Below are 57671 nucleotides of genomic sequence, written 5' to 3'. Positions count from 1 at the left end.
GAACGGCGTGAAGCCGAAGATGGCGTGCTCGACTCCCAGTTTCTTGCTCAGCTCCGTCTGCATGGGCGCAGGATGCCGGAGTCCTCCGGAGGACGGAAGGGCTTTCCTGATGGACCGTCAGTTTCTCGGCCCACCATGTGGAACGCACACACCTCATTGACACGACCGGCACCCGACAGCAAGGTTTCACGATGACCGATGAAGCGGCCCCCAGACCTACCCGCCGTCAGCTGGGCGCCTTGGCTTTGAGCGGAGCCCTGGTCCTCGCACCCTTACCCGCCGCCCCGGCCGCAGCCGCCCCCGCCCCCGCTCACCCCACTCTGCGCCACGGTTCCCCCGAGCGCGCCGGCCTCCTCCCCGCCCACCTCCGCCGACTCGTCACCGACACTGAAACGTTCCTCGGCCCCTCCCCCAAGCACCCCTGGTACGCGGGCGCCGTGCTCCTCGCCGGACGAGGCGGCACCGTAGCCCTGCACCAGCCCATCGGCATGGCGGTGCGCTACCAGGCGTACGACGAGAAGACCGACACCGGCGTCGAGTTCCCGGCCGACCAGCAGATCCCGATGGCCGAGGACACGGTCTTCGATCTGGCCTCGGTGTCCAAGCTGTTCACCTCGATCCTCGCCGTGCAGCAGATCGAGCGAGGTGCGCTCGGGCTGGAGTCGACGGTCGCCTCCTACCTCCCCGACTTCGGCCGCGCTGGCAAACAGGACATCACGATCCGTCAGCTCCTCACCCACACCTCGGGATTCCGCGCCTGGATCCCGCTGTACAACGCGCCGACGTACGAGGAGAAGCTCCAACTCATCTGGAACGAGGTGCCGCTGAACACGCCCGGCACCAAGTACCTCTACTCGGACCTGAACCTGATCTCCCTCCAGCTGGCCCTGGAGAAGGTCACCGGCCGTACGCTCGACACCCTCCTCCGCGAGGAGATCACCGCCCCGCTCGGCATGCGCCGCACCCGCTACAACCCGCCTGCTTCCTGGAAGCCGAAGATCGCGGCCACGGAGGACGCCCGGCGCCCCTGGTCCGGCCTGGACCGTGGGCTCGTGTGGGGCGAGGTGCACGACGAGAACGCCTTCAGCCTCGGCGGGGTCGCGGGCCACGCGGGCGTGTTCTCGAACGCCTGGGACCTCGCGGTCCTCGGCCGGACGCTGCTCAACGGCGGCTCCTACGGCAGGTCCCGCATCCTGGAGCCGGAGTCGGTGGAGCTGATGTTCACCGACTTCAACACCGCCTTTCCCGGCGACGAGCACGGCCTCGGCTTCGAGCTCTACCAGCACTGGTACATGGGTGCGATGGCCACCCCGCGCACCGCGGGGCACACCGGTTTCACCGGCACCTCGCTGGTCCTCGACCCGACGACCGACTCCTTCCTCGTCGTCCTGGGCAACTCGGTCCACCCGGTGCGCAGTTGGCGCTCCGGCTCCGCGCCCCGGGTCGCCGCCGCCGACAACATGGCCCGCGCCGTACCGGTCCGACCCCGGCACGGTCGTACCGCATGGTTCTCCGGAATGACGAACACCACCACCGCCACCCTGACGCTCCCCGCACTCGACACGTCTTCGGGCCACACATGTCTGCGCTGCGCCCTGTGGTGGGACACCGAACCGCAGCCGGACGTCCTCACCCTGGAATCGAGCAGCGACGGCGGGACCACATGGCAGCCGTTGGCCTTCACCACGACACGCCACGGCGACCGGCCACAAGCGCACCCGACCGGCACGGTCACCGGCTGGTCGGGCCGCGTGTGGCACCGGCTCATGGCGGATATGCCCGCCGCGCGGCAGCTCGCGCTCCGCTGGCGGTATGCGACGGACCGGCTGTATGTGGGCCGCGGGGTCTACGTCGACGGGGTGCGCGTCGAGACGGCCGACGGTGTCCTGTTCGACGACGCGCGCCCGGCGGACAGGGCGCGCATCGAGGCGAATGGGTGGACTCCGTCGGCCGACTGAAGCACTCCTGGTGACGGGTCGCTACTCGTTGAAGACAGCCTTCTGGACGTCGTTCGGTCCGTCGAAGCGGTCACGCCGCATGCCGTCGAGGCGGCTGACGACCTTCTCGTCGGCGTGGTTCTTGCGGGCTCGCTCCACCAGGTGCTGCTTGTCGGTCGGGTAGTCGGCGCCGCGGAGGGCCTTCTGCAGGTCAGTGGGGCTGAGATCGGCCATGGCAGCCTCCCCGTGAGTCGAGGCGATTCGAGCGAATTGTCCGTCCTGCCCAGTCCCCCTCCTCGCCGGAGGCATGTACGTCACTCCTCGCCGGCTTGGAGGACAGCCATCGCCGCGTTGTGCCCCGGCACCCCGCTCACCCCTCCCCCGCGCACCGCGCCCGCCCCGCACAGCAGCACGTTCGCGTGCCGCGTCTCCACACCCCAGCGGCCCGTGCCCTCCTGGGCGTACGGCCAGGCCAGGTCCCGGTGGAAGATGTTGCCGCCGGGCAGGCGCAGGTCGTGCTCCAGGTCCAGCGGGGTCTTGGCCTCGATGCAGGGGCGGCCGTCTGCGTCGGTCGCCAGGCAGTCGGCGAGCGGCTCGGCGAGGTGGGCGTCGAGCTGGGCGAGGGTCGACTTCAGCAGTTCCTCGCGTACGGCGTCGTTGTCGCGTGCGAAGAGCCGGGCCGGCGTGTGCAGGCCGAACAGGGTGAGGGTCTGGTAGCCCCGTTCGACGAGGTCGCGGCCGAGGATCGTCGGGTCCGTCAGCGAGTGGCAGTAGATCTCGGACGGCGGCGCGGTCGGGAGTTCCCCGGCGGCGGCCTGGGTGTGGGCGGTGGCCAGTTGGCCGTAGCTCTCGGCGATGTGGAAGGTGCCGGCGAAGGCCTCGCGGGGGTCGACGGAGCTGTCGCGCAGCCGGGGCAGGCGCTTGAGCAGCATGTTCACCTTGAGCTGGGCGCCCTCGGCGGGGGTCGGGGGCGTGTCGCCGGTGAGGGCGGCCAGTTCCTGCGGGGAGGCGTTCACCAGGACGTGCCGGGCCGCGGCGACGCCCTCACCGTCCGCCGTCCGATACGTGATCTCCGCCGTACGGCCGTCCGTGTCGATGCGTACCGCCTCGTGACCGGTGGCGATGTCCGCGCCCGCCTGACGAGCCGCCGCGGCCAGGGCGTCGGTGAGAGCGCCCATGCCGCCCACGGGGACGTCCCAAGCGCCGGTGCCGCCGCCGATCACGTGGTACAGGAAGCAGCGGTTCTGCTTCAGGGACGCGTCATGCGCGTCGGCGAACGTGCCGATCAGCGCGTCCGTCAGGACCACGCCCCGCACCAGGTCGTCCGCGAAGCGGTCCTCGATCGCGACGCCGATCGGTTCCTCGAAGAGGATCCGCCAGGCCTCCTCGTCGTCCACCCGGCGGCACAGCTCATCGCGGCTCGGCAGGGGTTCGGTGAGCGTCGGGAACACCCGCCGGGCGACCTCACCGGTCATGCCGTAGAACCGCCGCCAGGCCGCGTACTCGGCATCGCCGCCGGTCAGCCGGGCGAACGCCTCCCGGGTGCGCCGCTCGCCACCCCCGACCAGCAGTCCGGTCGGCCGTCCGTCCCGTTCCACGGGCGTGTACGAGGAGACGTTGCGCGTGCGGACGCGGAAGTCCAGGCCGAGGTCCCGGACGATCTTCTTCGGTAGCAGGCTGACCAGGTACGAGTAGCGCGACAGCCGTGCGTCGACGCCGGTGAACGGCCGCGTGGACACGGCGGCGCCCCCGGTCTGCTCCAGCCGCTCCAGCACCAGCACGGACCGTCCGGCCCGGGCCAGGTAGGCGGCGGCGACCAGGCCGTTGTGGCCTCCGCCGACGATGACCGCGTCGTACGTACGGTGTCCCGGGTGTCCCTCGTGTGCAGGCATGGTTCTTCGTAACACGTGATGATCTAGGTCGGCCATAGGTCGGCCGCGCAGGAGTCACCGGCCGGGGACGCCACCGGGCTCACGGGCCGCCGGCCCCGCGCTGCCGCAGCACCGCCACCCTCCGGTACAGCTCGACGGCCTCGGCGCCCCGCCCGAGCTGTTCCAGGCAGTGGGCCTCGTCGTTGCGGCTGGCGAGGGTGTCGGAGTGGCCGGCGCCGAGGACGCGCTCGCGGGCTGCGGCCACCCTGCGGTACTCGGTGAGCGCGTCCGGCCAGCGGCCCAGCCAGCCGAGGCTCACGGCGACCTCGCGCCGGCTGACCAGGGTGTCCGGATGGTCGGGGCCCAGCACGCGCTCGCGGATCGCGCACACGTCACGGGATTCGGCGAGGGCCTCCTCCCAGCGGCCGAGCCGGCCGAGGTTGACGCCGAGGCCGTGGCGGGCGCGGAGGGTCTCGGGGTGGGCGGGGCCGTGGACGCGGGTGCGGTCGTCGATGAGGTCGCGGTAGAGCTGGAGCGCCTCCGCGCTGCGGCCGAGTCGGCCGAGGCTGATGCCGACCTCGTAGCGGGCGGCGAGGGTGTCGGGGTGGTCCGGGCCGAGGGCCTGCCCGCGCGCCTCGGCGACCTCGCGGTAGGTCCGCAGGGCCTCCGCCCAGCGCCCCAACTGGCCCAGCGCATAGGCGACTTCGTAGCGGGTGACCAGGGTGTCGGGGTGATGGGGGCCGAGGACGCGGGCGCGGGCCGCGGCGACCTCCTCGGCCATGCGGTACGAGTCCTCCAGACGGCCCAGCCTGCTGAGGTTGAAGGCGAGGTTGTGGCGGCAGCGCAGGGTGTCGGGGTGATCGGCGCCCATGGTGCGTTCCCGTGCCGTCAGCACCGACGCGTAGACCTGGTGCGCGTCGAAGTGACGGCCCAACTGGCCGAGAACGTAAGCCATTTCCTGCCGGACGGCCAGCGTCTCCGGGTGGTCCGGGCCCAGGGCGAGGCTGCGGGCGCGGGCGACGTGCTTGTACTCGCGCAGGGCGTCGGCGGCGCGGCCGGTGCGGCTGAGGGTGAAGGCGACCTCGTAGCGGCTGGCGAGGGTGTCCGGGTGGTCGGGGCCGAGGAGGTGCTCGCGCTCGGCGGCGACGGCCCGGTGCACCTCGCCCGCCTCGGTCCAGCGGCCGAGCCGGCCCAGGCTGAGCCCGGCGTTGTGCCGTCCGGCCAGCGCGGTGAGCGTCGCCGCGGAAGGGGCGTCGGGCTCGTCCGGTACGGCGGTCTCCTCGGGGCGGCCGGTGGTCGGCCGCGGGACCCACTCGCCGGTGAGGCCGGCCCCGGCGTCGGGGGGTGTGGTGCGCAGTCCGGCGCCGGTGGCCTTGTGGCCGGTGGTCATGCCACGGGTCCAGGACGGCAGGCGGGGTTCGCGGGCCAGGGGCGCCGGTGGCCTGAGGTCCGGCTGCGGGGTCACCACGGTGGGCACGTACGTCGGTGTCGTACGGCCCAGACCGATCCGGCGTCCCAACTCGCGTCCGTCGTGCGGGCGTTCCTCGGGACGTTTGGCCAGCAGGTCCAGGATGACCTTCTCGAGGTACTCGGGCAGCTCGGCGCGGTGGTCGCGCGGCGGCCGGGGCGGGGTGTCGCGGTGGCCGACGAGGATCGCCCAGGGGTCGTCGAGGTCGAACGGCGGTACTCCGGTGGCGATCTCGTAAAGTACGCAGCCCAGCGAGTACAGGTCGCTGCGCTGGTCCACCTCGCTTCCGCTGATCTGTTCCGGCGACATGTAGTGCGGGGTGCCCATCGCGATGCCGGTGCCGGTCAGCCGGGAGGTGAAGCCGATGTCGTGGCCGAGGCGGGCGATGCCGAAGTCGCAGATCTTCACCGTGCCGTCGGCGAGCCGCATGATGTTGGCGGGCTTCAGGTCGCGGTGCACGATGCCCTGTTGGTGGGTGTAGGCGAGGGCGGCGGCGACCTGGTCGGCGATCTCGACCACGTCCGGGACGGGCAGCGGGTGGTGCTTGTTGTCCTCCAGGAGCTGGCTGAGGTTGCGGCCCTGAAGCAACTCCATGACCAGGAACAGGATGCCGTCGGACTCGCCGAAGTCGTGGACGACGGTCACCCCGCGGTGCTGAAGCGCCGCGGCCACCCGGGCCTCACGCCGAAACCGCTCCCGCAGGACACGGGTGAAGGACTGGTCGTGGTGCGGTCCCAGCGGCTTGAGGCACTTCACGGCGACCTGCCGGCCCAGCGACTCGTCGCGCGCACGCCACACCTCGCCCATACCGCCGCGCCCGATCGGATCGAGCAGCCGGTACCGGCCCTGGATCAGCCTGCTGTCCCCCATCTCCCGCGATCGCCCCCCGTCACGGTCCGCCCCCACCCTCCCCCGGCTCGTCCAGTATGGCGAGCTATCGTCCGAGTTTGTACGGTGCCGGGCGCGAGCCGGGACCGAGCCGGGCCATGGCGCGCAGGATGTGTTTCGGCGGGAGTTGCCAGCGCAGACGTGCGGGAACACAGCGCAGCAGGGTGCCTGTGGCACGCAACTGACGGGTGACGGTGGCGGGTTTCGGGGCCGGTCTGCCGTACAACTCGTGGGCGTACGGCGGCAGGGCGGCGTACGCCAGATGCGCCACGCGCCGCCACAGCACCTCGCGCGCCGGGACGAGAAGGGGGTGCGTCGGCGGGCGGAGCAGGAAGTCGTCCACCGCGCGTGCCTCGAGACCGCACGCGAGCTCGGGGCGCACCTTCTCGAAGTACGCCGCCATCTCCTGCTGGTTCGCCGGTACGGCGTCCGGGTCGAGGCCCACCAGGCGGGCGCTGACCCGGTGTTCGGCCAGGTAGCGGTCGGCCTGCGCGTCGGTGAGGCGAAGCCCGGAGCGGCGCGCGACCTGCAGATACGAGTCGATCTCGGCGCAGTGCACCCACAGCAGCAGCTCGGGTTCGTCGACGCCGTACCGCTCGCCCGTGTCGGGGTCGGTCGCGCTCAGCATGCTGTGGATCTTCCGCACCCGGGCGCCGGCCTTCTCGGCGGCCTCGGCGGTGCCGTACGTGATCGTCCCGACGAAGTTGGCGGTGCGCAGGAGCCGGCCCCAGGCGTCCCGGCGGAAGTCGGAGTTCTGCATGACGCCGCGCACGGCGCGCGGGTGCAGGGCCTGGAGGTAGAGCGCGCGGACTCCGGCGACCCACATGATGGGGTCGCCGTGCATCTGCCAGGTCACGGAGCTCGGGCCGAACAGGCCGGGGTCACCGGTGCGTATGGCGTCCACACCCGCAAGTGTGCCCACAGCTGCCGGCTCTCTCCAGAGCGCCGCGTTGACCTGGACCTTTGCCAACTGGATGGGCAGCTTCACATCCCGGCGAGGAGATCACGGGCCTCCCCGCTGTGCGGGGCATTGAGCTGGGTGTAGAGCGTGAGAGCCGCATTGAGGTGGTTCCTTGCTTTTGCGCGGTCTCCCCGGGCGAGTTCGAGTCTGCCCAGTTCCAGCTGGACCCGCGCGTCACCGGAACGGTCACCTATGTCCTCGTAGACCCTCCGCGCCCGCTCGAATCTGCCGGCTGCCGAGATCAACTGACCCTCCGCGGCGTCGAGCGCCCCCAGTTCCACCTCCGCCCATACTTCGCCCCGGCGGTTGCCCATACCGGCGTACATGTCGTGCGCGGCCTGCGCATACGAGCGTGCCGCGGCGAGGTCGCCCATCGACCGGTGCAGGGAGCCGAGTTCGACCTGGGCATCCGCCACGTTCCGCGGGCTGCCCAGGTCTTCGAACTCGCGCAGAGCCGTTTCGAGGAGGGAGCCGGCTTCGGCGTAGTGTCCGAGGATCCTCTGTACGATCCCCAGCTCGCGGCGGGCCCAGGCGCAGCCGTTGCGGTCCGTGGCGTCGGAGTAGATGTCCAGAGCCTCGGAGAACTGTGTCAGTGCGCGGTGGTGGTCTCCGGTGAGCCGGTCGATGGTTCCGAGTTCGATGAGGATCCATGCCCTGTTGCGATGGTTCCCCATGCCGGCGAAGATCGCATACGCCTCCGTGAGGGCTTCGCGTGCTCCTTGGTAGTCGCCGGTCGCTCTGCTGATCAGCCCGAGGACACCGAGTCCGTCGGCCTCGCCACGCTGGTCGGAGGTGGCGCGGTAGAGATCGACCGCCTGCTGCGTGATGTCGCGCGCGAACTCGTATCTCGCCAAGTGGTAGAGAATTCTGCCCAGTTCGCTCGCGCAATACGCCTGGTTGCGCGGCTCGCCCGGCCGTAGATCGGCGAAGATGCTCATCGCCGTACGAGAGTGTTCCTCGGCCGAGCTGTACCGACCCGACACCCGATGCAGGGTGCCCAGTTGGGCGCGGCAGTGAGCCTGACCGGACAGGTCTCCCGACACGAGTGCGATCTGCAACGCCGCCGTGTTCAGCTCCTCGGCCTGGACCAGGTTCCTCCGGATGCGCATGAAGTAGGCGAGCCCGGCTGTCAGCCACCAGCTCTTGGGCCAGGCGCACCCGATGGCCAGTCGTGCCACCGACCGCAGGTCGTCGAAGTGGTGGTCCAACCACTCCAGGGCCTGTTGCTCCGTCATCGGGTCAACAGGCCCCGCATGGACGCTGTCCGGCACAGGCAGCTCCAGGGGCGCGGAGATGAAGGTGTTCGCCCGCTTCAGCAGGCACGCCATCAGCTCGAACAGCCTCTCTCGGGCCTGCGCGGACGCTTCGTCGTTCTGCACCGTTTCCTCCGGCTGAGCCAGCGATCGCATCAGATCGTGGAACCCGTACCCGTGCGGGTCGGGTCTCACGAGCAGGCCCTGATGATGGAGCACGGTGAGGGAGCGTCCGGCGTCCCTGAGGCTCAGGCTCGCCAGGGCCGCCGCGATCTCGGCCGTCACATGGGGCCCTGGGTGGAGGGCAGCCCGTCGGAGGACCAGACGGTGCGACGGCTCGAGGGCCTGGATCGTCGCCAGCATCGGTTCGAGCCCGACACCGCGAAGGTGGCGGCCGCCGGGCCCGGTGGGCGGGCCCGGCGGCACGTGCTCGGCGACGATCCGGTCCGCGATGTGCCTCACCGTGAGCGGCAGCCGGTACGTCTCGACCAGTCCGTCGATCACCGAGTCGTCGACGGTGCGCGAGCCCCGCCGCAGGATGGTGTGGAGGACGGAGCGTGCGGCTTCCGCGGTCAGCGTGTCGATCTCGACGTGCACGTCCGCATCGATTCCAGGAATCATGCGCCGACTGGTGAGCAGGACGAGGGAGTGGGGGGATCGGGGAAGGACTTCCAGCACCTGGGAGGTGTTGTCGACGTCGTCGAGCACGAGCAGGAACGGCTTGTGTCCCACGACGGACTGCCATTGCCCGCTCATGCCGGCCAGCCCCAGGCTCGCGGGGTTCTGGGCGGCGCCGACCGCGACCAGGAGCGCGGACAGGGCGTCCAGCGGGTCGATCCGGCCGGCCGGATCGGCGTGGCTGCGGTAGGCGAGGAAGAGCTGCCCCGCCGGGTACCGCTCCGCGAGCAGGTGCGCGGCCTGGACGGCCAACTCCGTCTTGCCGCTGCCCGACCGGCCCGTGATGATGCAGACAAGGGGTCGGGAGCCGCTTCTGGGCGGGCGGGCGTCGAGGAGTCTGCGCAGTTCCCGGTCACGCCCGGCGAACACCGCGGTGCCCGGGGGAAGGGTGCAAGGAGGGTTCTGGTAGGTGGAGCCGACACCGCTGGAACCACTGCCGGGCACCAGGGCGGCGCCGGCGGAGGCGAGGGAGATCAGCACCAGAAGCGCGCCGAAGAGCCACCAACTCCAGGTGGAGGTGACCAGGTTGGTCACCGCGCCCACGGCCGCCCCGAGGACAGGGCCCGAGGACAGGAGCAGCACTTCACGTCGTCGGCCGACGAGGATGCTGGCCATCTACCCCCATTTCTACCCTGCTTCCGCTGAGCAGACGGAGTATGCCCAGCGGAGACGGTGACACACTCTCAACCGCGAACTCCGGATCCGACGGGCCCTCAACCGCTCCGCTTCGACAGGGACTTGGTGCTCGTAGGCGCGCTGCAGCACCGGCGGCGTGAAGGCAAGCGAGGCGACAAGATCCACTATGCGTGGTGCTGAGGTGTCGAGGCAGCAGCCGTCCGCCCCTATATCGGGTGCGGCTCCAGGTCGAGGCAGCTGAGATCCCACTCCTGGAGGGACAGCACCCGTGGGTGCTCCCTGCCGATGCGCTTGCTCAGCGCGGCCAGCGCGTCATGGTGCTGGGTGCGGGCCTCGTCCGCCCGGCCCAGGCGGCTGAGGATGACGGCGAGGTTCCCCGCGCAGGTCAGGGTCGAGGGGTGCGTGGGCTCAAGGATCTCCTTGAGGAGTTCGTACGCCTCGGAGCAGTCCCGTCGGGCTTCCTCCCCCTCCCCCAGTGCCGCTTCCGCGACCGCCAGGTTCGCGCGGCAGATCAGCACATGGGGGTGGTACTCGCCGTGGAGATCGCTGAACTGCTCCTGGGCCCGGCGCAGCAACTCCCGTGCCTCGGCCGCCGACTCCGGGTGAATGGCCTCGACGTCACCGAGCAGCAGGACCGCGTAGTTGACCGAACAGGCCACAGTGTGGGAGTGGCCCTCTCCCAGGTTGTCCCTCAAACCGTCCCGGACCCCGCGGATCAGGGCCAGCGCCTCGTCGAGACGTCCCTGGGCGGCCAGGTCGCCGGCCAGGCTCATCTCCAGCAGCAGCTTGTCGGCGGAGGACCCGTTCTCGCCGTCGGGCGTGCTCCGCAGCACGTGGCGCACGAGTTCCTCGGCCTCCACCGGCCGGCCCGCCGCGCGCAGTGAACCGGCCAGCCCCTTGGCCGTGTTGAGTACGGTGGGTGAGCCCTGGGTGAGACGAGGGTTGCGCAGACAGCGCTCGTAGGCGCGCTTCAGCAGGGTGACGGATTCCTCGTAGTCACCGCAGTCACGCAGGTCGCGGCCGAGGTTCACCGCGGACTCGATGGTCAGCGGATGGTCGTGGAGCTGGATCGCCTCACGCAGTTCCAGCGTGCTGCGGTCCAGTTCGCGGGCCCTGTAGCAGTCGCCGGAGAGGCGTAGGGCGACCGCGAGGTTGTTGGCCGCGCTGAGGGTGCGCGCGTGGTCCTCACCGTAGATGAGCTCGTACCTCTGGTACGTCTCCTCGTCGTACCGCAGTGCCTCCGTCAGCCGGCCGAGGCCCCGCAGATCGGCCGCGATGCTACCGGTGGTCATGAGGATGTGCTGGTCGTCCACGTCGTCGAGCACGGCGAGCTGTCGCTCCAGGACCTCCTGGTCGAGGGAGAATGACTCCTCGTATATGCCCTGGGCGCGCAGGATGTTGGCGATCTGGAAACGCATGTGGAGCGTCCAGCGTTCGTCCGGCGAGCCCCCCGCGGACCAGGCGTCCACGCGCCGGCAGCTGTAGTCCATGGCCTGGGACAGCTCGCCACGACGGCGCAATTGGCGCACCCGGTCCACGAAGAGTTCCCTGATGCCCTCGTCGGCCGTGGTCTGGGCCCACGGGGTGCCGAGATGCGGCCAGATGATGCGGTACTTCTCCCAGGTGTTGGGGTTCTCGGGGTCGTCACCGCTCGGCCTGGCGGCGATCAGCGAGCGGTACACCACTTCCTGCGCCGCCTCGCGCTCCGCGTCGGTCATCTCCTCCCGCATGGCGATCTGCATCATCCGGTGCACCGTCACGCTCCGGGTCCCGCGGTCCACCGTGACCAGGGAGAACCTGCTCAGCTCCTTGTAGGCGCGGGAGACCGTGCGGACCCCGCCGAGTGCCCGGGAAACCTCGAAGCCTTCCAGCAGATCCATGGAGATCGGCTCGGGGCTGTAGTACGAGCAGATCTGCAGGAGCTTCACCGCGGACGGGAACTTCTCCCTCAGCTGTCCGAGGGCGAGCTCCCAGGTGTAGGTGCTCGAACTGACGACTTCGCCGACCGTGTTGTCGTCCGGGGCTCCGGTGGCCTGGGGCTGGAGTTGCTTGATGTAGCTGCGGACGTCGACTCCGGTCTGCTCGATATAGGCCGCGGCGCGTGAGATCGCGATCGGCAGGTCACCCAGGGCCTCCGCGATCTGGTCGGCCTCCGTCCAGCCGCAGTCGGGCAGTCGGCTGTGCAGGTGGGCGATGCTCTCGTCCCGCTCGAACACGGGGACGTCGACGGTGTCCACGAGACGTCCCCAGCCCTCGGCGCGCTGGCTGGTGATCAGGATGTGGCCACCCCGGCCGTCCATCATGAACTCGGGGAGGTAGCCGGCCTCCGTGACGTTGTCGAGGATCAGCAGCCAACTGCCGTACGGCTCACCGTGGTTGAGCGCTTCGTACACCGCCTTGGCGGTGTCGGTGGGATTCGTCCGCACGGGCAAACCCAGTTGCTCGGCCATGGCCGCGTACTGCTCGACGGCCAGGAGCCTCTGCTCGGCCTGGATGTGCCAGATGACGTCGTAGTCGCTCTTGTAGCGGTAGGCGAACTCCTGGGCCAACAAGGTCTTCCCCACGCCGCCCATGCCCTTGAGCACGAGAGCGCGGTTGTCCTCGCTCCACAGCTTCTCCCGGACGCCCTCCAGCAGCTCCGTCCGTCCGGTGAAGGACGACGTGCGCATCGGGACCGCGAAGACCGGAGGTTCAGCGCCCGGGTAGCGGGGCAGCTTCGACTCGACCCCGGTGAAGTGATTGCGCGTCAGTGACTCCGGGGTGCGGCCGAAGGCGGCCAGCAGGGCCTCACGGGCCGCCTCTCCGGTGTCGCAACGGGTCATGTCGGCGAGCTGTTCCGTGAAGGGCGCGTCCAGTGACAGCATCCGGTCGACCTGCATCGAGACCAGCTGGTGCGAGCGCCGGTCGCCCTCCGCGTGGACCGCCTCCCAGGTGGTGCGGAAGCGGGACGACCTCAGGTAGGTCTCGGAGAAGATGACCAGGGTGCGAGAGGCCGACTCGACGCCGCTTTCGATCTCGTCCCCGCCCTGGGCGCCCTCGGCCGTACCCTCCTGCGCCAGGCAGACCCTGAAACCGGCCTGTTCCAGAACCGCGCCCGCCCAGTTGGCCCAACTCCGGTCCTGGGGAACGAAGCTGACGTAGACGTCGGAGATGCGCGGCGGGCGGTGGCGGGTGTACCGGTCGAGGGTCTTGCGGCGCAGCGTCTCGTCGATTCGGGGTATCGAGACGACCCGGCCGTCCGTGATGACCTCGGTGAGTCTCTCGTAGGCGGCCAGCAGGCTCTTGGGGTCCCCGGGTTGCTCGCGGAACGGGGCGAGCGTCTCCTCGTAGGAGTAGATGGGCCGGTAGGGGATCTCCACGCTTCCCCAGTAGTCCTCCGGGTCCCGGTCGGTGATGTGCTTGCGCACGATCCGGTCGAAGCGGTACTGGATCTGTCCCCGGGCGGCGTTCAGCCGGTCCGCCTCGGCGTTCTCCACCCGCATGGGCACGGGCAGGATCCTGATGTCCCGGTTGCCGTACAGCATCCCGTCGATGCGTTCGGCGACGCCGGCCGCGCCCTCGATGCTCTGGCTGCTGGGGGTGAAGCAAGTGACGAGAACGTTGGGCAGGTTGACGGTGCAGATGTCGGAGATGTCGTTGAGTCCGGTAGGGCTGTCGATGAGGACGTAGTCGAAGTTCTCGACGAACTCGCGCTTGAGACCTTCCAGGAACCTGGTCGCCGGCGGCCCGTCCATGAAGGGCTTCCAGTTGAACTGCGAGAACGCCGAGAGGTAGCCCTTGTTCTTCGTGCCGGCCGGGAGGTAGGAGAGCTGGCCGCCCTCGGGGAACTCCCAGTCGACCTGGATGAGGCAGCTGTTGAGCGCGATCCCGTCGCTCGCCCAGGCGTCGGCCGCGGCCGACAGTTCGGAATCCAGTTCGAGCTGACGCGTCTGCTCGGCCATGTTCAGGGCCTGGAGCATGAACTGGGTGGAGCGGCTGACCAGTTCGAGCACCCCCGGCGTGGAGCGCAGCTGGCTCTCGCTCAGGAAGGGGTGCAGGAAGCGGTCCAGACCCGGAGCGTCGAGGTCCCAGTCGACCACCAGGACGCTCTTGCCCGAGGAGGCCAGGATCCAGGCCGTGTTGGCCAGCGCCATCGTCCGCCCCGTGCCGCCCTTGTACGAGTAGAAGGTGATGATCCTGCCTGTGCCCTCGTCGGTCATGGTCGGCCTCCCACTCAGCATCCCAACAGGTCCTCACCGGATTCCGGAAGGTCCGAACAGACCCGCCGATCTGGAACAGTGGCGAATTGACGTACCGCAGCCGACGGAGCTTGGCGGCCACTGCCGGCGCACTCCTGCGGCAGCTGTGCCGCATGCTCCCGAGGCACGCACGCTGCCACTCGAGGGCTGGCTGGAGCGCGCGCCGGGACTGCGCGTGGCGCTGCCTCGTTGTGATGGCCGACGAGGACACGCCCCACGTGGCCGCCTGACGCTACGGCACCATCATGCGCCTCGGCAGAGAAACGCCCTGAACCGGCGAGCGTCCACGCCGAGACCGCCAAGCCCACGAGCCCTGCGATCGCCCCGATCACGCTGCCAAGCCGGTCCGCGGTCGCCGGATGCGTGGAGATTGCGAATGCCACCAAACACACGGCCGCTGTCTCGCACACGGCTGCGCACGCGACGAGCGCGTATTTCCTCCACCGCCGCACAGGGCCATCAAACCGCCCTTTGACGGTCGATGTCCGCGAAATGCGCCTTCCCAACATCCGTTGTAGCGGCTGGGGTTGGTGTTGGCCGGGGCAACTTGTCGGCGACGCCGGCTGTGAAGGCCTCACCCACCTCACCGGCAACCCCACGTTCGACCCGTCACTGCCCCGACTTGTGGCTGGTCGACCTCTCCCATGTCGACCGCGCCCGCATACGGATCGACGGCAGCCGCACACTCGACGCCGACCGGCTCCCCAGCCCGTTCACGCCGAAGGGCGACCGACCGGCCCGGTACGCCACCCCGACCGTGGGTCGTACGCGATGGGACTCCGGGCCGCCGTACTGGCCGCGGTCGGGTTCGGAATGCGCCGCAACATCCTCAAGACTGCTGCCGTGACCGGCCGCTACCCCGCCGCGATTGCTACGGACGGCATCGTCCACCCCTCCGCCAGTCTCTCCCCGCTGGACGTCCTGCCGTAGACAGACGCGGGCAAGGCCCCTGCCCTGCATGCCCCATCCACGGACGGCTTGGTCGTCTCCACCCCGGGCCCGCTTCGGGTTCACCGCCGCGCCGGGGCACAACCGACGACGCCCGCATCCGCGACATCACCCAGGCCCTACCCCGCAATTGGGCAGGCCGCCTCTTCGAGGCCCGCGACGCCGACGCCAGCGAGCAGCAGCAGCAGCAGCAGCAGCTCCAGTGCATCGCTGCCGAAGCTCTCGCGGAGATGTACTTCCGCTCCGACAACACCCGTGCCCATGGCGGTGAGACAGGGCTCCATCGGTCGTGATGCACACATACAGTTCCGCCAGTAGCACGGCCAGATCTGTCGTCACAGACGAGCGGACGGACCCGCTTCGCCCTGGGCTCGGCCGGCCCAGACATCGGACTCATTCATCCGGGCAGGCCAGCCGGATCCCGATCAGGGGCCGACCAGATCGGCCCTCACGTCGACCGCGTCGGGGTGACCGAGGTCTTCCAGGGGCACGAGCGCGAAGCCAGTGGTCCCGGGCAGTGGAGAAGCGGACCCTCGCACTCCACACCGCCTTGCTGACGGCGCCATTGACAGGCTCGGCTGCGCCACCGTTCCATGACAAGGCTCCCTGTGCGATGACCGTAGGAGGGTGTGCGTGGATTCCGCGTCCGGCGGTGACAGCGGGGCGGCTCTCGGGCGGCGACCGTCCGTCCTGGTGATGCAGCCGACAACCTTGTGCAATCTTGATTGCACATATTGCTACCTGCCCGACCGGGGGAAGCGCCTCGACATGTCGGCCGCCGTCAATCGTGCAGCCGCGGAGTCCGCGGCCCGCTGGATGGACTCCGGGCACCAGATGGAGGTCCTCTGGCACGCGGGAGAGCCGCTCACAGTCGGTGTCCGGAAATTCGAGGACCTACTCTCCGACTGGCCTCCCGGCACCGCTCATCACATCCAGACGAATGCGACCTTGATCGATGAGGCATGGTGCGACCTGTTCGACCGGTACCACGTTCGGGTGTCCGTGAGCATCGACGGGCCACGGGGCATGAACGCGGGCAGGGTCACACGCGGGGGTGCCCCCGCCTGGCAGAGGATTGCGGCCGGGATCGCGGTGTTAAGGCGCCATGGAACCCCCTTTCACGTGCTTTCCGTGGTGCGCGATCCCGCGCCCGAGGTCGCTCGGTTGCTCTACGTCCACGCCTGCGAGATCGGAGCGGAAGTACTGGGAATCCTCCCCGAGGAAACGAAGGGTTCCCATGGTGAAGGCTCGCCGACAGACAAATGCGAATGGGCGGGCTTCTTCGCCGAACTCTTCACGCAGTGGCGGGCGAACCCAGTGGTGCGGCTGCGGGAACTTGAGTCGGTCGCAAACTGCTACGACGCGGTGCGATCGGGGATCACTGCAGCGGAGGTCCTGAGTATGCCCGTGGAGCCCATTCCTACTGTGTCGTACAACGGAGAGGTGACTGTCATGTCCCCAGATCTCGCGGGCTTCCGACATCCGAGGCATGGGGCTTTCACGGTGGGCAACGTGTTGCGGAACTCCCTTGAGGATCTTCTGCGCACGGCGGGCTCGGTTCCGTGGGTCCGCGAAGCCCTCGCCGGTGTGGACGCGTGTCGCCGGACCTGCCGCTACGCCGTCGCCTGTGGCGGAAGCTGGCCGGCGAACAAGTACTTCGAGCTTGGACGGCTCGATGGTACCGAAACGAATTTCTGCCGAAACCTCCATCAAGCGAAGACTGAAGGAGCGCTGCTGTGCCAATCCTGACCAGCCAAAACACTCCGGAACCAAATCTCGACGTGATTCTGCTCGCTGAGGCGGAGCACCTCGAATGGCTGCTGCGGCCGATACCTCGGGGCACCACCCCGCCCGATCGCGACGGTGGCCTCGTCTTCCACAAGTTCCAGTCGATGAGCCAGACGTGGAGCCGCCCCGACTCCTGATCATGTCCAGGAGAACGCACCCCGCGGAAATGTTCCGGCGAAGACCAAGGCGCTGGACGAATGCCGGCGACCCTCCATCGACCCGTCATGCAGTGCGAGTCCGGCAGGCAGGACGACCAGATCTCCCACCTCGGCTGTCCAGACGAGGCACACGATTTTCAACACCTCAGCCGGGTGTTCGACCAGGAATTCACGGAGCTGCTTGGTGCTGGGTACATTCCGGCTGTCGCCGGGACTGACCTTGTCCGACAGATGCAAGGCAGACATGTTCAGTGCGAAGACCAGTGACCGGGCACCCGGCCCCAGGTTGTGAATGACGCGCCGATCCGCGCACGCAACACGAACGTCGCGGGGATAGCGCTCACCTTCGCCGTGACTGGTCCAGGCGTTGTCGTAGTGCATGCCCACCCAACGGGCCACCGTGGGCTCGGAATACGGTGCGATGCGCGGGTCCATCACCGAGGTGGTCCGCGTGCCGCCCCGCGCCGTGAGCACATCCACCAGCCGAACCGAATGCGAGCCGAGCGCGTAGCGGGAACCGTAGTGGGGTACGAAGTCCGGCCTGGTGGCCTCCTCCGAGGCGGCGGCCACCACCCGGTGGTGGGAGTGGCTCAGTCTCCCGAAGCCGACACACAGGCCTGCGGGCGTCTCGGGAGCCGCCAGGAATGGCGTGATGCGCTCGAACCACCTGGTTGTCAGCGGCACAGGCGCATCCGGCACGATCGCATGCTCCGCGAATCCTCCGTGTGCCACCTCTTCCGGCGTCGCCACATGCACGCCGCACACCGACAGTCGGTGCCGGTGCATCCGCAACCACTCACCCGGGCAGTCAAGCCTGATCGACCTGTCATCGACACGCAGAGAGGCCAGCGCGGCGTCCACAGAATCCGTACCCATGCCATGCCCTCGCGATCGGAAGCGGATGATGCGGAACCTTGCCGGTCGACCGCCATGGGACTACCCGTAGGGCTCCTTCGCCACTCCACGCCTCAGGCCGGCCGGGGCACCGGCTTCGACTTCTGTCCAAGGCAGTCGAGAATCGCTACTTTGAATGGGCCGGAGAGGGAAGGGGAGCCCATGGTGGACGCGCTACCCGTGGATCCGCAGGATCCTGCTCAGGTGCGGGTCTTCGCCGGGCTCATTCTCGAGGAAGCGGCGCGGAACGACGACTTCGCGGGGGCCTTGGAGCGTTGGACCACGGTGATTCAGGCGGACACCGTGAACGGCGGGATTGGCTTCGGGGACAGTCCGCTCCCCGCGGACAGGGACGCGCAGTGATGTCGGCGGTGTCACCCGAGCGCGAGGTACTGCTGGATGAGGCCGGCCGTCCGGCCGCCGAGTACGTGCCGGGTCAGAGCCACGAGCGTCCCTGGGCCGACGCGTTGCGGACTGTCGGCGGGCACCCCGGCAGCATCGTCCCTCTGCTGCTGGACCGGTTGCCCGGTTGGACGGTGACGACGGACGAGAACCTGGGCGCGGACTTGCTGCTGGCCGGGGCGTGCTCAGTGCGGTATGCCCACCACTACAGGTGGGATCTTGGTTTGCGTCGGCCGAATTCTGACTGGGGTGCGCCCACGCTGCCGGCGCGCCTTCGTCTGGTGGCTGCGAGCACCATGAGCGCGCAGGACCTGGTAGCCACGCGGCAGGCTGCCTACCGCCCAGGGCACCCGGACCACGGGGCGGACAGGGCAACCGGCAGTGTCGGCCGCCTACAGGGACTTCTCGACGGTACGCGCTACGGCGCCCTCCTGGACTGCAGTGCGGTGGTGCTGGAGGAGACGCGGGTCGTAGCAGCCGTCACGGTCAACCGCCATGACGGGACTCCATCGCACCGAGGGCCTTGGTTCACCGATCTGTTCCGCGACCCGCTGCCCCGGTACACGGGTCTGGGCGCCGTGTTGATGCGATGGGCCGTCGCACATGCCGCAGAGGCTGGCGAGACAGACGTCGGATTGTCCGTCACCAACGGGAATCCCGCCCGGCTGCTTTTCGAACGGATGGGCTTCTTTCACACGGGGAGCACACGCACCGTAGTGCTCCCCCAGGATCGTCCAGGACTTGTCTGACTGATCATTTGCGGTCGATGCACGTCCAAATCTGTGCCGACCAGGCTGTGCCGACCGGTCGATCTTATGAACAGCTCGCATGTCTCAGACCCCCTCCTGTCTCACCAAGTCCCAGGTGAGGCCCAAGGATGATCTGCCTCGGGCCGAGTGAGTTGGTGTCTCAGCGAAGGACGGGAACCGTTGCCCGTTCGTAACCTTCGCGCACGACGTACAGCGCCGGCCGATTCGTGCGCGAATCGGATTGATCAGGCTTCGCGGAAAGACAGGTCGTGGCTGTTCTCGTGGACCGAGGTATGGGATCGAAACGCGTATCGTCGTGTCCTCTTGCATGTCTGACTCCCCGAAGAATGTGCCCTCGAAATCGGGAAGGGCTTCGTGCTCAAACGTAGAAGAGTCGACCTGTGGATAAATCCCCATGAATCTCTTGATGGGGCACGGCGTGCATGGACTGTGACGGAGCACGACAGCTTGCGAGCGAGTCGCCGGTGACTCTCTGTACGGTGGCCCGGAGGAACTGTCCTGTCTGCTCGCAACCGCCTGCTGCTACCGGGTCTGACGCCCCTGGGCTACTTGGTCGCCGAGGGGCGAAAGGGCGAACAGGCCCTGGTCTACTCGGTTGCGGTTGACCTCCCGGTGGTACAGGACCGGCGCTCGCTCCTGGAGCTCCTCGGTGCCCCGAAGGAGGCGTTGCGCTCCGCGTTGCGGTGGCGCGGGGGCCAATCGACGTGTCTGGGCAGGGCCAGAAGCAGGCCCTGGAACGTACCCGCGATGTGCGTGCGGTGAAGACAGCGAAGGCGCCGCGGCCGTCGCGATGCAGGGTGCGGCGGAGGAGAAAGGCGAAGGCGGCGTAGCCGAGGGGGACGATGCCGCGTACTTCGAAGGTGACGGGGTTGATGCGGGGAAGGAAGCTGTCGTTGGCGTCGGCTCCGCCGTTCTCGACGGCGTGGTCTATCGGTCCGCTCCATCAGGTCATCGGGGGGCTGGCCGGTCCGGCGATGTCCGCGGTGGCCTTGCCGGTGAGGGCAGGCTTGTGTGGTCCCAGAGTCGCAGCTGCCCGCCTCCTCATTGGCGGCCGGCCGATCCCTGTTCACCGCCCCGCAGGGCACCCTCCACGGTGGGGCCGATGGAGTGCAGGGGGAGAGGGGCCCATGTGTCGGAGGGCGGCCCACGCGTGCGGGCGGGCACGATTCCGGCTATGCAAGATCCGTTCGACAACGTTCTCGCCCACTCGCCTACCACCCGCCCTGGGGTGTGTGGCGGCATGCTCGGGCCGGAGGGTGACGATCCGTCAGGCAACGGTCGTTCACCGGGGCGGACTGGTCAGCTCTGTGATGCGATCGAGGAGATCGGTGACGCCGGCACGGCGCTGGTGGGGCCGCAGGTGCTGGACCGCTGCGGTCAGACGCTGGTCGGCGCGCACGGAGCGGAGGGTGGGGTAGGCGTCGAGGAAAGCGTGCCAGTGGGTGAGGGCGGGTTCGAGGTGGCCGAGGCGTAGGTGGGTTTCCGCCAGCCGGGCACGGGTGAGTGCGGCGGGCAGGCGTTCGGCCGAGGTGCGCAGGCGCAGGGAAGTGGTCAGTGCAGTGAGGGCGCCGGTGTGATCCTTGAGGGTGGCGAACACCTGGGCACGCTGGTAGTGCAGGGCGCCGACCGGGTAACTGCTGAAGGGGCCCGGCTCGGCGCTGTCCTCGGCGTGGAGGAGTTCCGCGCGAACCAGGGCGTTCACAGCTGCGTGCCGGTTGTGGTGGGCGTTGAGCACAGCCAGGTGGACGTGGGTGTAGGCGCGGACGGCGGGAGGCGCGTGCCGGGCATGCCGGTCGGCCCGTTCGGCGAGGTTCACGACGGCGGGGGTGTGCCGGCCGAGGTCGTGGGCGTGGGTGGCCATGGTGCGCAGCGCGATGGCCAGGGTGGTGGGGTCGTCGGCGTCAGCGGCGAGGCGGGCGGCGATCTGGTGGTAGTGCTGGGCTACGGCGTGGTGGCCGCTGTCGGCGGACATCGAGCCCAGCAGCAGGGCGAGCCGGGCGGTGGCGGCCCGCAGGCCGTGGTGCACCTGGGTACGGGCCGGGCGGTGCAGAAGGGGGGAGACCTCGTGGGTGAGGTAGGCGGCCAGGGCGGCGCGCACGTGCTGGCCGCCGTGCTGGTCGGCCGAGGCGGCGAACACCGAGGCCATGGTCCGCAGTCGCTCCAGGTCGCGCTCTGCGAGGCGGCGGCCGGAGTGCCCTGGCCCGTCGGGTGCTGCCGGGATCTGGCCCTGGGCGGGCAGGGCGAGTGCGGTGGCCGTGAGGACGCCCGCGCCGAGCAGGGCGCGTCGGTGCGGGTCGAGTTCGGTTTGGGCCAGGTGGATGAGTTTGCGCATGGGGTCGGCCTCCCAGGCAGGATCCACGAGTTGGGCCGGGGCTCGGGTGAGACCAGCCTCGTGGGCCGTGATGCGCCTGTCCAGGCGGCGGGAGAGGCATTCGAGGATCAGAGCGGGTAGCGGCGGCCGGGGCTGGGTGCCCTCCAGCCAGCGCCGCACCGTGGTGAGATGGACGACCAGCGTCAGGCCCTGCTCAGCGGCGACGTTGCGGAGGGCGGCGGCGAACTGGGTGGGGCCCCAGCCGGCCGCCTGCAGTAAGAGCTTGAGCTGGATGTTGGCGGTGCGCGGCATGACTGCCTCCCGGGCGTGCGAGCGTGCGGCGCTCTGGCCGGTGTCTGAAGGCGGGGCGGGTCCTGCAGCCGCGCACCATTGCGGCGGTCGCGTCTGCCGATGGTGCGCTGTGCACAGGTCCGGGGACAAGCGGGCTCTTGGCCCTGCGCCACAGGACGCGTGAGGCGATCGCGCTCACCTATCGCGCATTCACCGGGTTGCACGTGGTGCGCGACGTCTGCCGCTCCAGTCGCCGTCCGGGCCGACCGAAGGCGCGCTGACTGGCTTCGCGTCGCGGTGCGGCGGCGCGCACCGTCCTGGCACCGGCCCTCGCGCCACACCCGTAGGAGGGGACTTCGTCGAGCTCCGTGCCGCGGGCCGACGGCTACCGAAAGTCCTTGCGGCGGCGAGGACTTCGGCGCTTAAGAAGGGATCTTGCATGGCGGGTTCCCCTTCCGCTCGCGCGCTCCGTTCGTGGATGCGTGCGCCGGGCGCGTTACGGCAGTCAAGCGAAGCGATCCGGGCGGAGGTAAGCGTGTGCGACGGGCATATGCGGGACACCGGTTCCCACCCCCTGCGTCCCGCGCACACCCCCAGTGAAACCACGCGCACGGGCCGGGACCGACCCGTGCGGAGGAGTCCGCAGGGTGTCGGCAGTGCCTGCCGCTACGGCCCGGGAGACTCCGGCCTCGCGATCACCTCGCCGGCACCGGGAGCACCACGGCATGCGTTCCTCGCTCACCGCGCCGTGCGGTTGCCGAGGCCCCATGTCCGCGTTTCACAAATTCACTAAGTTTCGAGTTGTGCGACCTTCTCGCGGCTGTCTTCCCTGGCTCGGCGGGCCAGGGCGGTGCTGAACTGGCCCTGTGCTGCGGCGGGTTGGCGTGAGGCCGGCTCAGCTCGGGCTCGTTTCGCCATGCCCGTGCCGTACTGCTTGCCTCTCCACCAGCGGAAGGAACAGGCGAATGGCGCATCTATCGGCCACACCGGTCCAGGCAGAAGCCTCCTGCCGCATCCCGGATCCAGCGCAGCTGCGGGACCTGTCGGCGCCGCAGCTCGACCGGCTCGCGGCCGGGCTGCGGTCGTTTCTGATCGAGCGCGTGTGCGCGACGGGCGGGCACCTGGGCCCGAATCTGGGTGCGGTGGAACTGACCCTCGCCCTGCACCGCGTCTTCGACTCGCCCCGTGACGGCCTGATCTTCGATACCGGTCATCAGGCATACGTCCACAAGCTGCTGACCGGCCGTGCCGGACGGTTCGGCTCGCTGCGGCAGGCCGGCGGCCTGTCGGGGTATCCCTCACGGGCCGAGTCCGAACACGACCTGGTGGAGAACTCGCACGCCTCCACCGCCCTGTCCTACGCCGACGGCCTGGCCAAGGCTCGCCAGCTGTCCGGCGAGCAGGAGCGGGCGGTGGTCGCGGTCATCGGCGACGGCGCGCTGACCGGCGGTATGGCCTGGGAGGCGCTGAACAACCTCGGCGCCGCCCGGGACCGGCCCGTGATCGTCGTACTCAACGACAACGGCCGCTCCTACGAACCCACCCACGGCGCCCTGGCCCACCACCTGCACACGCTCAAGTCCGGTAAGGACGCGGCAGCGTGCCGGAACCTGTTCACCGATCTCGGCTTCACCTACTTCGGGCCCGTCGACGGGCACAGCACCGGGGATCTTGAGGGTGTGCTGCGGCGGGCCCGAACCCTCAACCAGCCGGTGCTGGTGCACGTGGTGACCGTCAAGGGCAAGGGCTACGCCCCCGCGGAGGAGGACGAGGCGGACTGCCTGCACGCCGTCGGCACCGTGGACCCGGCCACCGGACGCTCCCGCGGTGGCGGCCTGCCGACGTGGACGACCGTGTTCGGCCGGGCGCTGGCCGAGCTCGCCGCTGAGCGGCCCGATCTGGTGGCCATCACGGCGGCCATGCTGCGACCCACCGGCCTGTACCCGATGCAACAACGCTTCCCTGAGCGGGTCTTCGACGTCGGCATCGCCGAACAGCACGCCGTCACCTCGGCCGCAGGTCTCGCGATGGGCGGCCTGCACCCGGTGATCGCCCTCTACGCCACATTCCTCAACCGGGCCTTCGACCAGGTCCTGATGGACGTCGCCCTGCACCGCCTCCCGGTCACCTTCGTCCTGGACCGGGCCGGCATCACCGGCCCCGACGGACCCTCCCATCACGGCATGTGGGATCTGTCGTTGCTGTCGACGGTGCCGGGCCTGCGGGTCGCCGCCCCACGCGATGCCGCACGGGTACAGGAACTGCTGGGCGAGGCCGTCGCCCACGGCCAAGGGCCCACCGCGCTGCGGATCCCGAAGGCCACGGCATCGCGGGACATCGCGGCGCTGGCGCGGATGGACGGGATCGACATCCTGCACCGCAGCCCCCACCGCCCCCTGGAAGTCCTGCTCGTCGGAGCCGGCCCGCTGGCCGGAGCAGCCCTGGACGCCGCGGCCTTGTTGGAGGAGCAGGGCATCGGGGTCACGGTCGCCGACCCCCGGTGGGTACTGCCGGTCAACCCCGCACTGACGGCACTGGCGGACCGTCACGACCTCGCGGTCAGTATCGAGGACGGTGTACTCCCCGGCGGACTCGGCTGGGCCCTGGACCAAGCATGCCAAACCCAGGCGGTCAGCACACCGGTGGAGGCGCTCGGTCTTCCCCGCTCGTTCATCGCCCACGGTCCGCGTACGGGTCTGCTGGCCCAGGCCGGACTCGACGCCGCCGGGATCGCCCGCGCCGTCCAGGCAGCCCACGCTCCACGGCCTCCGGCCACCGGCTCGTCCTTCGCAGCCCAGGAGGCGTTGCGGTGAGCGCCATCGACCTCGGCCTGCCCACCGTTGCCATCCCACAAGTCCCGGTGCGCCGCAGGTCCACCCGTCAACTGCACGTCGGGGCGGTGCCGGTGGGCGGCGGCGCCCCGGTGAGCGTGCAGACGATGACCACCACCAACACCGCCGACATCGACGCCACCCTGCGGCAGGTCGCCGAAGTCACCGCCGCCGGCTGCGACATCATCCGCGTCGCCGTCCCCTCCCAGGACGACGCCGACGCCCTGCCCGCCATCACCGCCAGGTCCCCCATCCCCGTGATCGCGGACATCCACTTCCAGCCCCGCTATGTCTTCGCTGCCATCGAGGCCGGGTGCGCTGGGGTTCGGGTGAACCCGGGCAACATCAGGAAGTTCGACGACCGGGTGGGCGAGATCGCCAAGGCTGCTGGTGCCGCCGGGGTGCCGATCCGCATCGGCGTCAACGCCGGATCCCTCGACCCCCGCCTGCTGGCCAAGTACGGATCCGCGACGCCCGAGGCGCTCGTCGAATCCGCGCTGTGGGAGGCATCCCTCTTCGAGGAGCAGGGCTTCACCGATCTGAAGATCGCCGTCAAGCACCACGACCCACGAACGATGATCGCCGCGAACCGGCTGCTCGCCGACGCCTGCGACTACCCGCTGCACCTCGGCGTCACCGAGGCCGGCACCGCCATGCAGGGCGCGATCAAGTCCGCGGCCGCTTTCGCGATCCTCCTTGCCGAGGGCATCGGTGACACCATCCGGGTCTCGATCTCCGACCATCCCGTGCAGCAGGTCAAGGCCGGCAACCACATCCTGGCCTCCCTCGGGCTGCGTCCGCGCAAGCTGGAGATCGTCTCCTGCCCCGGCTGCGGCCGCCTCCAAGTAGACATCCACCGCCTCGCCAGCCAGGTCGAAGCGGCCTTCGACGGCTTCCCCCACCCCCTGCGCATCGCTGTCATGGGCTGCGTCGTCAACGGCCCCGGCGAATCCCGTGAAGCCGACCTCGGCGTCTCCTGCGGCAACGGCAAGGGCCAGATCTTCGTCCGCGGCCAGGTGGTACGCACCGTTCCTGAGAGCCAGGTCGTCGAGGCCCTCGTCGAGGCAGCCATGGACCTCGTGGACGCGGCACCGGAAGGAGTGGACAAGTGACCGCCCCCGGCGACGGGACATCGCTACACCCTCCCCGGGGACCGGCTGTGGTAGCCGGGACACGGACCCCGGCCACGGCTGGCAGGAAGGCACGACCGCCAATCCCCGCTACAGCAACGGCTGATCGACTGCCGGGAAAGGACCATCATGTCTCTCGCACGGCTGGCCGCCTCCCGCAAGGCCCGGCACGGCACACCGTCACGACGTGACCACGCCATCGTCATCGGCGCCGGATTCGCCGGCCTGCTCGCCACGCGCGTCCTGGCCGACCACTTCGCCCAGGTGACCCTCCTGGAACGCGACACCATCACCGACGAGGCCACGTTCAGGCGCGGCACCCCGCAGAGCTACCACGCCCACTACCTCCTCGAACGCGGAGCCTTGACCCTCGAGGAACTGTGTCCCGGTGTACGCGAAGAGATGGCGGCCAACGGGGTGCCGATGGTGGACTTCGGCGAGGCGATGCGGTTCCTCCTGCCGTCCGGCTGGACCCCACAGACCACGACGGGTATCTCGGTGCAGTCACTCAGCCGCCCCTTTCTGGAACAGCAGGTACGCCGCCGGGTCTTGAAACTGCCGAACGTGGAACTCATCAGCGACTTCACCGTCGACGCACTGGTGGTGGCCGAGGGCAGCGAGAGCGCGGTCCGCGGCGTACGGGGACGGCACGAGGGCACCCCCCGGGACTTCACGGGAGATCTGGTCGTGATCGCCACCGGGCGCGGTCCCCAGCTGCCCAAGTGGCTCGCCGACGCCGGAATCCCGTCCCCGGCAGAGCGCAGGGTGGCCGCCGAAGTCGCGTACACCACAAGGCTGTACGACGGGCACCCTGACGAGGGGTTCACTGCACGTGCCGTCCTCGCTTACGCCCCCGACCGACGTCGGGCAGGGGGGGTGGTGACCGTGGAGCACGGCCGCTGCCTGGTGACCCTCTGCGGGGCTGACGGCGAGAAGTGCGACATCAGCGACACGGGTTTTGAGGCATTCGCTGAGAGCCTGCCCGACTCCTGCGCGGCCGACTACCTCAAGACCCATACGCCTTTGAATAGGGCACACCGCTTCGTCGACCACGGCAACCGCTGGCGTCTGCTGCACCGTGACCACGCCTGGCCCACCGGGCTGGTCGCTCTCGGGGACTGCCTGTGCCTGTTCAACCCCATCTACGGCCAGGGGCTGACCGTTGCCGCACTGCAGGCGCAAGCCCTCGGCGTCTCGCTGGGCCGGGGCGAGTCCGCCCGGCAGTTCCAGAGCCGCGCCGCCCGGATCATCCGCATCCCCTGGCTCATGGCGACCAGCTCGGACCTCGCCTGGGAGAGCAACGGCATGCGGCTGGTTGCCCGTATGGCGCACTGGTACCTGGGCCGCCTTCTCCAGCTCATTCCCACCGACCCCGACCTCTATCGCCGCTTCGCCCGCGTCCAGCACATGCGTGACGCACCGACGGCACTCATGGCACCAGCCGTCCTGCGCAGGGCCTTCCTTGCGCGCCAGCCCAACACCCGGAAGTGATCGCATGGTTCAGCACGCACCCGCGGATCCGGGGGCCGACCGCACTCGTGCCCTCACCCCCCAAGTCCCCGCTCAGGCTGCCGCACCGTACGAGGGGGCGGCTGGGCTGGATGTGTCTCAGGTGCGCCGCCGCATTGAAGCCGTCGTGAGTTCTTTCGCGCAGGCCAAGACCAGCGAGGCACACCGGCTGGGGCTGCCCGGCGAGCTGCCCGCGGCACTGGCGCGGTTCCTGGCGGCCGGGGGCAAGCGGATTCGCCCGGTGCTGTGCGTGCTGGGCTGGCACGCCGCTGGCGGTACAGGCAGTTGTGATATGGCCGTCCGGGTGGGGGCGGCGCTGGAGGTGTTCCACGCGTTCTGTCTGGTCCATGACGACGTGATGGACCACTCCGACACCCGCCGCGGACAGCCCACCGTCCACCGGGTCATGGCCGAGCGCCACCGCACAGGCCGGAGTCCGCAACAGGGCCAGGACATCGGGGCAGGCGCCGCGGTCCTGGCTGGCGACCTCGCCTTCGTATGGACAGACGAACTCCTGCACACCGCCGACCCGGGCCCCAGCGGGTTCTGGCCGCGGGTGCGTGCACTGTTCGACACCATGCGCAGCGAAGTCATCTACGGCCAGTACCTCGACCTGACCGCCACCGGACGCCCCAGCGCCGACATGGACCGGGCCCTGGCCATCGTCCACTACAAGACCGCGAAGTACACCCTCGAGCGGCCCCTGCAGATCGGCGCCGCCCTCGCCGGAGCCGACACGCACGTCCTGGACCAACTCAGCGCGTTCGCCCTGCCATTGGGAGAGGCATTCCAGCTCCGCGACGACCTCCTGGGCGTGTTCGGCACACCCACCGAGACAGGCAAACCGCGCCTGGACGATCTGCGCGAGGGCAAACACACTGCCTTGATCGCCCACACCCTCACCCACGCCACCCGCGCCCGAGCCGACCAGCTCCGCCTCTTGCTCGGCTGCCCCACCCTCACGGAGGACCAGGCCGAGGTCGCACGCCGCATCATCACTCACGCCGGCTCCCGCGAAGCAATCGAACGGATGATCACCGACCGGTACGAACAAGCCCTCGCTGCCCTGGACCGCGCACACCTGCCGGCGCATGTGGACACACGCCTGCGCGAGCTGGCCCAGCAGGCCGCCTGGAGGACCTCATGACAGCACCCTCCCCAGGCCGTAAGCGGGTGTTGCTCGCCGCCCCGCGCGGCTTCTGCGCCGGCGTCGTCCGCGCCATCCAGGCCGTGGAGAAGGCTCTGGAAATCTACGGCCCGCCCGTCTACGTACGGCACGAGATCGTCCACAACAAGCACGTCGTGAAGTCCCTGGAGGAGAAGGGCGCCATCTTCGTCAAGGAGACCGCGGAGGTTCCCGAGGGGTCCCTCGTGTTGTTCTCCGCGCACGGCGTGGCCCCCGTCGTCCACCAGGAGGCCGCCGCACGGCAGCTGAAGGCGATCGACGCGACGTGCCCACTGGTCACCAAGGTTCACAAGGAAGCCGTCCGGTTCGCGGGTGATGGCTACGACATCCTCCTCATCGGACACGAGGGCCACGAGGAAGTCGTCGGTACGTTGGGACAGGCTCCCGACCGCATCACCCTGGTCGACGGCCCCGAAGACGTCGCGAACGTCGTGGTCCGTGATGGGTCGAAGGTCGTCTGGCTCTCCCAGACCACGTTGAGCGTGGACGAGACGATGGAGACCGTGGGCGCTCTGAAGGACAAGTTCCCGCAGCTCATCAGCCCGCCCAGCGACGACATCTGCTACGCCACGCAGAACCGTCAGGCGGCGGTGAAACAGGTGGGCGCCGAGGCCGATCTGGTGATCGTGGTCGGCTCACGCAACTCCTCCAACTCCAAGCGCCTGGTCGAGGTCGCCAAGCTGACCGGCGCCCGCGAGGCATACCTGATCGACTGCGCCCACGAGGCCGACGATGCCTGGCTCGAGGCCGTCTCCACGGTCGGCGTGACCTCCGGCGCCTCAGTCCCCGACACCCTGGTCGACCAGGTTCTTCAGTGGCTGGCCGCCCGCGGCTACGAGGACGTGTCCACCGTCACCGCCGCCGAAGAACACCAGTACTTTGCGCTGCCCCGACAACTGAGTTCCCCACGGTGACCCTGGCCAGAGATCTTCATCTCGGCCCGCTGGAGAAGTAAGGCCCTTGGGGACCTGAACAGTTCGCCGAGAACACCCAGCGCCGCCACGACGGGCATACGGACTCGCCCCCGAGCGGATTCGCACAGCAGTCCGTCGTCACCCCCTCTGCCACCCGGAGAAAACCGCATGACCACGATCGATACCCATGCCCCTGCCCGCCTCCAAGCTGCCCGCCGACGTCTGTACGACCACCTTTGTGAGCGTGTGGAATCCGACGGCGCGATCCGTGAGCGATGCGGCAGCCGGATCCTGGAGACAGCACTCCTTCTCGATCTGCTACGCAAGGAGCACACAGAGTCAGGCACGCAGCAAGCCCTGCTCGCCTTTCTGCAGCAGGCGCGTCCCAGCGGCTTCCTGGACACAGCCTTCGTCAACGCCTCCCTGGGGCAGCCGGTGGCGGGCGAGGAGCTGCGAAGCGGGCTGGACGGCTTCCGGCACTTCACCGGCGTCCGCAAGCGGATCCTCCTCGAAACGCTCCTCGCGACACTGGGTGCTGTTCCGTTCCGCGACTGCGTGGACCCCGGTGACGTGCGGCAGCAGGAACAGGCGGTGTGGACCGATCTGACCCTCGGCGCGGTGCGGATCCTGCACGCGACCCATCGCGGACGGCATTTCCCTGGACTGGAAGAGGACCGCCGCCGGCTGACCGACTCGTTGAGCTCTTTCACCGCCGGTGCGGCGTGGCAGGGCAACGTGCTGGCCCACTTGATCGCCCTCCACGCCCTGCGCACCTTCCAGTCCGGCGGCAAGCTGCTGCGCGACGGTATGCGCGCCCTGGTCGGGACCGTCAATCCCGACGGTGGGGCCCCGTTCATCGCCGGTCAGGAAGTGTGGGTGACGGCGCTGGCAGGCACCGCGCTGGCCGGTGCGGGAGACCCGGCGGCCGTCGTGCCGCGGATGGCGTCCTACATAGCGGATCGCCAACTCGCCGACGGAGGCTGGGGCTACGACGAGACCACAACGCAAAGCGATGTGGACGACACCAGCCGATGCGCCGTCCTGCTCCGTCTCGCCGACCCGGACACCCACCGCACCCGGCTCACCCGAGCCGACGACTACCTGCTCAACCTGGCAGACCCGACCGGAGGCTGGCCCACCTACGTGCGCGGCCACGATCCCGAGCCCGACCTGACCGCCGGCGCCGTCATCGCGCTCGCCGCCGATCCCCATAGCCACTCGAAAATCTTGGAACGGGGCGTGGGCTTCCTCCTGGAGGCCCAGAGGCACGACGGAACATGGCAGTGCAGCTGGGCGCGGAGCCAGTCCAGCGTCATCACGCACGCGGTCCAAGCCCTCGACGCCAGCGCGACGCACGTCTCGCCGACCCTACGGGCACATATCCGCTCGGCCGTCACCGCGGCGGCACGGCGATTGACACAGACCCAGAACCCCGACGGAGGGTGGGGCCACAAGGAGGGCGCCGCAAGCGACGCACTGTCCACAGCCCATGCGATCCCCGTCATCGTCCGGCACGCCTCCCCAACCGTGGCCGACCGCGCCCTCGCGCACCTCCTGGAACATCAGGACGCCGACGGCGGGTTCACCGCGCCGCCCGACCAAGTAGGGCCTCGGCCCCTGCCCTACAACTTCCCGGTTCTGGCCGGCATCCACGCCCTGACCACACTCAACGCCGCCGGTGAGAGCTACCAGAACAGGCAGCGCCAGGAGGCGGCGGTGGCCCGGTGACCGCCGCCGAGCACCGCAGCCACCGGCCACCCAACGCTCACACCTTCGACGTCGATGGCACCTTGGTGGACTCGGCGGACCTCAGCGCCCGAGCCCAGCGGGTGGCTCTGGCACGGCGATTGACACAGACCCAGAACTCCGATGGAGGGTGTGGGGCCAAAAGAAGGGCGCCGTAAGCCTGCAATGACTGGTCCAGCACGGTTTCGAGGACATGCAGCTAATCCAAACCACCCACGAACAACAGTACTTCGCCCTCCTCCGCAATCTGCAGACAAGGCATGGCGCGAACAGCATTCCGAGCGGCGTCCCCGAACCCCTGCAGTGCAGGACGCCTTTGTCCCCAGGGGAATCTCCATGAGCGAGATGAGGTTGACCATGGAAAGCATCACACGACCAGAGTTCTATATGCCGTTCGCTCCGCCGACGCCGAATGCGGCCGAGGCGGAGGCCGAGGCATTGCTGTGGGAGTGGATCGCCGAGTTCGATCTCTGCCCCTCGGCGGCGTCGCGCCGCCAGATCCAGCGCGGCCGGCCCGCATGGGCGTCGGCGATGATGTACTCCACCGCGGAGATCGACGTCTTGGCCATCGGAGCGCAATGGTCAGCGTTCTTCTTCCTCGTGGATGACGAACTGGATGACGGCCCGGCCGGCCAGGACCCCGCCCAGTGCGCCAAGGCGGTCACCGCGCTCTTGTCGGTATTCGACGGCCGGACACCGGAGACCCCGCTGGGTCGTGCCTTCGCCGATCTATGGGGGCGCCTGTCCCGAGACCGGTCGGTGACCTGGCGGCAGGCGTTCCGCGCCAGCGTGACCCGCCTGTGGTGGAATCAGTACGGCGAGACCGTCGACCGGCAGGCCGGCCGGGTTCCCTCCCTCGCCGAATACCTGGAGTTCCGGCGATACGTTGTTGGGGCGCCTACGTTCATCGACATCGTGGAACCCGCCTGCGGAATCGAGCTGCCCGCCGCGACCCGGCACCTGCCCGCCTTCGTCGAGCTGCGCAATGCTGCCGCCGACCAAATCGGCGCGTCCAACGACCTCTGGTCCGCCCCAAAAGAACTCGCTAACGGCTCCCCGTTTACCAGCCTGGTCACGCTCGTCGACCACCACCAGGGCTGCGGCCTGCGCCGCGCCATGGAATGGGTGAACGATCGGGCGACCGAATGCGTCAACCGCATGATCACGGCGCGCGAGCAGCTCTCCGCTCAATTCGACGCCGCTGGAATAGCCGGTCAGGCCCAGGCGGAAGGCCTCGCGGTAGCCAACGCCTACGCGACCTTCATCTCCGGGGTTCACCACTGGCATAGTGCCACCGACCGCTATGTCGGCGACCTCGCGGAGACCAACGACGCGAGGAGCGGGACACCCGCCTACGTCAGCAATCTCCTGAACACCTGAGCCCAACCACCACCTTGCCGCCGGGGAAGACCACTTCTTCAACCCGTACGCCCTCCATCGCGATCCCGCGCTCTTCCCCACCCCTGACCCCTTCGATCCCGACGCTATCGGGCGCACCGTGCGCCCCGGTGAACAAGGCGAAGCTCGTCCGCCGTTCGCCGCCGGTGCCCGCAAATGCATCGGCGACACCTTCACCTGATCGAAGCCACCCTCGCCCTCGCCACCATCACCGCCCGCTGGAGCCTGAGACACATCCCCGGCCATCAACCGGTCCGCCCTGCGCTGGGAGCGGTATTGATGCCACGCGAACTACGGATGCAGGCAACGCCTCGACTCGCATGCGGCGTTTCATAGGTGGTCCTTGTTGCAACACCGCATCGCATGGGCATCCTCGCAGGCCGCGGTGTTTCACTAGTCGTTTCCTTCTGACCCGACAAGGCCGTGAGAGGCATTGACCGGGCGGGATGTCGAGACCGACGGTGAAGCGGTCGGAGCTGGTCGACTGGGCCGGATATGGGTACTGCGCCTCCCACTCCCGGTTTTCCTGGGGGCTGCGATTGTTCCTGTCTTGCTCCCCGACCAGCATGCCGATCACCTGGGGCCTGGCCAACCCGAAGATCGAAGAACGGGAAGTACCGGCCGCGATGCTGGACCGCGAACCGCACCTGGCCGCCGACCGGCCCGGCCTGCTGCTGATCGCCGACGGGGACTTCGCCTCCAAAGAGTTCGAGACCGATCTCGCCTTCCAGGACGCCGAGCTGCTCTGTCCGTCCTTCAGGCGGGAGAAGCGCCGCACGGGCGAGTCCCTGCTGAAGTCGGTGCGGCAGTCGATCGAGTCGGTCAACGACACCGTCAAAGGCCGGCTCGACCTGGAACAGCACGGCGGACCTTCGAGGGCGTCGCCGTCCGCGTCGCCAGGCGCGTCCTCGCGATGGCCTCGGCTATCCGGCACAGCCACAAGACCGGCGCGCCGGTCCTGCGGTCGCTGACCGCATTCGGTCACTGAACACGTCGGAACTACTCGTCTGGGGGAGCCAGGAAGCGTGTCTGGGAGCAGGAGAAGCCTGTGGGGAAGAAAGCACGGCGTTCAGGTCCGGGGAACGGAACGGTGGGGGCCAGAGGACGTGGTCACGCGCTCCGGGGTGCGGTCTGGGGAGGTGTCCCGTCCGTGGAAGGCTGAAAGGCTGTGGCTTCCGTGGGTGGTGTGGCGAGGCAGACCAGCAGGCCGGCGGCGAACAGGACGAGGTTCTTCACGACGAACTCGCCGGTCATGGTCAGGTCCCACACCCGGCCGTGCAGGAACGCCTGGTCCGGCACGAACAGCAGGACGCCGAAGGTGCCGGCCATGTGCAGGGCGAAGACGGGGGCGGCGTACCGCAGGGCGCGGCCGGCGAGGAACCACAGGCCCAGGGCCACTTCCGCGGCTCCCACCGCCGGGACGAACCAGGCGGGAGTGGGGAACGGCACCGCTTGGCGCACCAGGTGCGCCACGGGTGTGGCCCCGGTCAGTTATAACGCCCCGAACCAGACGTAGACCACGCCGAGCGAGAGCCGTAAGGCGTGCATGCCCCATCGCCGGACCGGCGCGGCAGTACGGGAGAGGAGGACGGACGACAGCAGAACACCGCGGTGCAGCACAGGCTGACTCCCTTCACTTGCTGGACTTTGACACTCCGTTCACTCGTGTTGTTGCGCGGGTGCCGGTGTTTCACTCCAGCTCACGGCCCTTGCCGGGAGCACAGGGAGGCTGCAGAGAGCGCGCGCCGCATCTGGCTCCGCCACATGCCGCCGGCATGCGCCATCTCGTCCACCCGCCCGTCCCTCGTCTGCCGACAGTGCCGTGCAGCATGAGGTGTCCCGCGCCGGGGAACACGCGCCGGAGCGCACATAGCGCGGTCGGCAGATGAGGGGCCGCGCCGTGCCTTGGGGGCCTGCGGGCGCAGTGGGAAGGACTCGCAGTGGGGGATCGGTCGGGGTCCCCGGGTGTCTTGTAGCCGCTGGCGAGATCCGGTGTGCGGCCGCCGCCGGATGTCCGCCTCGCCCCCTTGAGCACTTCGTCGCGCCTTGAGCGCAATGCCGTTGGGCGGATCCCTTTGGAGCGCGGCGCCATCTGCGAAGAGGCGCTCGTGCTGCAGACCTCGTCGTGTGCGCCCCCGTGTGCCGCTGCCACCGGGCATCCCACAGCAGGCGACCGGGGAATTCCTCGGCGGCCTGCTGACGAAGGCGTCGGCTACCGACGGGGCATTCTGGTTCTTCCTCAACTATTGGTATTTGCAGGTGAGTTCGGTGGCCGAAGAGGCGGATCACTGCCTTGCACCGTCGATGAATCCGGTGCCGTGACGAGTCCGTGGGAACGGGATCCTTGGTGAGCCGGTAGCGGTGTGCGCCGGTGCACATCAGGGCCGCGATACGCCGCCCTCGCCGTTGAACTGCGTCTTTGCGCCGTAGCACGGGGATCTGAAGGCCTGGAACATCGCAAAGGCAAGTCCCCGTGCACACGGTGGCACAGCGACTGCCCGCATCACGCGATGGCGTTCTTGGAGCGCGCTCCCAGCCGGAACCCCGCTCCGCCCATCTTCGGGAGACACTCATGCCTGAGACCCTTCACATCATCACCGGGGCGACCGGGCTGTTGGGTGCTTCCATGATCCTGGAGCTGGCCCGTGACACCTCGGACCGGCTGCTGTGCCTGGCCCGTCCCGGCCGGTGTGAGCCCGGTGTCAGGGTCCGGCAAGCTCTGGAACAAGCCGCGCATGCCTATGACCTGCCGCAGGTGCAGATCGAGGAGGCGATGCGCCGTACGACGGCGCTCGCGCACGATGTGCTGGACGAGGACGGTCCGGATCTCCCCCAGCCAGTGGGGCATCCTGATTCCGTCCGGGTGTGGCATCTGGCTGCGCACACGAACCTGAGCGAGCGGGCCCGTCGTCGTTGTTTCGCGGCGAACGTGGGCGGCACCCGCCGTCTGCTGGCCCTGGCACGACGGTGGGGGGCACAGTCGTTCAGCTACATGAGCACGGCGCAGCCGGATTGACCCAAGGGGTCATCGAGGAGCGGCTGGTGGAGGAGGCCCGTCCCCGCAACGGCTACGAGGCGTCGAAGATCTCGGCGGAGCGGCTGGTCGCGTCGGCGGACGACATGGCGGTGCAGATTCTGCGGCCGAGTGCGGTCATCGGGCACAGCCTCACCCGGCGGTACCCGGGGCGCAGCAGCGGCGTGTACACGCTGCAGCAGGTGCTGGCCGCCTACGTGCGCGGTCAAGGCATGCACCGGGGTGGTGAGGCGCTGCGCATCGTGGCCAGTGCGGGGCTGCCGTTCAATCTGGTGCCCGTGGACCGGGTTGTGCGCGAGGCGGTGCGGATCGGGACCACACCGGGCGCACAGGGCGTGTTCCATCTGACCAATCCGGCTCCGCCCCTCGTCGGGGACGTGCTGGCGGCGCTGGTCGACAATGCAGGCGGTCCGCCCGTGGAGTGTGTCGGGTCTCCCGCGTCGCTGTCGGAGGCGGACCGCCGCCTGCACCGGCTGCTCGGCGTCTTCTCCGCCTATGTGAACAACTGCCAGCACTTCGAGCGCACCAGGACGGACCGCGTGGCCGACCCGGGCCCTGCGGATCCCCCGCTGGGCCTGGAGGGCGTCATCCGCGGTCAGCGGCGGCGGACCACCGTGCCTGAGCCGTCGGCACCCCGCCCGCCGGACCTGGTCGACCGGAATTTCACCGCATCCCGGCCGGACCAGCTGTGGGTGGCGGACATGACGTATGTCCGCACTTGGACGGGCTGGGTGTATGTGGCGTTCGTCCTGGACGTGTTCTCCCGGTTGATCGTCGGCTGGCAGGTCGCCAACCACATGCGGACCGAACTCCCGCTGGATGCCCTGGAGATGGCGCTGTGGAGGAGGCGGATCAAGACGGACTCCGGGCTGATCCATCACAGCGACAGGGGGTCGCAATACGTGTCGATTCGCTACACCGACCGGCTCGCCGAGATCGGGGCCGCCGCGTCCGTCGGCTCGGTCGCGGACTCGTATGACAACGCGATGGCCGAGGCGCTGAACGGCACCTTCAAGGCCGAACTGATCGAGATGCAAGGCCCCTGGACCGGCTTCGACCAGGTCAAACGGGCGATCTTCCAGTGGGTCACGTGGTACAACGAGGAACGGCTCCACTCCGCCCTCGACTACGTACCGCCCGCCGAGTACGAACGCGACTGGTGGCGACAACAGGAACCGTTCCCGCAGTCCGCCTGAAACAAGATCACCGGCCTCTACGAAACTCGGGACAGCTCACACCCTTGTCGCACCCCTCCGTAGGCTGGTCGCGAGGTACCGGTGACAGGAGGGGCAAGGTGGCCCGCGCCAAGGACCTCGTCAAGGGCTATGAGCGTGCAGCCCGGCGGAATCCGATCCGCGTGCCGATCCAGACGGACGCGACTGCCGAGGGAGTCTCCATGGCCGGCCGTGACGCCATTGAAAGCAATCCGGTCCTGGCCCGGCTACTGCTGTGGTTGGACGTCCACGCTCAACAGCATCCGGGGACCTACGCCGATGTCACTCTGTTCGTGGAGGAGCTCCTTAGGACGAGGAGCCGACCGTCCTCGCTATGCAGCTTGAGCAGCGCGGCTTGGTGGACGTCGCCCGCAGTTTCGCAAGCTCCACCGACGTCTATCTCACAAAAAAAGGCCGCGTCGCTGTTCATCAACTGAAGAAGCTCCGGAAGGATCGTGCTGCCCGGCTTGGGTACACCATGGATGCCTTTCTACGGTGGGTATTCGACACCGCTGGCGACCAGACACCGGTCCGCCCAGACCTGTTCCTGGAGACACCCGTATCGACCTTCGCCGGAGCTGATGTTTCGGGCCCTGACCTGCATCAGACGGTGGCCTACCTGGCGGAACGCAGCCTCATCGAACGCGTCAACACCGAGCCTGCAACGGTCACCATTTCCCCCGAGGGCGTCAGATGCGTTCTGTCTGGGCACAGCGTGCCCGGGTACCACGGCGCGATACAGGTCGTGCTCCTGGACGAACTACAGTGAGTCAGCGACGCCCAGCTTCTCCAACAGCCCGCGCAGCGTGTACGGCTGGACTTCCAGGCCGACTCCGGACAGCTGGTGCAGCGCCGTCTCGAACTCGAAGCGGCCTCGTCGAAAGGAGGTGGCGCAGCCGCCGGGGACGTTGTGGCGCTCCGCCAGGAGGGGGCGCAGTCCGTCGAAGTCCGTCGTCGTGGTTACTGTTCGGCGGCCTCTCGGGCGATCTGCTCGAACTGGGCGCCCATGGCCTCGCCGAGCGCCTGGGCGGCGGAGAGCGGGCGCACCATCACCGTGAACTCGTCGATCTTCCCGTCGTCGTCGAAGTGCAGGAAGTCGCACCCCTGGAGTTGCTTGCCGGCGACGGTGGCGGTGAAGACGAAGGCGTGATCGCGGCCGTCGGGGTTGGCGATCTCACGGATGTAGGTGAAGTCCTCGAAGACCCGGAGCACGCCGCGCAGGATCGCCGCGGTGATGGCCTTGCCCGGGTACGGCTTGAAGGTGACGGGGCTGGTGAAGACGACGTCGTCGGCCAGCAGAGCGGCCACAGCGTCCAGGTCGCCGCTCTCGACGGCCTTGCGGAAGGGATGCATGAGCCCACCTCTGATACTCAGAAATGTGAATAGGTGTATTGGAGGGTAGAGGGCCCGTTAGAGCCTGTCTACAGGGAAAGGGTGACTATTAGTCACGTTGTTGATTAATCTGCTAGCGTGCATCCATGGCTTTGCGGAACGCGGTGATGGCCGCGCTGCTGGAGGGCGAGGCGTCCGGGTACGACCTCGCGAAGGCGTTCGACGCGACGGTCGCCAACTTCTGGATGTCGACGCCTCAGCAGCTCTACCGGGAGCTGGATCACATGGAGGCCGAAGGACTCGTCACGGCCCGCGTCGTCGAGCAGAAGCGCCGCCCCAACAAGCGACTGTTCTCCTTGACGGAGGCCGGGCGGAAGGCCGTCCACGGCTACACCGCCGAGCCCTTGGGTAAACCGGCGGTGATCCGGGACGAGTTGCTTGTCAAGGTGCAGTGCCTGGACGCGGGCGACATGGAAGCGGTCCGGACCGCCATCACCGCGCGCATGGAGTGGGCCACCGCCAAGCTGGCCCGCTACGAGCGGCTCCGGCAGCGCCTGCTCGACGGGCGCTCCGAGGAGGCGTACTTCGCCGAGGCCGAGCGCATCGGCCCGTATCTCACCCTGCTGCGCGGGATGTCGTTCGAGCGGGAGAACCTCCAGTGGGGGGACATGGCGCTGCGCAGGCTCGAACAGCGCACGGCCGCGCTCCGGGCCGATGGCTGACCTGCGGCGGTCCCAGCCACACAGTTAGTCAACAAAGTGAGGGATGGGGCGGTCGTGCCCAGCTCCACCCCTCACCGGTCGTCGGACTATGCCCGAGCGAGGACCGGCTGCGGTTCCTCGTCGGCGGGAATGCGATGCAGCCCCTTGCGGTCGTAGAACCGGGTCACGCCGAAGCCGAAGAGGCCGGCGACCGCGAGTCCCACGCCCAGCATCACCCAGCCCCGGGCCAGACCCGCGTCGGCCTGGGCGTCGTAGTAGAGGATGGAGCGGACGGCGCCCGTGATCTGGCGCAGGGGCTCGAACTCGCCGAGGACGCGGTAGAAACCGGCGAGGGCTTGGAGAGGGACCGTGGCTCCGGACGTCGGTACCGCCATGGCGATGTAGAAGATCGTGATGAACAGCATCCCCGGCGTGCCGAACACAGCGAGCAGTCCGAGCCCGCCGATGCCGACAACCGCGATCGTGCACACGGAGAAGAGCCACAGCAGGGGCAGGTGAGAGGCGTCCATGCCCATGATGCCCACCGCACCGGCCAGAGCCAGGCTGCCCATGAGCAGGGACAGACCGATCATGAGCGTGCTACTGATGGCCAGGGTCTGGACACGAGTCGCGCGCAGCAGCGGGTTGTGGACCCGCAGCGGGCCCATGTCGCTGTGGGTGTAGCCGAGGGCGTGGTCCACCTGGCCGCTGAGGACGTTGGCGGCGAGCATGCCGCAGACGACGAGGACGAGGGAGTAGTAGAAGGCACTCAGACCGAGGCCACTGTGCGAGTCGAGCGGATGCCCGTCCTCGACCTGCACCACAGCCGGGTCGGCCAGCAGCAGGCGCGCGGCGGCGGGCAGCTCGGCCTGAGCGGTCAGCTGTTCACCCACCTGCGCGGAGGCCGACTGCGCGGCCGTCGTCGTGGCCTGCCGCGCCATGCTCGATCCCACGCTGCCGGCGGACTGGTTGGTCAGCACGGTGAGTGTCGGGCGGACGGGCTTGCCGGCCACCCCGGGGCCGGTGAGTGCGGCGACAGTGGAGGTGAAGTCGCGGGGCACGACGAGCGCGCCGAACAACTTTCCCTTGCCCAGCTCCTCCCTCATCTCCTCCTCGTCCATCACCTTCCAGTCGATCCTGTCTCCGCCCTGGGACGACTTCTTGATCGACTGGGTGATCTGTGCACCGAGGTCGGTCTGCTTGTCACCGACCTTCGCCCCCTCATCGGCGCTGACCAGGCCGACGGGCAGCTTGTGCAGGTGACCGGCAGGGTCGATGTTGGCGCCGACGTAGAACACCGTGAACAGCAGTGCCACGAAGCCCACGATCACGCCGTTGACGGTCCACAGACGCTTCGCGCGCAGGACGCGGAAGGGGTGGGCATTACTCATTTCCAGCTCCGGTACGAGGAAGAGAGAAGTGCAGCAGGAGGAGCCGCCGGCGTCGTCGCGGGCGGGAGCCTCATACGGCTGAGGAGATGTCCCCGGCGGACGCGGCCACCGGAAGCAGCGCCGGCCGCTTGGCCTGGCGGCCGTCGCCAGAGGAGCGGCCACGCAGGCGGCGGCCGACCCAAGGGCCGAGGAAGGTGCCGGCCCAGTGCAGTTCGGCACCCACGGTCCTCCAGACAGAGATGTCTGTCCCCTCGGCCGGAAGGGGAAGGGTCCACTTGTCGTCGCTACCCGGCAGACCGAGCGCCTGGGCCACGGCAGCCGCGATGCGCGTGTGTCCCAGCGGGCCGGCGTGCAGCCGGTCAGCACTCCACAACCGCGGATCGGTCGCCGCCGCGTGCGCGGCCGTCTCCGCCACCACCACGCCGTGGCGGTCGGCGGCCTCCCGGATGCGCGCGTTGAGTGCGAGAACACGGTGACCGATCGGGCGGGCCAACGGCGTGATACGCCCGACATCGGGAAACATGAGGGTCGCGACGGTGGCGCCCTGCGCCGTGAGGGCGGCGAACATCGCCTCGACATGGCCGACCACCTCGTCGAGGTCGCAGCCCGGGCGCAACGCATCGTTGACCCCAGCCACCACGGTGGCGAGGTCGGGCCGCATCGCGAGCGCCGGAGCCAGCTGCTCGGCGCGCACCTGACCGGCCTTACGGCCGCGCACCGCGAGGTTGGCGTAGAGCAGGTCGGGGCTGTGGCGGGCGACCTGCTCGGCGAGCCGGTCCGCCCAGCCCCGAAGACCACGGACGTCGTCGCCGTCCCCGAGCCCTTCGGTATGACTGTCGCCCAGGGCGACATAGCGCAGATACCCACTGCTCGACACGGGGCCGACCGCCTCTCGTCAACGCTGCTGATGGAAGTGGCACACGGCCATCTTTAAACAACTAGGCACCTAGTCGCATTGTTGAATATGAGGATAGCTGCGGGCTCACCTTCCTGCAAAGTGACGCCGCTCAGACAGGCGCTGAAGCCGTCGAGGGCGGTCCACCGCCGCAGTCCACCGCCTTGGTCCCGCCCCGACCTCACTGCCCATTGCCTCTTCATACCTGAGCATCGACCACGGTCTGAGCTGGCACCTGAGCGCCCGGGTCATCAACGGCATGCACAACGAGGACGCGGTCGGCTTCACCACCGCCCGCCGTTTCGCGCCGAACCGCCCGTACCGGGTCACCTTCAACGGCGGCGTCCACGGCCCGGGCGACAACGCCTACTGCCAGGCCGCCATGCCCCCGGCTCACCTCCGGCTCTTAAGAGCCGGGGACGGAGTTCGCCCGGCCAATCCGGCCGGGAGGGCCCGCCGGCGGCGACCGGGCGCTCGGAGCGGGCCCTGTCGAGGGGGCAGACGAGGGATCAGACGAGGGAAATGACGACCGACTTGGTCCTCGTGTACGCCTCCAGCGCCTCCGGCCCGGATTCACGTCCGTAGCCGGACTGCTTGACGCCGCCGAAGGGCACGGCGGGATCGAGCATGGCCCAGTCGTTGACCCAGACGATGCCGGCGTCCAGTCGCGCGGCGACGCGGTGGGCGCGCGCCAGGTCGGAGGTCTGCAGACCGGCGGCGAGTCCGTACGGCGTGCTGTTCGCCAGCGCGATCGCCTCTTCCTCGGTGTCGAAGGGCTGAACCGTCAGCACCGGGCCGAAGATCTCCTCCTGGACGGTGCGGGCGTCGTTGTCCAGGCCGGCGATGACGGTGGGCTTGAAGTAGTAACCGCCGTTGAGTTCCAGGCGCTCGCCGCCGACGACGATGCGGCCGCCGTCCTCGACGGCCGCTTTCACAAAGCGCTCGACGTTCTCCACGTGCCGCTCGCCGGCCATCGGCCCGACGACGGTGGCCGGGTCGAAGGGGTCGCCGACGGGGACGGCCGGAACCGCGTCGGCGAGGATGCCCAGCGTGGTGTCGTACAGGGACCGGTGGACCAGCAGCCGGGGTCCGCCCATGCAGAACTGCCCGGTGTTGAAGACGAAGGCCTTGATGATCGCGCCGATCGCCTTCCCGACGTCGGCGTCCTCGAAGACGATGTGCGGCGCGTTGCCGCCCAACTCCATGGTGACGGGCTTGAGTTGTTCGCCGGCCATGCTCGCCGCCAGGCGGCCGACCCTCGTCGACCCGGTGAAGGCGATCTTGTCGACGCCCGGATGACGCACCAGTGCCTCGCCCAGGACGGGGCCGCTGCCGGTGACGACGTTCACCACTCCCGCGGGAACGCCGGCGTCGGCGAGGATCTCCGCCATCAGCAGCGCGCTGAGGGGGGTCTCGTCGGCCGGTTTGTGGACGATGGTGTTGCCGGCCGCCAGGGCGGGGGCGAACTTCGACGTGCTCAGGATCAACGGGAAGTTGAACGGGGTGATCGCTCCCACCACGCCGATGGGTTCCCTGCAGGTGTAGGCGTGGGCGGGTATGGCGACCTGCCGCGTGGCTCCGTCGAGGCTCTGCGCCTGCGCCGAGTAGTACTCGTACGTCTCGGCCACGGTCTCCACGTCCACCCCCCGGCTGAACGAGACGGGCTTGCCGACGTCGAGGCTCTCCACGGCGGCGAGCTCGTCCGCCCGTTCGCGCACCAGATCGGCCACCCGGTGCAGCACGCGGGCGCGCTCGCGGGCCGGTGTCCGGGGCCAGGGCCCCGTGTCGAAGGCCTCGCGGGCGGCGGCCACCGCGGCGGCGACATCCGCCCCGTCGGCCTCCGCGACCGTGGTGACGACTTTGCCGGTGGACGGGTCGACGACGTCGCGCCGCTCCTTGGACTCCGCGTCCCGCCACTCTCCGCCGATGAACAGCCTGCCCGGTTCGATGTGCGGTCGCTGCACGCTCATGGCCCGCTCGCCCTCCCGGTGCGGCGCGCGGCCGTCACCGTGCTCACGCCGGTCGCGCCACTGCGGCCGGCAGGTTTTCGGATGATGGCCCAGCGGTGACGGCCTGGACAGAGAGCCGGGAGGCGAGCGCCGGAAGTAAGGACGAATGACGTATCTCGTGCGCGACGTTCGGCCTTGCGAGGTCGGTCTGGTGTCGAGTGGTCCGCCTTCACGGTCCGGGCTCGCACCGATCCGGCCGCTTTCCCTCCGATGGGACGAAGGGAGTCTGAGAGTCAGGACATTCGTCGCTGTGGCCATCTACTTGAACTATCAATAATTGACTCCAGGGCGCCCAGCCGGAACGGCACGGCCCGTCTTGTTTTCCGTGGAAGGACGATCGATGACAAGTTCTCTCGCACGCAGGCAGATTCTCGGCGCGGGCATCGCGCTGGGGGCGACGGCACTGATCGGTGGTACGGCACAGGCTGCCCCGGGCACCGCCAGGTCCTGGCCCATGGAGTTCTCGCTGCCCAACGGGTGGGGGCCGGAGGGAGTCGCGATCGGCTCCGGGCCGTACGCCTACTTCGGATCGATCGCCACCGGCGGCGTGTACCGGGTGAACCTCACGAACGGCAAGGGCAAGGTGGTCCACCGCGGCCTGGGACGCATGACGGTCGGGCTGAAGGCCGACTCCTGGGGGCGGCTGTTCCTGGCGGGCGGCAGCAGTGGTGAACTGCGGGTCGTCGACGCCCACAGTGGTGCGCTGCTCGCCAACCACGTCGTCGCCGGAGAGAACAGTTTCGTCAACGACGTCCTGCTCACCCGCGACGCCGCATGGTTCACCGAGTCGTTCAGCGCACAGCTGTTCAAGCTGCCCCTGGGCAGGCAGGGCCGCATCGGCGCCCCGGAGAGCCTTACGCTGAGCGGTGACTGGGTGCAGTCCGGTTTCACGTCCAACGGCATCTCGCTCACCCCCGACGGCAGCGCCCTGCTTGTCACCAACGCGGCCGTGGACGGCGGTTCGCTGATGCGCGTCAACCCCCGCACCGGCGTAGCCCGCAAGGTAGACCTGGGTGACACCACACTGCCCAGCGGCGACGGGCTCGTACTCGTCGGCCGCACCCTCTACGTCGTCCAGCCCAACCCCAACCAGGTGGACGTGATCCGGCTCAACCGGTCGGGCACAAGGGGCACCGCGGTCGGGGTGATCAGGGACGACCGCTTCGACCTGCCCACCACGGCCGCCGCCTACCAGGGTCGGCTGTACCTCCCCAACTCCCGCTTCACCACGCCGGACCGGGATGAGAACACCCCTTACAACGCGGTGTCCGTGCCGTTGGTGTGACGTACGGCCGGAGCACGGCTGGCCCCTGTCCGCTCGAAGCGGGCGGGGTCCAGCCGTGCTCGCAGTTTCTATCCGTGCGTCGTGATGGTGTGCGCTTCGGTGAAGGAGAGCAGACCCTCGGGGCCCATCTCGCGTCCGATACCGCTCTGCCGGAAGCCGCCGAACGGAGCCCGGTCGTCGCACGCAACGGCGTTGGCGTGGTTGATCCAGGTGGTGCCGGTACGCAGTCGTTCCGCGAGGGCTGCCGCGCGGGCGGCATCGGCGCTCCAGACCGAGGAGCACAGTCCCGACCAGTCGTTGTTGACATGGTGCAGTACGGAGTCGACGCCGTCGAAGGGCAGGATCGGCAGGGTGGGGCCGAACTGTTCCTCGGTGACGATCCGCAGGCCGGTGTCCGGATCGAGGACGAGGGTGGGGCGCAGGAAGTGGCCCTTGGAGGTGGCCGCGCCGGGGGCCAGGGTGCCCAGTTCACGCACCTCGGCTCCGGCTCCGGCCGCCTGGGCGAGCATGGCCGCCACCTTGTCGCGCTGGGCGGCGCTGTTGAGGGGGCCCATGGTCGAGGCAGGATCGTCTCCGGGCCCCACACGCTGGGTGTCGAGGGCGGAGGAGAGCGCGTCGACGAGTTCGTCGTAGCGGGAGCGGTGGACGTACACCCGCTTGACGGCCATGCAGACCTGGCCGCTCGTCAGGAAGGCGCCCTGGACGAGCCGTCCGATGTGCTCCTGGTCCAGTACGGCGTCGTCGAGGACGATCGCGGGGTCGTTGCCGCCGAGTTCGAGCGTCACCGAAGCGAGGTTCTGTGCGGCGGCGGCCATGATGTGCTTGCCGGCGGCCGTGCTGCCGGTGAAGACGATCTTCCGTACGCGAGGGTCGGTGAGCAGCGGGGCGACCGCTTCGTTGCTGCCCGTCACGACGTTCAGCACCCCGGCCGGGAGCCCTGCGGCGAACAGCTCCAGCGTGCGCACCATAGCCAGCGGCACGGTGGGCGGGGGCTTGACCACGGCCGTGTTCCCGGCAAGCAGCGCGTACGGCAGGCTCGCTCCGAGGATCGCGATCGGCCAGTTGAACGGCACGATGACGGTGACCACGCCCATGGGGAGGCGGTGGATGTACGAGGTCAGCGGCGGGCCGTCGAGACGCCGCACCTGGTCCAGGGAGTCGACCAGGTCGATCGCCGCCCGGGTGCGGGCCACGAAGACCCCCATCTCAACCTGGCTCTCGAAGGAGATCTTGCCGTTCTCGCGGGTCATCAAGGCCGCACGCTCGGCCTCACTGCCGTCGAGCAGCGTGAGCGCCTCACTGATGATCTCCGCTCGCCTACGGACGGGCATCGCGGCCCAGGCGGGGAACGCGGCATCCGCGGCCGCGACTGCCGCGCGGGCTTGCTCGGGGGTCGCCGCGGCTGCGTGGCCGACGACCAGGTCGGGGGCGGCGGGGTTGCGGACGGCCGTCCACTCCTCGGTCTCGACGGTCTTGCCGTCGATGAGCAGTCCGGTCCGGACGGGCGCCGCCCCGGTCTCCTGCGGTGCTGTATGGATTCTTTCGGACATGCGACTCTCCAGGAAGGAATAAGAAGCGCGGGAAAGAAGGCCTTGCGACGCCTGGCGGACAATCATCCGCATGGCGGACATGGTGGGATCAGGGTCACTTTGGACAATTGACCGTCCCAACCCCCGGATGCGGAAGCCTCGCAGGCACCGCTGTCCGCATCACGGACACACGTTAGGCTGACCGGTCAGAGACCACCCCGACCGCAGCCGAGGAGCCACGTGCCACGCCACGGAACAGGACCGGATTTCATCGAGGCACTGGCGCGGGGGCTGGAAGTCATCGCCGCGTTCCGGCCGGGGCACCCGCGGATGTCGCTGGCTCAGGTCGCCGGCGCCACCGGACTCGCCAGGCCGACCGCCCGGAGGATTCTGCTGACTCTGGAGGAACTCGGCTATGTGCGCTCGTGCGAGACAGGGTTCGCGCTGACCCCCCGGGTGCTCGAACTCGGGGTCGCCTACGTACGCTCCATGGGCTTGTGGGACATCGCGCGGCCCCACATGGAGCGGCTGGTGGAGCGGACCGACGAGTCGTGCTCCGTGGCTCAGTTGGATGGATCGGACATCATCTATGTGGCCCGGGTGGCCGTCCCGAAGCTGGTGACCCTGTCGGTGCAGATCGGAACGCGGTTTCCGGCACTGCAGACCTCCCTGGGAAAGGTACTGCTGGCGGCACTGCCGGCCGATGAGCTGGAAAAGGTGCTCGCCGAACCCTCACGCTCGGGGCTGACGCCGTGCTGGCAGCCCAGCCCCGACGAACGCGACGCGGTCCTGCGCGAGGTGCGGGCTCGTGGGTGGGCGCTGACGGACCAACAGCTGGCGCCCGGCATTCGGTCGGTCGCGGCCCCGTTGCGTGACGGCTCCGGCCAGGTCATCGCGGCACTCAACGTCAACTGCCACGCGGCCGAAACATCGGTCGAGCGGCTTGTCGAGGAGCATCTACCGCTGCTGTTGCAGACCGCGGGAGACATCAGCGCGGATTTCGCCCGCGTCGCCGCCGTCCCGCAGACCTGAGCAGCCACTGCCCCTGGCACGGACCTGAGGGCCGTAAGAGGGGCCGCGTGCGCGTCACGCCTCCTCAACGGCTTCCAGATCGAGGGGTGTGGGCCTGAAGTCCTGGAGTCGGTCCGCATAGGCGCCTGAGAAGAGTTCCGCGACCGATCCGGCGGTCCAGCCGCCCTGCCCGAACCGCTCCTCGACCTCACTGGGGTGCGTCCACAGGGCGATCCGGTCGCCTCCCGCCGCGATGGCCTGTCCGGTGACGTGGGCCGACTCCTTGGACGCGAGGTACACGATCACCGGTGCCACGTCTTCCGGCGATCCCAGCCCCTGCCGCCGGATGGCGTCGGGAACGGGCTCCCCGGCATCGACCTTCGCCACGAGGTCACCGACCCGGGGCATGGTCGCCACCATGCGGGTCAGCGCGGTCGGCACGATGGCGTTGACGGTGACATCGATCTTCGCGAGCTCGAGCGCCCAGGTGCGCGTCATCGCGACGATCGCGCCCTTGGACGCCGAGTACGCGGTCTGGCCGAAGCTGGCGCGCTGCCCAGCCGGTGATCCCACCAGGATGAGCCGACCGCCCTCGCCCTGTTCGCGGAAGCGGGCAGCCGCCGCGCGACCGCAGGTGAACGTACCGCGCAGATGGCTGTTGACGACGAGGTCGAAGTCGTCGTCGGTGGCGTTGCGCAGGGTCCGGTCGCGCAGCGCACCGGCGTTGGTGACCATCACGTCCAGCCGGCCGAACTCGTCGACCGCGCGCCGCACCAGCGCGTCGGCGAACTCGGAACCTCCGACCGCACCGACATGGGCGACGGCCGTTCCGCCCTCGTCCGTGATCAGGTCGACCGTCTCCGTGGCCACATCGGCGTCCAGGTCGTTCACGACGACGGCGGCACCCGCCGCGGCCATCGCGCGAGCATAGGCACGTCCCAGGCCTCGGCCCGAACCTGTGACAATGGCGACTTTGCCGTCGAGCATGCTGTCCTCCTGAACTGGGGGCGATAGGGCGACTCCCCTGAGCGTAGGAACGCCTGGGCCCGTGAGGATCCCGCTGATGACGGCACCTGCGGCCGACCTGTGTCCCGGCCGGTCCGGGACATCCGTCGCGGTCGGCAGGGCGGTCAGCCCTTCGGGGGCACCAGTCCTTGCCGCACCGCGAGCAACGCGGCCTGGGTGCGGGAAGTGAGCCGGAGTTTGCGCAGAACGTTGCTCACGTGGGTGCGGGCGGTGCGCTCGCTGATCACCAACTCGTCGGCGATCTGCTGGTTCGACCGGCCCTCGGCGACGAGGACGAGGACGTCGCGTTCCCGGCTGGTGAGCGAGGCGAGCCCGGTCGGCGGCGAAACGATCTCCTGGGTGAGTCCTCTGGCCACCGCGGGGTCGAGGAAGACCTCGCCCCGGGCGGCCGCGCGGATTGCGGCGACCACCTCACTTGCGTCGGCGTCCTTGAGCAGGTAGCCGGCGGCCCCCTGCGCGAGCGCCGCATGAACGCGTTCCATCTCGCCGAAGCTGGTGAGCACCACAACTCGGAGACCAGGGTGGCTCCGCTTGATCGCTCCGATCGCCGTCGCCCCGTCCATCTTGGGCATGAGCAGGTCAATCAGGACCACGTCCGGCAGTTCCTGGTGAGCGGCCATCGCGTCGAGCCTGGTGAGTGCCTCCTGGCCGTCGGCTGCCTCCGCGGCCACTTCCATGTCGTCCAGGACTTCGAGATAGGCGCGGATTCCGCGGCGTACGACGGCGTGGTCGTCGACGATCAGGACCCGGACCGGGCGGGGTTCTCCGTTTCCCTGAGCGGAACCGCCGATGGGATGCTCCCTGATCCCTCCGAGCCCGGGGGCGACTCCGGCACTCGTACGGGAAGGGGTATGACGACCCGTACGGTCGTGCCGCTCCTGGCGCCGGATCTGATCCTCATGTTGCCGCCCCATCGCTCTGTCCTTTCCCGCATGGTCCTCAGTCCGTAGCCGTGGTGTCGGGTGGCAGTGGCCGCCTCGCCGTCCTCGTTCTCCTGCGCGGCCCGTCGCCCGCCGGATTCCGTGATCCCGCGGCCGTCGTCGCGGATGGCGGCGGTCAGGGTGTGGTCGTGTACGGCGAGGCGGATGGTGACGGTGGTGGCCTCCGCGTGCTTGACCACGTTGTGGATGGCCTCCCCGACGATCCGGTACATGTCCTCGGCCAGTTCCGGTTCGACCGTGTCCACTTGTTGTCCGCACTCCAGCCGGATGCTGAGGCCCGTCCGGTTCACGGTGCTTTTGACGAGCGTGGTCACCGCATCCTCAAGGCCGAGCCGGAGAGAGGAAGCGGGACGCAGTTCGTGCACCATGGCCCTCAGGTCGGCGAGGACGGTTCGCGAGAGGGCCCCGACCTCGTCCGCGAAGGCGCGGACCGCTTCCGCCGGCACCGCTTCGTCCCGCGCGCCCAGCACTCCCACGGCGTTGGCCTGCATGCCGATGGAGAACACCTGCTGCACGATCGAGTCGTGCAGGTCGCGGGCGAGGCGCTGACGCTCGTTGCGGCGGGCGCCCTCGCGCTCACGCTGAAGCAGCATCGCGTAGTCGACGGCGAAGGCGGCCTGTTCCGCCATAGCGGCGAGGAACTCCAGTGTCCGGCTCCCGATCTCCTGCCCGGGGGCGAAGTAGGCGTTCAGCACCCCTTCGGGACGACCGCGCGCCATCAACGGCACACTGACGAAGGAGTCCCAGTTCAGCTCCCCGAGGTAGGCGTGCAGCGGTTCCCAGGCCGGGTCCTCGAGGATCTGGGCCCACCGGTGCGGGACGACGATCGGCCTGCGTTCCTTCAGGGTGTCCAGCATGCACAGCCGGGCGCCCCGGTCACGGCACTCCAGCAGACGGTCGAGGAACGCGTCCCAGTGGCGCAGTCCCGCGGAGCCCATCAGCCGCAGTTCCCGGCCGGTGCTGTCGAGGGTGAGGATCTGCACGCCGGCCAGGCCGTCCGCCTGGACGATCTGCTGGGCCACAGCGTCCAGTGTGGAGCCGAGCGAGCCCTCCGAGGCCAGTGCGATCGACGTCCGGGCGATCGCCGCGATCCTGCGCTGCCGGTGCCATTCGTCGGTGACGTCGCGGAACGACACCACCGTGAACTTCGGGTCGGCCGGCAGACTGCGGGCGCGGTACGCGAACTCACGTCGGGGTCCCCGGGCGGGCTCCCAGTGGGCCACCTGCTCGTCCGACCGGACCTCCAGCAGCCCCGCGCGGCACTCGGCGGCTCCCTCCACCAGGGTGAACGGGGACGGCGCACCGACGAGGTCGCCCTCTGTGTCCGCCCGAAGCAGCGCGGCCGCCGCCGGGTTCAGCCGTACGAACCGGCCCACGCAGTCCAGAACGGCGAGTCCGTCCGGCGCGACGGCGGCGATGTCGTCCCACCCCACGAGCGGCGACGCGGACATGACCGATCTCCCTCAACATCGACGAAGAACCCGCCCCGCAGACCTACTGTGCGATAGGGGCGCGTTCGAAAACCGCGGGCCTGCGTCGTACGCGTCGGCCGGTTCGGGGACGAAGGCGACTTGCGCACGGCCACAGCATCGTAGCCCGGCGTATTCGAGGTGGTCCTACGTCATTCGACCTGTTCGTCGGCAGGTCGAAGCGCCGAGCCGCTTCAGTCATTGCTCGCGTTCCCAGCGGGGAGGGCGCCTGCCTAGGTTGAGGGGACGCCCCGCGGATCGTTACTCCCCCGAAAGGATCCGCGGGGCCCTACGAGCGGCCTGCTCGGCCGTGCGCTCCGCGTAAGCCATCGAGGACGAGGAGGTCCGAGACGTGAACGTGTCCATCGGCACGATCTGGGAGGCGGTCTGCCGCGCGCTGCCCGCGGCCGTCGCCATCACGGAACCCGGCCGTGAGACCACGTACCGCGACTTCGACGAGCGTGCGTCACGGCTGGCCGCCGCACTGGAAGCGGCCGGGGTCGGCGAGGGCGACACCGTGGCCTGCTATCTGTACAACGGCGCCGCCTACCTGGAGACGGTCTTCGCCGCCTTCAAGCTCGGTGCCGTACCGGTGAACGCCAACTACCGCTACACCGGCGAGGAACTTTCCGAACTGCTGACCGACGCCGACGCCGCCGCGCTCGTCTTCAGCGGCGCCTTGGCCGACCGGGTCGCGCATGCCGCGAAGCATGTGCGCACACTGAAGCTGCTGGTGAGGGTGGGCGAGCCGCCCGCCGACGGTCCGGGCGGGCCCGCGGTGCCCGAACTGGAGGAGCTGCTGACCGCGCACGCACCGCGCGAGCCTCAGCGACGGCCCGGAACGGACCAGCTGTTCATGTACACCGGCGGGACCACGGGCAAGCCGAAGGGCGTCATATGGCAGCTGAGCGACCTGCTGCGCGCCCACGTGGTCCCGTTCTACCACCCGCTCGGAGTCACCGAACTCCCCGCAAGCCTCGACGAGGCCGTGGCCGTCGCCGTCAAGGCTCGCCACGAGGACCGCGCGCCGACCACGATGCCTGTCGTACCCCTGATGCACGCCACCGGGCTGTTCAACACCATGGGCGCTCTGATGACAGGAGGCCGGGCGGTCACCGCACGATCGGGCGGCCTCGATCCGGAACATGTCTGGCGCATGATCGCCGAGCAGCGGGTCGATACGGCCATCATCGCGGGCAACGCCGTGTGCCGCCCGCTCGTCGACGAACTCCTGCGGGCTGAGAAAGCCGGGACGCCGCACGACCTGCGCTCGTTGCGCAGGATGATCAGCTCCGGCACCGCGCTCAGCGATCCGCTCAAGAGGGCACTGCACGAACGTGCCGACGTCACCATCACCGAAGCCATCGCATCGAGCGAAGGGGGCCCTTTCGCCTTCGCGATCACCTCATCGGCAGAGGATCTGCCCTCGCGTTTCCGCCCCGTTCCGGCGACGCGGGTGATCGGCTCCGATGACCGCTTTCTCGAACCAGGCAGCGACGAGACGGGCGTCCTCGCCTATTGCGGGCCCATGCCGCTCGGCTACTACAAGGACACCGAGAAGAGCGCGAAGGCGTACCGCATCATCGAGGGGGTCCGGTACGCGATCCCCGGCGACCTGGCTCGACTTGAGGCCGACGGCGCGATCCGGTTCCTCGGACGTGGTTCGGGCGTGATCAACACGGGCGGGGAGAAGGTGCACCCGCAGGAGGTGGAGAACGTACTGCTGGGGCATCCCGAGGTGACGGACTGTGCCGTCGTCGGCGTCCCCGACGAGACCTGGGGCGAGCGTGTGGCGGCCGTCGTGGCGGTCCAGCCGGGCAGTACCGTCACCGGTGACGAACTGCGCGACCTGGTCCGGCAGAGTCTCGCCGGGTACAAGGTGCCGCGTTCCATCGTCCTGACGGACAGACTGCCGCGGACCCCGACCGGCAAGCTCGAGACCGCCTGGGCCAGGAAGACGGCCCAGGAAGCCGGCTCGGGCGACGGAATGTGACCGTGGCGTCTGCCTCAGCGCGCGGTACCGACCTTCTTCCTTCGACCACAGGATCGCGCCGGTCTCGTCACCACCGCCGCCCGGTGGTGGCCCTTGTCGGCGTCGATGCCTGCCCAGACCTGGGCCTGTCGCTTGCTCACTCGCCCCTCTTCGTTCCGCTCGACGTGCCGTCGGCCCGAGGAACACCCCGTCAACTGCGCGAACAGCGACCGAAGCGCACACCTCAATCAGCGACCAGGGCGCCCGGAGGGCCGGGCGGCCGCTCCCCGGAAGCCACTGAAGACAAGTCCCGACAAGCCACACCCGGCCCTCCCGGGCGGCCCAACAATTCACGGAGTCCTGATGACCTCCCACACCTCCACTCCGTCCGAAGGGTCGCTGCTGGTGATCAGCGCGCACGCGGGCGACTTCGTCTGGCGGGCCGGCGGCGCCATAGCCCTCGCCGCCGAACGCGGTCAGCGCGCAAAGGTGTTGTGCCTGAGCTTTGGTGAGCGCGGCGAGTCCGCCCGTGCCTGGCGGGACGGTCTCGCCCTGGACGAGATCAAGGCGCTGCGCCGCACCGAGGCCACGAACGCCGCGGCCGCCCTGGGCGCGGAGATCGAGTTCCTGGACGCCGGGGACTACCCGCTGCTGGAGACACCGGAGTTGGTGGACCGCATGGTGCGCGTGTACCGGGAGGTGGACCCCGCGGTCGTCCTCACCCACACCCTCGCCGACCCCTACAACGGCGACCACCCGGCCGCCGCCCGCATGGCGCTCCAGGCTCGCGTGCTGGCTCAGGCCGTCGGCTACGACGCGCCCGGTGAACCGCTCGGTGCTCCCCCGGTGTTCTTCTTCGAGCCGCACCAGCCGGAGCAGTGCGACTTCAAGCCGAACGTCCTGCTGGACATCACCCCGGTCTTCGACAAGAAGCGCAAGGCCATGGAGTGCCTGGCCGCCCAGCAGCACATGTGGGACTACTACACCGACCTCGCCAAGCGGCGCGGCGTCCAGCTGAAGCGCAACGCCGGCCCCAACCTCGGCCTCTCGCACGGAACCATGGGAGAGGCGTACGTGCGGCTCTACCCGCAGACGACGGGTGTTCTGGCGTGACGGCGCAGGGCGGGACGGGTGTCCGTGGGGCTACGCACATCTGGGTTCCCTTCCGGGACACGTCCCTTTACGTGCAGTTCGCGGACGAACCCGACGGAGCGAACGGAACGGCCTCGACGTACGACCGCCGGAGCCTGTTGGCCGATGCCGTCGCCGAGGACGCGCTGATACGCGACGACCGCTACGGCGTACCGATGTGGCGCACCGACGTCAGACGGCTGCACGCCGTCGTGGAAGCCCTCTGGAACGAGGACGACCGCCAGGTGCGGATCCATCTCGACCAGGCTCCGCAGCTCGACGGGCGTGCCGGGACACCCGGCCCGCGCGACGGATGACGTAGTCGGGGCCACGACCATGCGCCGCCCCGATCCGGTCATTCGAGCGATGACCTGGGCGTTGTCCGGTGGCTAGCGTCGATCGTGGCGCCGCCGACCGCGGCCGGAGCGATCCCTGCCGACCGTACCGAGGAGATGACGAACGTGACGAGCCCCCCAGCCGCCGCCCCGGCGCACACCCTCGGTTTCGCCGAGGCCGGAACGCCGTCCGCCGCCCGGCGCGGCACCGAGTTCGAAGGCACCGCCACCGTATTGGCCCGCCAGACGGTGGCGGATGGTGTCGTGTCGCTGGAACTCGCAGCGAGCTCCGGCGAATCGCTGCCGCCCTGGCAGCCGGGAGCACACATCGACGTCGTCCTGCCCACGGGCGTCACCCGGCAGTACTCGCTCTGCGGCCCGGTGAAAGACACGGCCCGCTGGCGCGTGGCGGTGCTCCGAGAGCCCGACGGACGCGGCGGATCGCAGTGGATCCACGACCACCTCGTGGAGGGCGGCGAACTCCGGGTGCGCGGCCCGCGCAACAACTTCCCGTTGCGGCCGGCGGCCCGGTACCTGTTCGTCGGCGGCGGGATCGGCATCACCCCCCTGCTCCCGATGATCGCCGAGGCCGAGGCGACGGGGGCCGAGTGGTCCCTGCTCTACGGGGGCCGCACGCGCGCGTCCATGGCGTTCCTGCCCGAACTGGAGGGCTACGGCGAGCGCGTGACCGTACGTCCGCAGGACCAGTACGGTCTGCTCGACCTCGCCGGTTACCTCGGCGATCCCGACCCGTCCGCCCTGGTGTACTGCTGCGGCCCCGCGGGGCTCATCGACGCGGTCGAGGCACACTGCGCCGGCTGGCCGACCGGAGCGCTGAACGTCGAGCGGTTCGCCGCGGCGGCCGTGCGACAGCCGGCGGACGATGAGGCCGAGCAGCCGATCGAGGTGGAACTGCGGGCGTCCGGGACGACGCTGACCGTGCCGCCCGGGCTGTCGGTCCTCAAGGCCGTGGAGCAGGCGGGCGTCCCTGTCCTGTCGTCCTGCGAGGAAGGCATCTGCGGCTCGTGCGAGACCTCCGTCCTGGAGGGCGAGGTCGACCACCGCGACTCACTGCTCACCGACGACGAGCGGGCAGCGAACGACACGATGCTGATCTGCGTCTCCCGCGCGCGGGGCCGACGCCTCGTCCTGAATCTCTGACACTTCGTCAATTCGACATTCACACTGCCCTGTTGGGCCGACGTCAAAGGAAGGACCGCCATGACACTGACACAGCACGTGCGCAACGGCTGGTACCTGGGAGCCTGGTCCGACGAGATCGGCCGAACCCTCAAGCAGCGCTGGATCACCGACATCCCGGTCTGCTTCTACCGGCTGCCCGACCAGACCGTCACGGCCGTCGAGGACCGCTGCCCCCACCGCAAGTACCCGCTGTCGCTGGGCCACCTCGACGACGACGGAACCCTCCAGTGCGACTACCACGGCTACCGCTTCGACGGCCAGGGCGTGTGCGTCGGGGTCGCCGAGCAGGCCGACAAGCCCAAGGCGGCACTGCGCCGCTTCCCCCTGGTCGAGCGGGACGGCGCCATATGGATCTGGCCCGGAGACCCCGAACTGGCCGACGAGAGCCTCCTGCCCGACACCTCGTGGCTGACCGACCCGAACTGGACCCACGTGCACGGCGTCGTCCCGCTGAAGGCACGGCACATGCTGCTCCTGGAGAACCTGCTCGACCTCACCCACGAGACGTTCCTGCACCCGACCAGCATCGGAAACGCCGCCGTCGCCGCGACCCCGATCGACGTGACCGTGGACGGCGACCGGGTCGGCTTCAGCCGCCGCATGATCGGCATCGAGGCGCCGCCGTTCTACGAGAAGTCCTGCGGACTGACCTCTCCGGTGGACCGCTGGCAGGACGGCGACTTCTACCCGCCGGGCATCTTCGTCCTCAACATCCGCGTCGCGGCCACCGGCACCGAGGAGCCGGACGGCTTCCACATGAAGGTGCTGTACGGGATGACGCCGGGGCGCGGCAACGAGACGCACGACTTCTACGCGCTCGGCCGCGACTACCTCATCGACGACGAGGAGCTCACGAGGTTCCAGCACGAGCAGCAACTGGCCGTGATGCAGGAGGACGTCGACGCCCTGGAGGCGCAGGAGATCATGTACGCCACCGACCCGGGCGGCACCGCCGAGTCCAGCATCAAGTCCGACCTCGCCGCACTCCGCGGACGCCGGGCGGTGGCGAAGATGCTCACCCGCGAACAGCAGGCCGGCGGCACGCGGCCCCGGGCGTCCGCATGAGCGGCCGCCACGTCTTCGTACTGCTCCACGGAGCCTGGCACGGCGGCTGGGTGTGGCAGCGTGTCGCCCCGCTGCTGCGCGCGGCCGGACACGAGGTGCACACCCCCACGTTGACCGGGGTGAGTGACCGCGCCCATCTGCTGAGCCCGCAGATCGGACTCGGCACGCACGTCGAGGACGTGGTGGCGCTGATCGAGGCCCACGACGCCCGGGACGTCGTGCTCGTCGGCCACAGTTACGCGGGCCAGGTCGTCACCGGCGTCGCGGACCGGATCCCGGACCGGCTTGCGAAGCGGGTTCACCTCGACGCCTTCGTCGGCGACGACGGTGACGCGGCGATCGATCTGCTGCCCGACACCATCGCCGGGCACTACCGGGAGTCCGTGGCCGGACCCGGGTTCGGCTGGCTCATCCCGGTGCGTTCGCTGAGCGTGCTCGGCGTCGAGGACCAGGCGGACCTCGACTGGCTCGGCCCGCGGCTGACCCCGCACCCGTGGCTGACCTACACCGAGCCACTACGGCTGACCGGCAAGGCCGACCAGGTCCCCGGCGCCTTCGTCGAGTGCACCGACTGGATGCGGGTGTTCACCCCGCACGCCGAGCGCACCGCCTCCCGCGGCTGGCCGGTCCACGAGATCGCCACCGGACACGAAGCGATGGTCACCGCCCCCGGCCGACTCGCCGAACTGCTGCTGGAGATCGCGGCAGCCTGACCCGGAAGGACATCCCCGTGGAATTCCTCGTCCGCACCGAGAACACCTTGCCCCCGGACACCCCCGACGACGTACGCGAGGAGCTGCGCAAAGGCGAGCGCGAACGGGCCATGCAGCTCAGGGAGGCCGGCATCCTCAAGCGGCTGTGGCGGGTGCCTGGCCGGAACGCGACCATCGGCCTGTACGAGGCGGCCGACCCGGCACAGCTGCATGACGCGCTGGTCTCCCTGCCGATGTGGAAGTGGATGGACATCACCGTCGAGGCACTCGCCACCCATCCGCAGGAGAAGGCACCATGACCGGCCCGGCGAACCGCAGCCCCCGGGTCGCCGTGGTCACGGGCGCCGCCGGCGGCCTGGGGCTCGCCATCGCCCGCAGACTGGCCGGGGACGGTTTCACGGTCGCCGCCCTCGACGTCGACGAACCCGATGACACCAGCTCGATCCCGGGCGGCCGGGCCTGGCGTTGCGACGTCGGGGACCCGGCCGCGACCCGCCAGACCGTATCCGAGATCGCCGAGGCGTACGGCGGGGTCGACGTCCTCGTCAACAACGCCGGCCTGCTCTCCGGCCGGGCGCCGCTGCTGGAGACGACCCCGGAGGAGATGCACCGCTTCTTCGCCGTCAACGCCGTCGGCCCGCTGCTCATGGTGCAGGCGTGCGTGCCCTGGCTGAGCGGCAGCCCGCACCGCGGGCGGGTGGTCAATGTCGCGTCCCGCACCTTCTTCACGGGGTCCCCGGGCCAGATCGCCTACGTCGCGAGCAAGGGCGCGCTCATCGGGATGACCCGGGTGATGGCACGCGAACTGGGCGAGCACCGGATCACTGTCAACGCGGTGGCGCCCGCGCAGGTGGCCACCCCGGGCACCCGGGCGCACTCCGGCGACGAGGTGTTCGCCGCGACCATGAGCCGGCAGGCGATCAAGGAGTTCGTCACCCCGGAGCAGTTCGCGGGGCTGGTCTCCTATCTCGCCTCACCGGACGCGTCCATGGTCACCGGCCAGACGCTCGTCTGCGACGGCGGCGGGCTCCTGCACTGACCGTCATCAACACCGGAGAGGAGAAGAACAGCATGTCCAGCACCACACCCCGGGTCCCCGGCACCTACGTCTTCGACGCCGCGGAGAACCGCCGCGGCCGAGCGTTGAACCGGCTCTGCGGGTCCCTCAAGGACGCCGAGAACCGGGAGAGGTTCAAAGCCGACGAAGCC

48 protein-coding genes and 3 pseudogenes (2 of these 51 running past the window's edge) are annotated in these 57671 nt (G+C 69.3%); 33 read left to right on the top strand and 18 right to left on the bottom strand.

What is annotated here, in order from left to right; all coding sequences use genetic code 11:
- A protein-coding gene (locus QQM39_RS44255) for a nitronate monooxygenase family protein (RefSeq protein WP_302003206.1) crosses the window boundary here: on the bottom strand, window positions 1-63 show its start. The gene continues 1047 nt to the left of window position 1, outside the view; the window shows 63 of its 1110 coding nt (coding positions 1-63); its start codon is at window positions 61-63; its stop codon lies off the left edge, out of view.
- 128 nt (window positions 64-191) lie between these two features.
- Here QQM39_RS44255 and QQM39_RS44250 point away from each other — a divergent pair, with 128 nt between their 5' ends.
- Entirely contained in the window at window positions 192-1958 is a 1767-nt protein-coding gene (locus tag QQM39_RS44250) for a serine hydrolase (protein ID WP_302003205.1), read from the top strand.
- Between the two features lie 21 nt (window positions 1959-1979).
- Here the strand turns inward: QQM39_RS44250 and QQM39_RS44245 are convergent, their stop codons facing one another.
- From QQM39_RS44245 to fxsT, 6 genes are all read right to left on the bottom strand, one after another.
- Window positions 1980-2171: a DUF2795 domain-containing protein gene (locus QQM39_RS44245; protein ID WP_302003204.1), complete on the bottom strand. Its 192-nt coding sequence runs from the start codon at window positions 2169-2171 to the stop codon at window positions 1980-1982.
- An 80-nt stretch (window positions 2172-2251) separates the two neighbouring features.
- Window positions 2252-3829: an NAD(P)/FAD-dependent oxidoreductase gene (locus tag QQM39_RS44240; protein WP_302003203.1), complete on the bottom strand. Its 1578-nt coding sequence runs from the start codon at window positions 3827-3829 to the stop codon at window positions 2252-2254.
- A 79-nt stretch (window positions 3830-3908) separates the two neighbouring features.
- Complete coding sequence (locus QQM39_RS44235; protein ID WP_302003201.1) at window positions 3909-6146, bottom strand: serine/threonine-protein kinase; 2238 nt, start codon at window positions 6144-6146, stop codon at window positions 3909-3911.
- Between the two features lie 64 nt (window positions 6147-6210).
- Complete coding sequence (locus QQM39_RS44230; protein ID WP_302003934.1) at window positions 6211-7008, bottom strand: oxygenase MpaB family protein; 798 nt, start codon at window positions 7006-7008, stop codon at window positions 6211-6213.
- Between the two features lie 140 nt (window positions 7009-7148).
- The gene (locus QQM39_RS44225) at window positions 7149-9671 is read right to left on the bottom strand and encodes a tetratricopeptide repeat protein (protein ID WP_302003200.1); all 2523 of its coding nucleotides are present in this window, start codon (window positions 9669-9671) and stop codon (window positions 7149-7151) included.
- 227 nt (window positions 9672-9898) lie between these two features.
- A complete protein-coding gene (gene fxsT, locus QQM39_RS44220) occupies window positions 9899-13891 on the bottom strand; it encodes an FxSxx-COOH system tetratricopeptide repeat protein (protein ID WP_302003199.1) in 3993 nt (1330 codons plus the stop codon).
- 664 nt (window positions 13892-14555) lie between these two features.
- Here fxsT and QQM39_RS44215 point away from each other — a divergent pair.
- The 5 genes and pseudogenes from QQM39_RS44215 to QQM39_RS44195 all read left to right on the top strand — a co-directional run.
- Window positions 14556-14710 (top strand): annotated as a pseudogene (locus QQM39_RS44215) (telomere-binding protein TapR2); the annotation flags it as partial.
- Window positions 14702-14860, top strand: coding sequence for a hypothetical protein (locus QQM39_RS44210; protein ID WP_302003964.1), 159 nt, complete (start codon window positions 14702-14704; stop codon window positions 14858-14860). The pseudogene QQM39_RS44215 and the gene QQM39_RS44210, both read left to right, overlap by 9 nt.
- Window positions 14861-14924: 64 nt before the next feature.
- Window positions 14925-15171, top strand: a pseudogene (locus tag QQM39_RS44205) (hypothetical protein); the annotation flags it as partial.
- 403 nt (window positions 15172-15574) lie between these two features.
- Entirely contained in the window at window positions 15575-16627 is a 1053-nt protein-coding gene (locus QQM39_RS44200; protein ID WP_302003933.1) for a radical SAM protein, read from the top strand.
- 32 nt (window positions 16628-16659) lie between these two features.
- Window positions 16660-16803 (top strand): hypothetical protein, encoded by a 144-nt coding sequence (locus QQM39_RS44195; protein ID WP_302003198.1) that lies wholly within the window; start codon window positions 16660-16662, stop codon window positions 16801-16803.
- Here the strand turns inward: QQM39_RS44195 and QQM39_RS44190 are convergent, their stop codons facing one another.
- On the bottom strand, window positions 16804-17685 hold the full coding sequence (locus tag QQM39_RS44190) for a hypothetical protein (RefSeq protein WP_302003197.1): 882 nt from the start codon (window positions 17683-17685) through the stop codon (window positions 16804-16806). It abuts the gene before it with no gap.
- A gap of 195 nt (window positions 17686-17880) precedes the next feature.
- Between QQM39_RS44190 and QQM39_RS44185 the strand changes: the two genes are divergently transcribed.
- Both QQM39_RS44185 and QQM39_RS46425 read left to right on the top strand, forming a co-directional pair.
- Window positions 17881-18081 carry a hypothetical protein gene (locus tag QQM39_RS44185; protein ID WP_302003196.1) on the top strand — a complete coding sequence of 67 codons (201 nt, stop codon included), beginning with the start codon at window positions 17881-17883 and terminating at the stop codon, window positions 18079-18081.
- A 488-nt stretch (window positions 18082-18569) separates the two neighbouring features.
- Window positions 18570-18869, top strand: a complete 300-nt coding sequence (locus tag QQM39_RS46425) for a GNAT family N-acetyltransferase (protein ID WP_367669713.1) — start codon at window positions 18570-18572, stop codon at window positions 18867-18869.
- A gap of 1303 nt (window positions 18870-20172) precedes the next feature.
- Here QQM39_RS46425 and QQM39_RS44180 read toward each other — a convergent pair.
- A complete protein-coding gene (locus QQM39_RS44180; RefSeq protein ID WP_302003195.1) occupies window positions 20173-21513 on the bottom strand; it encodes a tol-pal system YbgF family protein in 1341 nt (446 codons plus the stop codon).
- 944 nt (window positions 21514-22457) lie between these two features.
- Between QQM39_RS44180 and QQM39_RS44175 the strand changes: the two genes are divergently transcribed.
- The 9 genes and pseudogenes from QQM39_RS44175 to QQM39_RS44135 all read left to right on the top strand — a co-directional run bounded on the left by QQM39_RS44175 (window position 22458) and on the right by QQM39_RS44135 (window position 33177).
- Window positions 22458-24305, top strand: coding sequence for a 1-deoxy-D-xylulose-5-phosphate synthase (locus QQM39_RS44175; protein WP_302003194.1), 1848 nt, complete (start codon window positions 22458-22460; stop codon window positions 24303-24305).
- The gene (ispG, locus tag QQM39_RS44170) at window positions 24302-25435 is read left to right on the top strand and encodes a flavodoxin-dependent (E)-4-hydroxy-3-methylbut-2-enyl-diphosphate synthase (protein ID WP_302003193.1); all 1134 of its coding nucleotides are present in this window, start codon (window positions 24302-24304) and stop codon (window positions 25433-25435) included. Before QQM39_RS44175 ends, ispG begins: the two co-directional genes overlap by 4 nt.
- 147 nt (window positions 25436-25582) lie before the next feature.
- Complete coding sequence (locus QQM39_RS44165; protein WP_302003192.1) at window positions 25583-26944, top strand: NAD(P)/FAD-dependent oxidoreductase; 1362 nt, start codon at window positions 25583-25585, stop codon at window positions 26942-26944.
- Window positions 26945-27089: 145 nt separating this feature from the next.
- Complete coding sequence (locus tag QQM39_RS44160) at window positions 27090-28109, top strand: polyprenyl synthetase family protein (RefSeq protein ID WP_302003191.1); 1020 nt, start codon at window positions 27090-27092, stop codon at window positions 28107-28109.
- Window positions 28106-29062 (top strand): 4-hydroxy-3-methylbut-2-enyl diphosphate reductase, encoded by a 957-nt coding sequence (locus QQM39_RS44155; RefSeq protein WP_302003190.1) that lies wholly within the window; start codon window positions 28106-28108, stop codon window positions 29060-29062. Before QQM39_RS44160 ends, QQM39_RS44155 begins: the two co-directional genes overlap by 4 nt.
- Before the next feature lie 168 nt (window positions 29063-29230).
- On the top strand, window positions 29231-30790 hold the full coding sequence (locus QQM39_RS44150) for a prenyltransferase/squalene oxidase repeat-containing protein (RefSeq protein ID WP_302003189.1): 1560 nt from the start codon (window positions 29231-29233) through the stop codon (window positions 30788-30790).
- A gap of 354 nt (window positions 30791-31144) precedes the next feature.
- Window positions 31145-32188, top strand: a complete 1044-nt coding sequence (locus QQM39_RS44145) for a terpene synthase family protein (protein ID WP_302003188.1) — start codon at window positions 31145-31147, stop codon at window positions 32186-32188.
- A 61-nt stretch (window positions 32189-32249) separates the two neighbouring features.
- Window positions 32250-32387, top strand: a pseudogene (locus tag QQM39_RS44140) (cytochrome P450); the annotation flags it as partial.
- A gap of 385 nt (window positions 32388-32772) precedes the next feature.
- Window positions 32773-33177, top strand: a complete 405-nt coding sequence (locus QQM39_RS44135; RefSeq protein WP_302003187.1) for a hypothetical protein — start codon at window positions 32773-32775, stop codon at window positions 33175-33177.
- Between the two features lie 139 nt (window positions 33178-33316).
- On the opposite strand, the gene QQM39_RS44130 is transcribed toward QQM39_RS44135, so the two are convergent.
- Window positions 33317-33679 carry a hypothetical protein gene (locus QQM39_RS44130; protein ID WP_302003186.1) on the bottom strand — a complete coding sequence of 121 codons (363 nt, stop codon included), beginning with the start codon at window positions 33677-33679 and terminating at the stop codon, window positions 33317-33319.
- A 654-nt stretch (window positions 33680-34333) separates the two neighbouring features.
- Here QQM39_RS44130 and QQM39_RS44125 point away from each other — a divergent pair.
- The 4 genes from QQM39_RS44125 to QQM39_RS44110 all read left to right on the top strand — a co-directional run bounded on the left by QQM39_RS44125 (window position 34334) and on the right by QQM39_RS44110 (window position 37223).
- A complete protein-coding gene (locus QQM39_RS44125) occupies window positions 34334-34528 on the top strand; it encodes a hypothetical protein (RefSeq protein ID WP_302003185.1) in 195 nt (64 codons plus the stop codon).
- 250 nt (window positions 34529-34778) lie between these two features.
- Entirely contained in the window at window positions 34779-35222 is a 444-nt protein-coding gene (locus QQM39_RS44120; RefSeq protein ID WP_302003184.1) for an SDR family oxidoreductase, read from the top strand.
- The gene (locus QQM39_RS44115; RefSeq protein ID WP_302003183.1) at window positions 35219-36436 is read left to right on the top strand and encodes an IS3 family transposase; all 1218 of its coding nucleotides are present in this window, start codon (window positions 35219-35221) and stop codon (window positions 36434-36436) included. The genes QQM39_RS44120 and QQM39_RS44115 overlap by 4 nt, the downstream gene beginning before the upstream one ends.
- Before the next feature lie 352 nt (window positions 36437-36788).
- Window positions 36789-37223 carry a hypothetical protein gene (locus tag QQM39_RS44110; RefSeq protein ID WP_302003182.1) on the top strand — a complete coding sequence of 145 codons (435 nt, stop codon included), beginning with the start codon at window positions 36789-36791 and terminating at the stop codon, window positions 37221-37223.
- Window positions 37224-37414: 191 nt separating this feature from the next.
- Here the strand turns inward: QQM39_RS44110 and QQM39_RS44105 are convergent, their stop codons facing one another.
- Entirely contained in the window at window positions 37415-37807 is a 393-nt protein-coding gene (locus tag QQM39_RS44105; protein WP_286259155.1) for a nuclear transport factor 2 family protein, read from the bottom strand.
- Between the two features lie 125 nt (window positions 37808-37932).
- On the opposite strand from QQM39_RS44105, the gene QQM39_RS44100 reads away from it, so the two are divergent.
- Entirely contained in the window at window positions 37933-38508 is a 576-nt protein-coding gene (locus QQM39_RS44100; protein ID WP_302003181.1) for a PadR family transcriptional regulator, read from the top strand.
- An 86-nt stretch (window positions 38509-38594) separates the two neighbouring features.
- Here the strand turns inward: QQM39_RS44100 and QQM39_RS44095 are convergent, their stop codons facing one another.
- From QQM39_RS44095 to QQM39_RS44085, 3 genes are all read right to left on the bottom strand, one after another.
- Window positions 38595-39878, bottom strand: coding sequence for a DUF3533 domain-containing protein (locus QQM39_RS44095; RefSeq protein WP_302003180.1), 1284 nt, complete (start codon window positions 39876-39878; stop codon window positions 38595-38597).
- A gap of 70 nt (window positions 39879-39948) precedes the next feature.
- The gene (locus tag QQM39_RS44090) at window positions 39949-40755 is read right to left on the bottom strand and encodes an SGNH/GDSL hydrolase family protein (protein ID WP_302003179.1); all 807 of its coding nucleotides are present in this window, start codon (window positions 40753-40755) and stop codon (window positions 39949-39951) included.
- 527 nt (window positions 40756-41282) lie between these two features.
- Complete coding sequence (locus QQM39_RS44085; protein WP_302003178.1) at window positions 41283-42743, bottom strand: aldehyde dehydrogenase; 1461 nt, start codon at window positions 42741-42743, stop codon at window positions 41283-41285.
- A gap of 379 nt (window positions 42744-43122) precedes the next feature.
- Here QQM39_RS44085 and QQM39_RS44080 point away from each other — a divergent pair, with 379 nt between their 5' ends.
- A complete protein-coding gene (locus tag QQM39_RS44080; protein ID WP_302003177.1) occupies window positions 43123-44067 on the top strand; it encodes a superoxide dismutase in 945 nt (314 codons plus the stop codon).
- A gap of 68 nt (window positions 44068-44135) precedes the next feature.
- Here the strand turns inward: QQM39_RS44080 and QQM39_RS44075 are convergent, their stop codons facing one another.
- Window positions 44136-45617 carry an aldehyde dehydrogenase family protein gene (locus QQM39_RS44075; protein WP_302003176.1) on the bottom strand — a complete coding sequence of 494 codons (1482 nt, stop codon included), beginning with the start codon at window positions 45615-45617 and terminating at the stop codon, window positions 44136-44138.
- A 219-nt stretch (window positions 45618-45836) separates the two neighbouring features.
- Here QQM39_RS44075 and QQM39_RS44070 point away from each other — a divergent pair, with 219 nt between their 5' ends.
- Window positions 45837-46628, top strand: a complete 792-nt coding sequence (locus tag QQM39_RS44070) for an IclR family transcriptional regulator C-terminal domain-containing protein (protein WP_302003175.1) — start codon at window positions 45837-45839, stop codon at window positions 46626-46628.
- A gap of 54 nt (window positions 46629-46682) precedes the next feature.
- On the opposite strand, the gene QQM39_RS44065 is transcribed toward QQM39_RS44070, so the two are convergent.
- The 3 genes from QQM39_RS44065 to QQM39_RS44055 all read right to left on the bottom strand — a co-directional run bounded on the left by QQM39_RS44065 (window position 46683) and on the right by QQM39_RS44055 (window position 50025).
- On the bottom strand, window positions 46683-47594 hold the full coding sequence (locus QQM39_RS44065; RefSeq protein ID WP_302003174.1) for an SDR family NAD(P)-dependent oxidoreductase: 912 nt from the start codon (window positions 47592-47594) through the stop codon (window positions 46683-46685).
- Between the two features lie 143 nt (window positions 47595-47737).
- On the bottom strand, window positions 47738-48424 hold the full coding sequence (locus tag QQM39_RS44060; protein WP_302003932.1) for a response regulator transcription factor: 687 nt from the start codon (window positions 48422-48424) through the stop codon (window positions 47738-47740).
- On the bottom strand, window positions 48373-50025 hold the full coding sequence (locus tag QQM39_RS44055) for an ATP-binding protein (protein ID WP_302003173.1): 1653 nt from the start codon (window positions 50023-50025) through the stop codon (window positions 48373-48375). Before QQM39_RS44055 ends, QQM39_RS44060 begins: the two co-directional genes overlap by 52 nt.
- A gap of 370 nt (window positions 50026-50395) precedes the next feature.
- On the opposite strand from QQM39_RS44055, the gene QQM39_RS44050 reads away from it, so the two are divergent.
- The 9 genes from QQM39_RS44050 to ligA all read left to right on the top strand — a co-directional run.
- Window positions 50396-52036 carry an AMP-binding protein gene (locus QQM39_RS44050; RefSeq protein ID WP_302003172.1) on the top strand — a complete coding sequence of 547 codons (1641 nt, stop codon included), beginning with the start codon at window positions 50396-50398 and terminating at the stop codon, window positions 52034-52036.
- Window positions 52037-52378: 342 nt separating this feature from the next.
- The gene (locus QQM39_RS44045) at window positions 52379-53128 is read left to right on the top strand and encodes a PIG-L deacetylase family protein (RefSeq protein ID WP_302003170.1); all 750 of its coding nucleotides are present in this window, start codon (window positions 52379-52381) and stop codon (window positions 53126-53128) included.
- A 71-nt stretch (window positions 53129-53199) separates the two neighbouring features.
- Window positions 53200-53463, top strand: coding sequence for a hypothetical protein (locus QQM39_RS44040; protein WP_302003169.1), 264 nt, complete (start codon window positions 53200-53202; stop codon window positions 53461-53463).
- Between the two features lie 252 nt (window positions 53464-53715).
- Window positions 53716-54642 carry a PDR/VanB family oxidoreductase gene (locus QQM39_RS44035; protein WP_302003931.1) on the top strand — a complete coding sequence of 309 codons (927 nt, stop codon included), beginning with the start codon at window positions 53716-53718 and terminating at the stop codon, window positions 54640-54642.
- Window positions 54643-54702: 60 nt separating this feature from the next.
- Window positions 54703-55749: an aromatic ring-hydroxylating dioxygenase subunit alpha gene (locus tag QQM39_RS44030; RefSeq protein WP_302003168.1), complete on the top strand. Its 1047-nt coding sequence runs from the start codon at window positions 54703-54705 to the stop codon at window positions 55747-55749.
- Window positions 55746-56462, top strand: coding sequence for an alpha/beta hydrolase (locus tag QQM39_RS44025; protein WP_302003167.1), 717 nt, complete (start codon window positions 55746-55748; stop codon window positions 56460-56462). Before QQM39_RS44030 ends, QQM39_RS44025 begins: the two co-directional genes overlap by 4 nt.
- 17 nt (window positions 56463-56479) lie before the next feature.
- Window positions 56480-56761: a muconolactone Delta-isomerase family protein gene (locus QQM39_RS44020; protein ID WP_020272031.1), complete on the top strand. Its 282-nt coding sequence runs from the start codon at window positions 56480-56482 to the stop codon at window positions 56759-56761.
- The gene (locus QQM39_RS44015; RefSeq protein ID WP_302003166.1) at window positions 56758-57501 is read left to right on the top strand and encodes an SDR family NAD(P)-dependent oxidoreductase; all 744 of its coding nucleotides are present in this window, start codon (window positions 56758-56760) and stop codon (window positions 57499-57501) included. Before QQM39_RS44020 ends, QQM39_RS44015 begins: the two co-directional genes overlap by 4 nt.
- Window positions 57502-57533: 32 nt before the next feature.
- A protein-coding gene (gene ligA / locus QQM39_RS44010; RefSeq protein WP_302003165.1) for a protocatechuate 4,5-dioxygenase subunit alpha crosses the window boundary here: on the top strand, window positions 57534-57671 show its beginning. The gene runs 219 nt beyond the window's last position; only the first 138 of its 357 coding nucleotides appear in the window; it begins with the start codon at window positions 57534-57536; its stop codon lies beyond the right edge, outside the window.

This window comes from Streptomyces sp. DT2A-34, assembly GCF_030499515.1.
Lineage (GTDB): Bacteria > Actinomycetota > Actinomycetes > Streptomycetales > Streptomycetaceae > Streptomyces.
The sequence above is the reverse complement of the archived record's forward strand: the minus strand, read 5'-3'. Positions and strand labels throughout refer to the sequence as shown.

Coding starts and splice junctions, on each gene's coding strand:
- QQM39_RS44250 (WP_302003205.1), top strand. CDS start 192: ATGACCGATGAAGCGGCCCCCAGACCTACCCGCCGTCAGCTGGGCGCC.
- QQM39_RS44245 (WP_302003204.1), bottom strand. CDS start 2,171: ATGGCCGATCTCAGCCCCACTGACCTGCAGAAGGCCCTCCGCGGCGCC.
- QQM39_RS44240 (WP_302003203.1), bottom strand. CDS start 3,829: ATGCCTGCACACGAGGGACACCCGGGACACCGTACGTACGACGCGGTC.
- QQM39_RS44235 (WP_302003201.1), bottom strand. CDS start 6,146: ATGGGGGACAGCAGGCTGATCCAGGGCCGGTACCGGCTGCTCGATCCG.
- QQM39_RS44230 (WP_302003934.1), bottom strand. CDS start 7,008: ATGCACGGCGACCCCATCATGTGGGTCGCCGGAGTCCGCGCGCTCTAC.
- QQM39_RS44225 (WP_302003200.1), bottom strand. CDS start 9,671: ATGGCCAGCATCCTCGTCGGCCGACGACGTGAAGTGCTGCTCCTGTCC.
- fxsT (WP_302003199.1), bottom strand. CDS start 13,891: ATGACCGACGAGGGCACAGGCAGGATCATCACCTTCTACTCGTACAAG.
- QQM39_RS44210 (WP_302003964.1), top strand. CDS start 14,702: ATGGGACTCCGGGCCGCCGTACTGGCCGCGGTCGGGTTCGGAATGCGC.
- QQM39_RS44200 (WP_302003933.1), top strand. CDS start 15,575: ATGCAGCCGACAACCTTGTGCAATCTTGATTGCACATATTGCTACCTG.
- QQM39_RS44185 (WP_302003196.1), top strand. CDS start 17,881: ATGGTGGACGCGCTACCCGTGGATCCGCAGGATCCTGCTCAGGTGCGG.
- QQM39_RS44180 (WP_302003195.1), bottom strand. CDS start 21,513: ATGCCGCGCACCGCCAACATCCAGCTCAAGCTCTTACTGCAGGCGGCC.
- QQM39_RS44175 (WP_302003194.1), top strand. CDS start 22,458: ATGGCGCATCTATCGGCCACACCGGTCCAGGCAGAAGCCTCCTGCCGC.
- QQM39_RS44165 (WP_302003192.1), top strand. CDS start 25,583: ATGTCTCTCGCACGGCTGGCCGCCTCCCGCAAGGCCCGGCACGGCACA.
- QQM39_RS44155 (WP_302003190.1), top strand. CDS start 28,106: ATGACAGCACCCTCCCCAGGCCGTAAGCGGGTGTTGCTCGCCGCCCCG.
- QQM39_RS44150 (WP_302003189.1), top strand. CDS start 29,231: ATGACCACGATCGATACCCATGCCCCTGCCCGCCTCCAAGCTGCCCGC.
- QQM39_RS44145 (WP_302003188.1), top strand. CDS start 31,145: ATGAGCGAGATGAGGTTGACCATGGAAAGCATCACACGACCAGAGTTC.
- QQM39_RS44135 (WP_302003187.1), top strand. CDS start 32,773: ATGCCGATCACCTGGGGCCTGGCCAACCCGAAGATCGAAGAACGGGAA.
- QQM39_RS44120 (WP_302003184.1), top strand. CDS start 34,779: ATGCCTGAGACCCTTCACATCATCACCGGGGCGACCGGGCTGTTGGGT.
- QQM39_RS44110 (WP_302003182.1), top strand. CDS start 36,789: ATGCAGCTTGAGCAGCGCGGCTTGGTGGACGTCGCCCGCAGTTTCGCA.
- QQM39_RS44105 (WP_286259155.1), bottom strand. CDS start 37,807: ATGCATCCCTTCCGCAAGGCCGTCGAGAGCGGCGACCTGGACGCTGTG.
- QQM39_RS44100 (WP_302003181.1), top strand. CDS start 37,933: ATGGCTTTGCGGAACGCGGTGATGGCCGCGCTGCTGGAGGGCGAGGCG.
- QQM39_RS44095 (WP_302003180.1), bottom strand. CDS start 39,878: ATGAGTAATGCCCACCCCTTCCGCGTCCTGCGCGCGAAGCGTCTGTGG.
- QQM39_RS44085 (WP_302003178.1), bottom strand. CDS start 42,743: ATGAGCGTGCAGCGACCGCACATCGAACCGGGCAGGCTGTTCATCGGC.
- QQM39_RS44080 (WP_302003177.1), top strand. CDS start 43,123: ATGACAAGTTCTCTCGCACGCAGGCAGATTCTCGGCGCGGGCATCGCG.
- QQM39_RS44075 (WP_302003176.1), bottom strand. CDS start 45,617: ATGTCCGAAAGAATCCATACAGCACCGCAGGAGACCGGGGCGGCGCCC.
- QQM39_RS44065 (WP_302003174.1), bottom strand. CDS start 47,594: ATGCTCGACGGCAAAGTCGCCATTGTCACAGGTTCGGGCCGAGGCCTG.
- QQM39_RS44055 (WP_302003173.1), bottom strand. CDS start 50,025: ATGTCCGCGTCGCCGCTCGTGGGGTGGGACGACATCGCCGCCGTCGCG.
- QQM39_RS44045 (WP_302003170.1), top strand. CDS start 52,379: ATGACCTCCCACACCTCCACTCCGTCCGAAGGGTCGCTGCTGGTGATC.
- QQM39_RS44030 (WP_302003168.1), top strand. CDS start 54,703: ATGACACTGACACAGCACGTGCGCAACGGCTGGTACCTGGGAGCCTGG.
- QQM39_RS44025 (WP_302003167.1), top strand. CDS start 55,746: ATGAGCGGCCGCCACGTCTTCGTACTGCTCCACGGAGCCTGGCACGGC.
- QQM39_RS44015 (WP_302003166.1), top strand. CDS start 56,758: ATGACCGGCCCGGCGAACCGCAGCCCCCGGGTCGCCGTGGTCACGGGC.